The sequence below is a fragment of the uncultured Marivirga sp. genome (genome assembly GCF_963974845.1).
Taxonomy (GTDB): Bacteria; Bacteroidota; Bacteroidia; order Cytophagales; family Cyclobacteriaceae; genus Marivirga; species Marivirga harenae.
Map to the genome: position 1 here is coordinate 115,344 of NZ_CAXBEQ010000006.1, position 57,671 is coordinate 173,014.

The following is a 57,671-nucleotide window of genomic DNA, read 5'->3' on the forward strand; positions in this document are numbered from 1 at the left end:
ATCTTTTTCTAGAAGGTATGTATAATCCGGTACTAAGTAAGAACCACTTTGCGGGAAAATCCCAATGACTGCTTCTGGATACAGCTTAAGTTCGCCTTCTTTCTCGTAAGTTTCAAAATCAGATTTTTTAAAATCCTTAAAGCGATGCAGTACATCCATAAAATTATCTTGATTGAAGTTGAGTTCTATAGGACTTTCTTTAAAAATTTGATACAAATCAGTTCTGAAGACTCTGCTATCAGGATCATAGATTTCAAATACTTTCTCTATAAGCTCATCGCTTATTTTAATTCCATGAAAATGCGCATAGGCTAATAGGAACGATTTATTGAAGGTGATATTGACATCTTCTCTTAACTCCATCACCCATTGACCATTCACTTCATTTACTTCAATAGGAAAAAAAATAAGTGGGCAGCGAACAGAGGTTCCGCCCTGAAATTTGCCTCTAACAAAAGGCCATCCAACATAAAGGTCTTTTGCTCCTCTTTCGTCATATATAAATTTTTCAATTCTCTTTAACTTTTTCAACTTCCTGCTCATGATATTATTTTTTTCGAGCCGGGGATCTGAGATGGCAGAAAGAGGAATGTGTTTCTTTCTTGAAATTAAATCCTCTATTAAGGAAAAAGAACTTTTATTTAACAGGAAATCGAAGTCATGTAAATCTAAGGTTTGGTCAGAAATCAAGCGCAACAGTAGGAGTGACCTATTGGTGCCGGAAAGATTCGTTAGCCGTTTTAAATAATACCTTAGGATGTCGTGCATATATTAATAATTAGCAAAGAATCAAGTTAAGAAAATATTGGCTTTTTTGTAAGTGAGTTTTGAAATTGACTACTCAAATGAAAGATAAGGGCTTACTTTTTGCACCCAGCTACTATCCAAAATCATGATGGAATGTAGGTCCTCACTCGAATTGAATTTCCCATGTTGATTTCTGTAATTGATAATCACATTTGCTTCTTTGTAGGAAATATACGGATGTTGTACCAAACTGTCAGCATTAAGTTGATTAACTTTAAGTTGCTTTAAGTTTTTTTTCTGTTCAATAAAGACATACTTGAGAAGAGAATCTAAATTTTCTTTCTTTAATCCATATACCTCTTCAAGCTGATCCAGAGAATTAAAGCCACCTAAATAATCTCGATATTTGGTAATCCGTTGTGAGTAAGCAGGACCTATACCAAATATATTTTGCAATTGGGCAGTATCTGCTTTGTTAATATCGAATCGTTGGATTTTTACTTTTTCAGTCGTTCGTTTAGTGTCTTTTTCTTTCTTAATCGTGTTGTCCTTGTTACTACCAGTTTCAAATTTCTCTTCAGCTTTAGGTGTAATTTTCGTAAGCATTATAAACGGATGAATTTTCTCATACAAGGAGCTATCCATTCCGTATATTTTCAAAAGCTCTGATTTTGACTCAAAGGGTTTTATCTTTTTTCGGTATTTTACGATCCTCTCGGCAAGGTATTCAGGAAAGCCTGCTGAAATCAGCTGAGGAACGCTAGATTTATTTAGATCAAATGTTTTAAAGATTTCTTTATTGTTTTCTACTGTTTTAATCTCCACTGAATTTTTAAGCTCCGCCATTAGAGATTTTAGCTGTTTTTTGTCGTCTGCAGACTGTACGCTCTTGCTGTAAATATTATATAGTTGACGAGAAGCAAACGGTGCGGCAAGTATGATAAGCATCAAAAGGACGAGAATTATAAATCCGTTGGTCTCAGTTCTTGAAAATCCAAAAAAATTCCGAAGCCATATTCTGATTTTTTGCTTCATTATTGAGTAAGGCTTTAGTTAAATACTAAAGTAAAGAAGGATTTTGGAAACTGCAATTATCAAGTATAACCAAATTTGATTTCCTTAAATATATCCCAAGCTTTGCCATTATGTTTGAAGACAATTAGCGAATCGGCCAAAAATGAATTCTGAAAAGTGCGATCTTTAACCTCACTCCAAATCTCATAAAAGATAGGTTTTTTCATATCACGAAATGCGATTGTTATATGAGGGGCAAAGCCATTTTTTCTGTGTGTATCATTAAAAATTTGAAATTGCCTCATAAAGTTCGCAACCGATTTTTGTAGTTCATTGAGATCAAAATCATCCCTTACGTTAATAAAAACTACCCTTGGTTCAAAACATCCAAAATCCTTAAGCTGAACAGTAAAGTTTTTTTGATTTTGTAAAAGTTGTGTTAATGCTGATAAAAAAAGATCTTCTTTACTGATAGCCAATTTGAAAGGCATTTGTAGCGTAATATGTGCTTTTGAACGAAAAGCGCCCTTGATCCCATATTTTTGATAAAACTCCTGTTTAATTCCATGAACTTCCCTTTCTAATGGATGAGGAGGGCAAATTCCTATAAAAAACATTGATTTTTCCATATATTTTTATTTCTATATTTTATAGTAATCATTCAATTTTAGGTAGATTTGAATCAAAATTTAATAATATGAAATGGATTTTCAGAAAATCGGGCTTCTATTTGGCACTTTTTGCATCAGTTTTTATTGGTGGTTGCTATTCTGAGCTGAGTGAATTGTCTGTTGAAGACATTAAATGGAGCCCAGAACTTGGGATTCCCTTGATTGATTCAAAGTTTACGCTTACGGAAATATTAGAATCAAATTCCAGCAGTATTGATTTTACGACTGATGCCAATAGGACAATTGTGATTTCCATTTCTGATGATAGTTTGTTTAGTCAATCCGCTTCAGAATATTACACTTTAAACAATACGTCCTTAAATGTTCCTCCTATCATTTTGACAGAAGAAGAAATTGATTTGTTCAATTCGAATGGTGAAGTAACGGTATTGCGAGAAGTAATGATTGATTATCCAAATCCGGCAAATTTAGATGAAATCGTAATTGACGCGGGTGAAGTTGCAATAGAAGTGGAAGAAGATTTTCCTGCCAATGTAGATTTATCATTTTCAATGGAAGATCCTAACGACAATTCTATATTGGATTATAATCAAAATTTTATTTATGATGGGTTTAACCCTATATCCACGGACCAAAGTGTAAATCAGTTTAACGATATTGCCTTTAGCTTTAATGCTGACCCTACTCAAGGGCAGGTACAGCTTTCCTTTGAACTATCCCTTTCCAGAGTTAATCAAGACTTAGTTTTTGGAGTGAACAGCTTAGATGTAAATATAGGGTTTCAGGATATGGATTTTGGAGCACTTTACGGAGATTTAAGCTCTCAAAATATTAGTACTGAATCAAATACAGTTCAAACAGACTTTTTGGATGATAGTGAGCTATTAAATGATATAGAATATTATTTTGAGAATCCACAATTTAGAATAATGTTTTCTAATTCAATGGGGCTGCCGGTTCGTTTTGATGTAAATAATTTCACATCCTTTAAAAATGGGGAATCTACTGAAGAGCCAATAAACAATGCCATCGATTTAGAAGCTTCCGAAGAAGGCTCTGTTGCTGTATCAGAGGTGAACTTCGACAATGTATTTAAAAACCTAATTAATAATATGCCTGATTCGGTTAGCTTGCAAATTGATGGTTTAATTGACCCTAATGATATTCCTAATAATTTCGTAACAAGGGACTCGTACATTCAAGTGGGGTATGAAATTAATTTGCCTCTGGAATTTAGTTTAAGTGGTCTGGAAATCAATGAGACCGTTTCGTTGGAAGGCATCGATACCCAAGAGTTACAATATGCTTTATTCAAGTTCACCTCTGAAAATTCTTTACCAATTGACCTAGACTTCACTGCAGATTTATTAGATGAAGATAGTACTGTTGTAATGAACTTATTCGATGGTAAGTTTTTGGCAGGGGGCACGGAAGATCAACCAACGACTATTAATGATATTATAAGATTAGAGGATAATCCTAGTACTAGTTCAAACGAACTACAGGATTTGAAGGAAGTTAAAAGAGTTGGGATTAGGGCTACTGTCGCAACTACCAATAATGGTAGTAGTGTAGTTCGGATAACTTCCGATGCTTCAGTTCAATTTAATTTGGCGGTTCAGGCTAAATATAATGTAAACTTTTAATCCGGGGAATTATGAAAAAGATTATATATAGCTCATTATTGATATTGTTTATTTGGAATGGCAGCAAGGCTTTGGCACAATCTGATATGATTTCTTATGGACTTAACAAGACCTTGCCACAGGCGAATAATTTAAATCCTGCAATTTTACCTGACTACAAATTTTCCTTCGGTCTTCCTGGCTTGTCCGGATTTCATATTAATACGGCACAAAATTTTACAAACCTTGAACTGTTAAATACAAAAGATGAGGACGGTAGTCTAAATTCAAATAATATTCTTAGTGCTATAAAACGCAATAATAGGATTAGCTCGAACAATAATATTAATTTGTTTCACTTAGGAATACGAGGCTTAACTAGCTATACTGCAGTAAGCATTAATACTAGAACTACAGCTAGAGTTAGCCTCCCAAGAGAGTTCTTTCAGTTTGCGGTCTTAGGAAACGCTAGTGATGAATTGAAGGATGGGCTTCTTGATTTAAATAGATTTTCGACTAAATTAATGGGTTACACTGAGATAGGAGTATCTCACGGACGAGAGATTTTGGGAGGAAAAATGACGGCAGGAATAAGAATTAAATATTTAATTGGCCATGGATACGCTGATATTAAAAACTTTGATGCTAGATTAAGAACTTACGGGAATAAGGATTTTAGAGGGGATTCTCTCGCAATAGACGTCAATCAATTTGATATTAGAACTGCAGGGATTGCTGCTTCAGTTTCTGATGAAGATTTTGAAAGTGATGATATCAGAAGCTCTGTGCTTTCAAATGGTGGCTTTGGATTGGATCTGGGAGCCACCTATGAATTCAGCAGGAAGATAAGATTTTTTGCTAGTCTGAATGATTTAGGATTTATTAATTGGAATAGCCAATATGCCACAAAATTAGCTGTCCCTTCATTTCAGTATAATTTTAGTGGGATCGATGTTGTTGAATTAATAAACGGAGAAGATATCTCAGTTATCAATGATTTTGATAGTGTTATAAATGATTTGGAAATAGCTGAAACCACAGATGAATCATTTGCAACATCCTTGACTGCGAGAATCTATGCAGGGGCGTCTTATCAATTAAGTAGAAGACAGACAGCTTCGGCTATATTGTATTCTGAATTATATAGAGGCACATTGATTCCAGCTTTTACGGGTATGTATAACTTTCAGGCAGGCACGTTCTTTAATTTTGCTTTTTCGGCAACTCTAATGAATGGTAGAGTAAACAATTTTGGGACAGGGGTGACATTGAATTTAGTACCATTCCAGATTGTCCTGGCAACCAACGATTTATTATCTATTGTAAACCCCATGCAAGGTAGAGCAGTTGATTTTAGATTTGGTATTAATCATACCTTTGGAAATGTAAATAAGGGCAAAACAAGGGCAAAAAAGAACAGTAAAAATACAATTGATACAATTGATTTGGGAATTGACTGATTTTTCAAAAAAAATCTACTAATTTGGAAAAAGTTAGAAGTATCTTATAAAAAAAGAAATAAAATCTAATTATTGATGATAGATAACATAAATGAAAACAAGATGGATTTAAATGTAAATTTCATCAAATCAGTACTAAGTCTATTTTCTGAAATGCAAGGAAATGGAATTTCGTTAGTCTATTTGGGAGAGTTCAACCATGAAATTACTAAGATGTTTACCTCTATGGCAGAATCAGACATGGAGCGTAAAAAGGAAGATAGATATGTTAAAAAGAGGGTTTACCACGTAATGGTAGAAACTCTGCAAAACATGAATAAGCATTCCGATGAAATTACTGATGCTCAAATTGGGAATGGTTTATTTGTGATTGGTAATAAAGAAGATATTTATTATGTAATCACTAGCAATAAAGTAGCAAGAGACAAGGTAGATGATTTAAGATCTGCTATTGATGAAGTAAATGCCGCCAGTGCTGATGAACTGAAAAAAATGTACATGCAACAGATTAAGCATGGTAAGCTTTCTGATAAGGGAGGAGCCGGTCTTGGTTTAATTGACATTGCGAGAAAAACAGGGGAGAAATTGGTTTATAAATTTTTACCTATCGATGAAGAATTTGATTTATTTATCTTGAAAGTGGAAATAAATGCAGATAAAATAAAAGATGTAAAAGGTAAATAAGCCTTTCATAGTATACTTTTCAATAGCCTTTCACTATACCGAAAGGCTTTTTTTATGTCTGTTTTTTTCAAAAAATGGAGCTAAGTGGAGTTTTCCGCATTGTTAGGCATTTGTAATGTTTAATAGATATTTATAAATATTATATTTGTTTTCTAAATTATTCAAAATTGCATTATGAGTTTTAATACAAATTTAAAAGTTGGAGTTTTAGGTGGAGGTCAATTAGGCAGAATGCTTTTACAAAGTGCCATCAATATCAATATTGACTTGAAGATGATGGATCCCGATCAACATGCTCCATGCTCAAATTTGGTAGCTGATTTTAGAGTTGGTGATTTAGAAGATTATGACTCGGTGTACGAATTTGGCAAAGAGTGTGATGTTTTGACTATTGAAATTGAGAAAGTCAATATCAAAGCAATGAAAAAGCTTCAATCTGAAGGTGTCAAGGTTTATCCTCAACCAGATATTATTGAAATGATCCAAGACAAAAGGGTTCAAAAGCAATTCTATAAAGACAACGGAATCCCGACTTCCCCATTCGTACTAACTGACAACAAAGCTGATTTAAAGGAGCATATTGAAAAACTGCCTGCAGTCCATAAAATTGGTAAAGGGGGCTACGATGGAAGAGGGGTACAAGTAATTAAATCTCAGGACGATATAGAAAAGGGCTTCGATGCCCCATCACTGCTAGAAGAATTTGTTCCATTCAAAAAGGAGCTGGCGGTAATTGTCAGTAGGAATGAGGATGGAGAAGTGAATTCATTTCCAGTGGTTGAGATGGTTTTTCACCCGGAACATAATTTAGTAGAATACTTGCTTTCACCTGCAATAATTGATAAACAGGAAGCAGAAAAGGCTAAAAACGTAGCAGTTGATATCATCAAGAAATTGAAAATGGTAGGGATTTTAGCCGTGGAAATGTTCTTAACCAATGATAATGAAATTTTGGTAAATGAAATCGCACCAAGACCTCACAATAGCGGACATCAAAGCATTGAAGGCAACTTTGTGTCGCAGTATGACCAGCACCTTAGAGCCATTTTGAATCTTCCGCTTGGTGATACTTCAACTAAAATCAGCTCTGCTATGGTAAATGTTTTGGGTGAAGACGGATTTACAGGAGATGCAATGTATGAGGGGATGGAAGATGTCATGAGAATATCAGGGGCATCGGTTCATCTATATGGTAAGAAATTAACTAAACCATTTAGAAAAATGGGACATGTTACCATTACTGATCCAAGCTTGACTTCACTAAAAAGAAAGATCGAAATCGTTAAATCAACATTAAAGGTAAAAGCATGAGTCAAAAAGGGAAAATAGCCATCATAATGGGTAGCCAGTCAGATTTGAAAGTAATGAGTGAGGCGGCTAAAGTTTTAGATGAATTGAACGTTAGCTATGAGCTAACAATTGTATCTGCACACAGAACTCCGGAAAGAATGATGGATTTTGCAAAGTCAGCTAAGGGCAATGGTTTTCATGCCATTATTGCTGGTGCAGGAGGGGCTGCTCACTTGCCTGGGATGGTTGCAGCCTACACTACCTTGCCAGTAATTGGCGTGCCAGTAAAATCAAGTAATTCCATTGATGGCTGGGATTCAGTACTTTCTATTTTACAAATGCCTGGCGGGGTACCAGTAGCAACTGTTGCATTAGATGGAGCAAAAAATGCTGGAATTTTAGCCGCTCAAATAGTATCTAATTTTGATGAAAATGTCTCTAAAAGCTTGGAGAGTTTTAAAAAGGAAATGAAAGATAAAGTATTGAAATCTGCAAATGATGTAGAAACTAATGGTTGGAAATCAGGAAAGATGGGATTTTAATTTAATATTTTAAGAGATAGGGAAGTAGATAGTGAATTCACTGTATTTCCCTAGTTCAGTTTCCAGATTGATTTTTCCGTTTAACCGATCTACTAGAGTTTTAACTATTGCCAATCCAAGTCCATTTGAACTTTCTCCTCCAGTTGGTTTTGCAGACAGCTTTTTGAATTTCTTAAAAAGGTTGTTTTTATCATCTTCAGTGAAGCCCGGTCCAAAATCTTTGACGCTAATCCAAAAGTTATTTTTAATAACTCCTGCTCGTAGGATAATTTCAGACTCTAAATTAGAAAATTTGATTGCATTGGAAATTAAATTTTCGAGTATCCGATTGATATAATTCCTATCAGTATTAACTTTCAAACCGGGCTCACATTCTATTTTGTATTCAATTTGTTTGTTGGTGAGCTCGATCAAAAAGTTTGAAAGGGTATCATCCAGTATCTTTTTCAACTCAAAGCTTTCAGATTTTAATTCTTCTTTATCTGTGACAATAGAATTAACATCCAGTAAATCATTGATTAGATACGCCCCGTGTTTAGCATTATTCCTAATCATACCCACATATTGACTTTGCTCTTCATTTAGTCCTGATAATCGTAATAATTCAGTTAAGCCTTTAATTCTATGGAAAGGGGCTTTCATATCGTGGGCAACCAAGCTCAAGAGAGAGTCTTTCTCATTATTCAAGTCATCTAATTCTTTGTTTCTAATAATCAACTCGTCATTTTGTGCCTTAATTTCTTTATTCTGAAGAGTAATCTTTTTTTGCTGGTCTTCTATTTTTATGTTCTTTGTCTGAAGAATTTGATTGAGTTTTCTTCTTCTGTTTGCTGTAATCCAAATGATAACTAATATAATGATGGCAAGTACAATAGTGGCGGTTAGTGCTATGTTGAAAGCTCTTTGATTTTGAATTACTTGTTTGTAGGTTTCTTCGTTCTTTTTTAATAGCTCATTTTCCTTTTCCTTTGCTTCCAAAGCTAATCTTCCTTCTAATCTTTCAATTTCACGAGCAGTATTAACGTTTTCGGTTTTTTCTTTCAATGTCGTATATCTTTTGAAGTAATCAAAAGCCTTTTCGGTTTCACCTTGCTTTTCAGAAATCATGGAAATGTAATAATAAGCTTCCTGTTCGTAGGTAATATCATTATTTGTAGCTAGCTGATTAACCTTGTCGAAGTATTTTAATGCTTGCTGATATTCATTTCTGTAATAATGTATTTCTCCTAGAAGCGAATAAACTTGAATAATTAGGTTGATATTTTTTGCCTTTGAAGCAAAATCGAGTGCTTCATTTGCATTGTTTAATGCAATTGCTAGCTGCCCTCTCTTTGTATTCATTTCTGCTATAGACAATTTTATTATGGCCAGATTTGCCTCATCATTTATTGTGGAAGCGACTTCATATGCTTCGGTAAAATATTTCAGGCTGTAATTGTAATTTTCCATTTGCCCATAAATACCAGCAATTTCTAGATAAATGGAGATGATGCCAGAAGGGTCATCAAAAATTTGACGGATTTCAGCAGTCTTTAAGGACATTTCCAATGCCTTTTCTAGATTGTTTTGAGATTGATACAATTCTGCTAAACTCTTGTACCCGTAGCTCATAGAAATGCTATCTTGTACTGCTTCGAATATTTCTAAAGCTCGAAAAAAATTATCATACGCAGCAACGTAGTTTCCTTGATTAAAATACAATCGTCCAATATTATTAAGAGAATAACCATATTGCAATGAATCACCATAGATTAGAGCTGAATCTTTAGCTTGCTGATAAAGTTCGAATGCTTTTATATTCTCACCTTCATAAAAATGACCGACTCCCTTAAAATTTAGAGATTTTACAACTTTTTCATTTAGTTCAGCACTTTTGGAGGCAATTTCAATTGCATTTTGACTATAGAGCAATGTGCTATCAGGATATGATTTTCTGAACTCCCAAGCTAATTGGTTATAAATATCTATTTTTTTCGAAGGGCCCGCTGAAGAAAGTGTGGACTTTAAGCTATCTATCATTGTCTGATTTTGCCCTTTCATAGAAAGAGGCAAAAAAATAAGTAAATATATTATTATGATAGTAGAGGTAAACTTCACTTTTAGCAATTGTTTATGTAAAATATGTTATTTCCACTGTAATTTTACAAAATGAATTTATCTTATCATTGGTTTAAATGAATTATTATTAATATAACTAAAATATGTCTTCTCACCATATCATAAGGGATGAACAAGAGCCCCCGGTATTAGTATTTGAATTATTTGATAATTGGAACGAGATTTCCGAATTGTTAGCTTGGTCTCCTATTTTATTGATCGCTCCCGAGATGGAAGTGGTATTTAGCAGTAAGCAAACGAAGGTGGATGGATTTTTGGTAAGTCAGGAAGAGGAGGTTGACATAAGAGATAATGGAAGTCTTGTTTACAATTCCTCAAATTTGGCTTGGAGCATTAATAATTGGGCTGAGGGCAAGAAATACACTGCTATTTACATATTTTGTGATTCAGATTTAATGAGCAAACTGATTGATGATAAAAAGGCAGTGAAGTTTTTGATCCCAATTATATTTTTTACTGACAACGGGAAATACACGCTAATTCCCAATTATAAGTTTAGGAAGTGGTATCCTAAGAATTATAAAATTGATATTCTAAATAATGATATAGTAGCTATTGAAAATTTAAGCAAGGATGGAAAAGGCTTTTACTTAGAAAAAGATGGATTTATTAAAATTGAAGTTGAAGGTGATTTTATCTTGATTAAAGAGAAGTGAAACAATGTTTTGCTTCACTTCTGACTGGCTTATCCATATATTTCGTTCAGTAGTCCAGCTAATCTAATTCCTGCTTTTTTAATTTGATCTTGAACTGTAGCCCAATTCTTATAGCTGTATTCATAGCCTAAATACATGTCTTCGGGTAAACTGTACACTTGACCTCTTAGATCCATTGCTTCTTGATACCAGACGTCTATTGTATTTTTCTGAAGAGTTTTTATTTCCTCTTTTGTAGTGATGTTTACAGCATCAGCCAGTTCTGTATAGCTAAATGCTTTGGAATCAATCATTTCGCTATCCCAAACTCTGTGAAGATTTGAGTTCTGCCCAAACCATTTGACCTTAACGGCATTTCCGCCAACGTCTTCACCATTTCCAACATGACAAGGCTGATGAATGTCGCCAACCAAATGAATTAACATCTTAAGTTTTTCTTGTTCACTTTTCGAATCTAAAGATCCAGTTTTTAACTCTTTTGTGATTTTCTCAATCATCATAATGATGTCCCCGTCCGGGCTCTTCTCAGTCTCATCATACGTCATTCCATCAGGAATAGTAACATAATGCCAAGGTTTAGCGTAATCCCAGCTGTCATCAGATTTGATATTGTCCATCCATACACTTGCTACAGCTATAGATTCTCCGCTTAAAATCTCGTTAATTCGCTTTTCTACCTTTCTTTTCAGATAAAAGGAAGCCACTTCTCCCACTGCCCTATGTCCAGTTTGCCCCCATGCCAAAGCTTGAGAAAATGTGAAAATGCTTAAAATGAAAGTACTTATTATTCTAATTTTCATATTTGTTAATTTTTTGTAAAGATAATCTTTTAGTATTATCAGAAAGTCATTTCTTTTCTCTTAATTTCTGTAGTTCTTGCCATTCATCACGTAATCTCGCAGCTTCGATAAAGTCCAAATCCTTCGCTGCTTTTTCCATTTTCTTTTTGGTAGCAGCAATCATTTTATCCAAAGCGGGCTTATCCATATACTGGACCACAGGATCTGCAGCGACTGAAGTTTCCTCTATACCAGCATAATATTTCTGTTGTGAAGTTTTTTTCGAATCAACCGCCACAGTTTGTCCCAGTATACTTTCTCTAGATTTAAATATTGTTTTGGGAGTAATTCCATGCTCTTCGTTATATGCTTTTTGGATTGCTCTTCTTCTGTTAGTTTCATCCATGGCTTGTTGCATCGAATCTGTAATTTTGTCGGCATACATGATGACCTTTCCTTTTTCATTTCGAGCTGCACGACCAATGGTTTGTACTAAAGAACGCTGATTTCTTAAAAATCCTTCTTTATCCGCATCTAATATAGCGACTAAAGAAACCTCTGGTAGATCAAGGCCTTCTCGTAATAAATTCACCCCAACTAGTACATCAAACTCACCTAAACGTAAATCTCTCAGGATTTCTACCCGATCCAAGGTGTCCACTTCCGAATGAATATATCTTGATTTAATGCCAGCTCTCCCCAGAAATTTATGTAGTTCTTCCGCCATTCGTTTGGTTAAAGTTGTGCATAAAACTCGCTCATTTAACTTCACCCGCTCATCAATTTCTTCCAACAAGTCATCAATTTGATTGCCGCTTGGACGGACATCAATTTCTGGGTCGAGTAATCCTGTTGGCCTAATTACTTGTTCAACCACTGTTCCTTCCGTTTTTCTTAACTCATATTCAGCAGGAGTGGCACTTACATAAACTGTCTGGCCGATTAAGTTTTCAAATTCATCAAATTTCAAGGGCCTATTGTCCATCGCAGAAGGTAATCTGTAGCCGTAATCTACAAGGTTTATTTTTCTGGCTCGATCTCCGCCATACATTGCCCTGACCTGTGGGACAGTTACATGACTCTCATCAATTACCATCAAAAAGTCATCAGGAAAATAATCCAAAAGGCAGAACGGCCTAGTGCCGGGAGTTCTCCTATCAAAATATCGAGAGTAATTTTCTACCCCAGAGCAGTAGCCCAATTCACGCATCATTTCTATGTCGAACTCAGTCCTTTCTTGCAGACGTTTTGCCTCCAAAAATCGGCCGTCTCTTTCAAAAAATTTCACCTGTTCCACCATATCGTCTTGAATTTCCTTGATGGCTTGGTGTAATACATCTTTACCTGTAACGAATAGATTAGCGGGGAAAATGCTAATAATTTTTTCATCTGAGATTTTCTTTCCGCTTTCAGGATCAATTCTTTGAATGAACTCTATTTCGTCTCCCCAGAACATAATTCTGTAGGCAAAGTCAGCATAAGCGACATAAATATCAACAGTATCTCCTTTTACCCTAAAGGTGCCTCTTTTGAACTCAGCCGTAGTTCTATTGTATAGGATATCTACAAAGGCAAAAAGTAATTGGTTGCGTGCAACCTTGTCACCTTCCTGTAAACGAATAATATTTTTGCCAAATTCATCGGGATTACCGATACCGTAAATGCAAGAAACAGAGGCTACAACAATCACATCCCTCCTACCCGACAGTAGTGAAGATGTTGCACTTAGCCTTAATTTTTCAATTTCTTCGTTAATCGATAAATCTTTTTCGATATAAACATTACTGGAAGGAATAAAAGCTTCAGGCTGATAGTAGTCATAATAAGAAATAAAATATTCTACAGCATTTTCGGGAAAAAACTGCTTGAATTCACCGTAAAGTTGCGCAGCTAATGTTTTATTATGGCTTAAAACCAAGGTGGGTTTTTGAACTCGCTCCACTAAATTTGCTATAGTAAATGTTTTTCCAGAGCCAGTTACACCTAAAAGTACCTGATCTTGTTCCCCATCTTCAACTCCTTTTTGAAGTTCGGTTATTGCTTTTGGCTGATCCCCGGTAGGTTGATATTCACTTATGATTTTAAAATCCATACTGCAAATAAACGATAAAGTTGAAAAATGTTTGAGAACAAATAGAAATAGATTTAATCCACAGGGACAGATTTTTATTTTAGCAGATTTAATAATTAAAAGGTGATTTTGGATTTGCTATGTAACAAATATCACAGATAGTAATCACTGACATAAGATAAACGATTTCAGCTAATCAATTTACAGCTTTGGACGTTATTATAACAAGCAAAAAAATTAAGAATAATGAATTACTATCATTCGAAAATATTAAAAGATAAAGATTTCAATACAGTAAGAAGTGAAGTGGAATCAGCCTTGAAAGAAGAAGGTTTTGGAGTTTTAACTGAAATAGATTTTAAAGCTACCATGAAGATAAAATTAGATAAGGAATATTTGCCTCATGTAATTTTAGGAGCCTGTAATCCAACCTATGCGGATAAAGTAGTATCTATTGAGCCTCACATTAGTACAATGCTACCTTGTAATGTCACTATAAGGGAAATGGAAGATGGTAATATAGAAGTGACAGCAATTGATCCTGCTTCTGCAATGGCAGTGGTGGAAAATGAGGAACTTGTTCAACATGCCAAAGAAGTAAACAACATGCTTAAGAATGTATTAGAAGCAATTTAAACTCAATTTAAATGGGTAGTTAATTGCTACCCATTCAATCAAATTCATCTTCAATATCACCCACAATGGTTTCCACTAGATTCTCTAATGTGATCATTCCAATTATTTTTCCAGCCTCTGATTTTACCATTGATATATGAAATCGATTTTCATTCATACTTTTCAACAAGTTGATGATAGGGGTATTTTCATTAATAAAAATCACCGGCCTGATAAACTCTGTCAAGCGGTTTTCGGAGCTCTCTTTTTCATTTAAAGCAATTTCCTTAAAATTTATATACCCATATACTCCTTCAATAGAATCTGTCCTACTGATTGGGTAGCGCGTATGCTTATGTTTTAAAGCCACATTAAAATATCGGTCAAAACTAACATTTTCCTCAAAAAAAATGATTTGATCTACAGGAAGCATGATTTCTCTAACAAACCGTTTTTTTAAGGTAGAGGTATTGATGATGATACTTTCCTGATCGGTGTCAATTATTTTTTCCATTTTAGCCATTCTGGCAATGGTCCGAATGTCATCAAGGCTGTATGGATTACTCTTCTTTCTTTTGCCTACTAATAATCTGGTGAAGGCCTGAGTGATGACAATGAAGGGATGAAGAATTTTTATAATGAGTTGCAGAGGCCATGCCATCTTCCGTGAAATAGCGTTTGATTTATTAACACCTATTACCTTTGGAATAATTTCAGTTCCAAAAAGAATCACGATGGTAAAAATTACTGAAAAGATCCAGATGTATTTTTCTCCATAAATCGCGTCAAATGCACTTCCCGCTATGGTGGCACCTCCTGTGTGGGCAATCGTATTTAAGATTAGTATGGCGGAAATAGGCCTGTCAATATTGGATTTGAGCTTATGCATGATCTTGGCATAGCTAAGTCCTTTTTCTTTATCAGTTTCAATTTTGACTTTGTCGACACTCAATAAAACTGCCTCAGCCATTGAACATAGAAAAGACACGAATACTGCTACAAATGTGCTTAATACGAATATAAGCATGATGATTTAGTTTATTCTTGAAGCGAAGTTCCAGTCTAGTTCTTTGTGAATACCCTAACCCTTTTGATTCGCTTTTGGTCTACTGCTACTACAGTAAAAGTGAAGTTTTTGAATTTAATTTTCTCGCCAGTTCGCGGCAACTTGCTATTTAATTCTAATAGCAACCCGCCTAATGACTCACTTTCTCCTTTGACTTCCTCAAAAACGCTGGCTTCCTCATTAATTATCTTACAAAAATCGTTAAGAGAAGTTCTGCCTTCAAAAATATAGGTGTATTCATCAAGTTTATTATAGGCCACATCGATGTCTTCATCAAATTCATCATTGATTTCTCCAACAATTTCTTCAATTACGTCTTCTAATGTAATGAGTCCAGAAGTACCCCCATATTCATCTACCACTATTGCCATGTGAACCCTTTTTTCTTGAAAATCTTTTAAAAGACTATCGACCTTTTTTGATTCTGGCACAAAATAACCCGTTCTAAGTAAAGTTTGCCATTCGAAGTTGTCTTCTTTATCAATATATGGCAATAAGTCCTTAACATACAAAATACCCTCTATTTTGTCAATGGTGTCTCGGTAAACAGGTATTCTACTAAACCCATTTTTATTGATTTGATCCATCAACATGTGATAATCATCTTCGATATCAAAAGCGGTGATATCCAAACGAGATTTCATTACCTGCCGGACGGAAAGTGTTCCGAAGTTCACTATACCTTTTAAGATGCCTTTTTCTTCTTCCGTGGTGTCTTTGTCCGCAGTGATTTCTAATGCCTGGTGCAATTCATCAATAGAAACGCTGAATCCCTTTTGTTCTACTCTTTTTTCAATGATATTACTCAAACTCATTAGTGGAATAGACAATGGGCTAAAGATTTTTGCAGAAAAGTTCAGAGGCAATGACATTCTCGAAGCAAAACTTAAATTGTTTTGGTTGGCGTATACTTTGGGAACAATCTCTCCATAGAAAACAATCAGGAAGGTGACGACTGCGGTTAAGGTTACAACCAACAATCCTTCAGTTTCTTTTGTGCCTACAATTTCCCAAGTCACATAAGTGGAAAGAGTAACAATACCAACGTTAATAAAATTATTTAGAATTAAGATAGTCGCCAGTAATTTTTTGGGATTCTTTAGCAATTCCAAAATGGTTTGTTCTTTTGGTTGGTTACTGGTTTTGCATTTTGCCAAATCATCATGCGATAAAGAGAAAAAAGCTACTTCAGAGCCAGAAACAAGTGCTGACATAAAAAGTAAAAACATCATCAATATAGCATTGATGATGTAAAACCAGTGATTGCCTGTTTCGGCTATGCTTGCTAATAAAAATATACTAGGGGAAGGGTCTTCCAATTTTTATGATTATTTAAATTAAAATGGTAAATCGTCCATTTCGCTATTTGTATCTGGGGTTTGGCTCTGCGCTGGCGCTGGTTGATTATTTGATTGATAATCAGTTGAACCTCCAGAACCTTGGCTTTCACCGCCTTTAGAATCCAACATTGTCATTTGATCACCCACTACTTCAGTTGTATATCGGGTAACCCCTTCTTTTTCCCAAGATCGAGTTCGAAGTTTTCCTTCAATGTAAACCATTTTTCCTTTTTGCAGGTACTTTTCTGCTATTTCTGCTAAACCTCTCCAAAGAACGATATTGTGCCACTCAGTTTGCTCAACTTTGTTTCCGTTTTTGTCTTTGTACGTTTCAGATGTTGCAATTGGGAAATTAGCAACGGCAGCACCGCTTTCTAAATGTCTAACATCTGGGTCTTTTCCTAATCTTCCTACAAGAATTACTTTGTTTACTCCTGACATAGTTTAAAAAGTTTTAGTTCAAAATTACTGTTAATAGTTGAGGTTTACCGATAATGTGTGGAAAATAATTTCCAGTACCTGTAAACTTCAAAGATAAATTTACCTAAATATTTTTGCTTGTCAAATAATTCGTGATCAATCTGGGTTTTGGTAATTCCTCAACTTGTTGTCTTGTGTAGTACTCCAAGCCTGTCTCTTTCAATACATTGTGGTTTGGATTTTTTAACTGAATAAATACTGCTTGCAGTCGTTGGTGAGAAAGAATATGAGTGACCGGCTCTGAAATATCAGTCACTTCGGCATGAACGAATTTTTCTGTTACTTTTTCTAATACTTCTTCAGGTGTAAGTGCATTTTCACTTTCAAATAGGTCAAAATCAAATAAACCTTGCCAAATATCATTTGCCCCTCTTTTCTTCATGGCTAGTTTTTCTCCGTTTTGCCAAATCAAATAGTACAGAAATCTATTTTTGACCTTAATTTTCTTCTTCTTAACTGGTAGATCAGCTTGTTTTCCATGAATTCTTGCCAGGCATTCCTGATTAAGCGGACAAATCTCACAACGAGGCGTTTTAGGTTTGCACACCAATGCGCCCAATTCCATTAATGCTTGATTAAAAGAAGCGGGGTTTTCCGTAGGGATTAGAGAATTGGCAATATCAAAAAATTTGGAAAATGTCCTGGCTTGGGCTATATCATCTGAAACATCAAAGAAACGGGCGAGTACCCTAAACACATTGCCATCTACAACTGGAACTACTTGATCAAAGGCAAATGAAGCGATGGCTGCTCCTGTGTATTTTCCTACACCTTTTAATGTAAGTAATTCTTTGTAGGAGTTAGGAAATTCTCCACCATAATCTCTCACCACTGATTTAGCACATTCGTGAAGATTTCTTGCTCTGGAATAATATCCAAGCCCTTGCCATAATCTCATTACTTCATCGTCAGTCGCATTTGCTAGATCATATACTGTGGGGTAATGACTAATAAAATTATCATAATAGGGTAAGCCCTGATTCACCCGGGTCTGTTGAAGTATTATTTCTGAGAGCCAAATTTTGTAAGGGTCAGAGGTGTCCCGCCAAGGCAGGTCTCTCTTGTTGATTTTATACCAGTCTATAATAAGATTTGAGAAGCGTTGAGACATAATGGATGCAAATATGAGTATTCTTAAATAAAAAGATGAAAGATTATCATGATGATATTAAATTGAACGCATCAGTCAATGGGGGTGTATTGAAAAGTAACTGTCTGATTTTCAATCCTAAATGGCGATTTTTATGAGTGATTTAATTTTTATGACTTATATATTTTGTATTTTGCATAAATTGTTGAAAATTAAAAAGTTAAACATCAAATCTCGAAATAGATCTTACATATCTTTAAAAGATTTTACTTTTAAATTCAAAAATGTAGGGTTACCTTTGCAGACCCAAAATGGAAAGGGAAAATTTTTTAATAATTTTAAAATATAAAGACGCGTGACTAAAGCAGACGTTATATCAGAAATTTCTGAAAAAACAGGTATAGACAAGGCAGATGTAACTGCAACAGTAGAAGCATTTTTCTCTGTAGTGAAGGATTCAATGGCTGATGGTGAAAACATTTATGTCAGAGGCTTTGGAAGTTTTGTTAATAAGAAAAGAGCTAAAAAAATTGCTCGAAACATTTCAAAAAATACAGCTATTGTGATTGATGAGCATTATGTACCTAGTTTTAAACCATCTAAAGTTTTTGTAGAAAAAATCAAAAGCTCAAACAAAATCACCGAAGAAGTTTAAATTCAAATATGCTAAAATCCCGAATCATATTATTTGTTGTGGCCATTGCTTTGGTCGCTGTATTTTTCAGCCTTCCCAAGGTGGTGGTTGACAATGAAAATGATAGTATTGATGGGAGATCGGAGCCTATAGAAACTAATTCATCAACAAATGGCAATTCAACTGAATCGTCCACTGCAACTATGTCGGGTTCTCATGGAGGGAATATCCCAGCGGATGTAAAAAGAGACATAGAGCGACTAAGAAATAGTTTTATGGTTGCTGAAAGTCAGGAAAATAGTGTTATATTTGCAGATTCTTTAGCTAGTATGTTCAAAGAGCTTAATAGGCTTGATAGCGCAGCTAAATATGTAGAATTATCTACAGAGGATAATGGAATAATAGGAAATGCCTATTATGAAGCTTTCAGCTTTGCAGCTGATGTTGATAAAGCAAAAGGATTAGCAGTGAAAACTAGAGAGTATTTACAGAAAGTTCTGGATAATAATCCCTCTAATAACAGTGCTAAAATTAAATTGGCGATGACTTATGTGTCTTCTGAAAATCCTATGAAAGGAATCTCCATGCTATTAGAAGTGGTGGAAGAAGATCCATACAATGAAGAGGCATTGTTTAATTTAGGTATCCTTTCAATTCAATCAGGTCAGTTTAATAAGGCGATTGAACGGTTTGAAAAGTTATTAAAAAACCATCCTGAAAATATTCAAGCTGAGTTCTATTTAGCATTGAGCTTTATGAATAACGGTCAGAAGGCAAAAGCCAGAACGCTATTTTCAGAAATTAAAAATAAAAGTAATGACGAGCAGTTGTTAGCAGCTGTGGATAGTTACTTAAATGAATTAAAATAAAATTGTTTAACAAAAAATTTAAAAGTTATGCCTTGCGGTAAAAAAAGAAAAAGACATAAGATTTCAACTCATAAGAGAAAGAAAAGACTAAGAAAAAACAGACACAAGACTAAGAAGTAATTAATTACTTCTTAGTTGTCTTTTATACAAGACATTTTTTTAGTTTTCACTTAAACTTATTGAGCTTTGAGCAATGAATTAATTATTAATTCAACTCAAAATGGCAGTCGTATTGCCCTTCTAAATGATAGGAATCTCATAGAGATTCATTATGACAATAAAGAAGAGCAGTTTAGTGTTGGTGATATTTATTTGGGAAACGTCCGGAAAGTTATGCAAGGCTTAAATGCCGCATTTGTGGATGTAGGTTATGAAAAAGATGCTTTTTTGCATTACCATGACCTTGGACCTAAAGTGAATTCACTTTTAAAGTATACTAAATTTGCCACTACTCGTAATAACACCTCATATAAATTAAGTAAGTTCAAATTAGAGCCAGAGATTGATAAATTAGGAAAGATCTCACAAGTGCTCTCTAAGAACAAGCAGGTGTTGGTTCAGGTTATAAAAGAACCTATTTCTACGAAAGGGCCAAGACTATCATGCGAGTTGTCACTAGCAGGAAGGTATTTGGTACTAGTACCATTTGCCAATGGAATAAGCATATCCAAAAAGATATCAACTAGTGAGGAACGGAAGAGACTTACAAGGTTGATATCATCAATTAAACCAGAGAATTTTGGTGTAATCATCCGAACTGTTGCCGAAGGTAAAGAGGTAGCAGAATTAGATACTGATCTAAGGAATTTATTAGATACTTGGGAAAACGGAGTTAAGAAGCTCAAAGATGCCAAGCCGAAGGATAAAATCATAGGTGAGGTAGGTAGAGCATCTTCTATTTTGAGGGATATGATGAATGAAACTTTCGACAACATTCATGTTGATGATGAAGAAACTTTCAAGGAAATTCAGACCTATATCCAGAAGATAGACCCCAGTAAGGAAAAAATTCTAAAGCTTTATTCTGGAAAAAATAAGATTTTCGAGCATTTTGGTATCGAAAGGCAATTAAAATCACTATTTGGGCAGTCTGTTAATATTAAAGGTGGTGGTTATTTAATAATTGAGCACACTGAGGCTTTACATGTAGTAGATGTCAATAGTGGTAATAAATCCAATAATGAGGAAAGCCAAGAAGACACTGCCCTAAATACTAATTTAGAGGCAGCTAAGGAGGTAGCTCGGCAGTTACGTTTAAGAGATATGGGCGGGATAATAGTTGTTGATTTTATCGACATGAAAAATCCTGATAACAAGAAACTTCTTTTCAAAAGGATGAAGGAGTTTATGGAAACCGATCGTTCTAAACATACTGTATTGCCTTTGTCAAAATTTGGTTTGATGCAGATTACTCGTCAACGGGTAAGGCCGGAATTGAATATTGTTACGAAGGAAACTTGTCCTACATGCAATGGAACAGGTAAAATTACAGCTTCAATATTGGTAACAGATAAAATTGAGCAGGATTTGGATTATTTGCTTACTAAGCAAAATGAAAAGTCTTTAAGTCTAGCAGTTCATCCGTTCCTATACTCATATTATACAAAAGGTTTAATATCTCTACGTGTAAAATGGTTTTTTAAATATGGTAAATGGATTAAACTTGTTCAAGATAGTTCGCTAGCCTTAACGGAATATCATTTTATGAATGTCAATCAGGAGCTGATAGAAATGTCATAAAAACATTAATTTGTATTATATCTATAGCCCATATCTTTTTAGGAAGTATGGGCTATTTTTGCTTAGCTGTATATCGAAGCAAAAAAGCCATTAGTCTAAGACATTTTTCGGCTTCATGAAATTTATCTAAATTTATGGTGATTTGTATTTTTATAACATATATCATACTGACTTAAGGAAACTCAGCATTAGTGTTAGGTTTATGAAATGGATGCTGTTAGTTATTTTTTTTCTGCTAGCCTCCCTATCTGCCTTTTCAAATCAAAGTTCAGACTCCAGTTCTGCATTGGCGGTCAAAAAATCAGCTACCCAGCTTACAGATTCTATACTATTTCATAATTTTGACGGGTCAAATTACAGAGCCAGTTCTTTTAACAATATGGCTGTTACTGATGAAGATGGTATTGTTTATTTCGGCAATGAGAATGGCCTGCTTGAATTTGATGGAACGCATTGGCAACTTTATAAAACTCCAAATTTTACTCCTGTTACCTATCTTAAAATCATAGAAGATAAAATTTATACATTTGGAAATGAAGATCTGGGCTATTTCCAACGTAGTAGTTCAGGCAATCTGATTTACCATTCTTTAAACGATAAGCGGCCTGATGATAAAGAGATTCCCTTCGTTTGGAATATACTGCAGAAAAACGGATCTACTTATTTCAGTCTTGATAGTTCTTTATTAAAATGGGATGGTGAGATTTTGTCAAGAATAAATTTAGGAGCCAGTATAACATCATATAAAGTAAAAGATGATATACTAATTTCAATATATGGTAAAGATCAGGGTGGTTTAGCGCTTCTTGAAGATGATACCATTGCTTATGTAAATCAGGAGTTTAGATTTGAAGATGATTATGTGTGGGAAGTCCTGGAGCAGGAAGAAGACAATTGGTTATTTTTTACATCTGAAAATGGTGTTTACAAATACAATGCTGAAACATATGAGACTACCCCATTTGAAAGTGAAATTTCAAACTTCTACAAAGCAGATAGTACCTTTTTATATTGGGCAGATAAAATATCCGATTCCTTATATATTACTTCAAGTTGGGAAAATGGAATGCAGCTTTTTGACTCTGGCGGACGGATATTGAAGAAGTTAACAACCAGGAACGGGCTATTTTCCAATTTCATATCCCATCCAGAAATCGATAGAAGGCATAATTTGTGGGTAACGAGTGGTCTTGGTATACAATATCTGGAATTCTACAAACCCAAGGAAGAACTAGATTTCCAGCCTTTGGCGAAGATTAGGTATATTAGAGTTGGGGATAGCACGCTCTATGTTCGCGATAGTAGTCACCGCATGGAATTCAACTTGGCTGATTTTAAATCGGTTGATTTTTATTTTTCCGCACCAGGGTTTTTTGAAAAGGACCTGCAGTTTTCATACTATTTGGAAGGCTTTGATGAAGACTGGTCAGAATGGACTACGAATTCCAGGAAAGAGTACACTAATTTACCGGGGGGAGAATATACAATTCATTTAAAAGCAAAGCACTCAACACTAGACCATCTTCAATTTGCTCCATTTCATTTTGATTTAATAATTCCTAAACCTTGGTATAGATACACTATCTCTTATGTCGTCTTTATACTTATTATTGGGCTCCTAATAGTTGGTTTTATTCGTTTTAGGACTCACAGACTGAGCGTACTGAATAAAAAATTGGAGGAGACTGTTAAAGAAAGGACTGCCGAATTGAGATCCCAAAAAGAAAGATTAAAAGAAGCCAATGAAGAATTAAAAACTATTAATAATGAACTTGATAATTTTGTTTATCGTTCTTCTCATGATTTAGTAGCCCCTCTCAAATCTCTACGTGGATTAATTTCAGTTGCTGGGATGTCAAATAATCCTGATCAAATTAAGGATTATTTCCAATTGATGAATATTAGCATCAATAAACTCGAAGAATTTATTAGGAGTATAATGGATTTTTCTACTAACACTAAAAAACCATTGGAGATAAGAGAAATCCGGATGGATGTAGTTATAGACAGCATAGTAGAGGATTTGAAATTTTACGAAAATGCCGAAAAGGTGGAGCTAATCAGGGCCTACGATTCAGAGTTCAAAATAAAAACTGACGCTAAAAGACTTAATATAGTATTAAGTAATCTGGTGACTAATGCTTTAAAATATCATGACTTTAAGAAAGATGAACCACCTTATATTAAGGTCTCTGCAAAGGTCGAAAATAATTCTTATCTGATCGAAGTTGAAGACAATGGTTCTGGAATCCCTGAAGAATATCAAGGGAAAATATTCAATATGTTTTTTAGAGCACATCAAGGAATTGAAGGGTCTGGACTAGGTTTGTATATTGTTAGGGATACATTAAACGTTTTAAAAGGTACGGTTGATTTTACATCTAAAGTTCGAAAAGGAACTACCTTTACAGTGGTACTTCCTGTGATCACTTGAATTTAGTTTTCTTCATCCAGGTTTAGCAGATTTTTCAAGTTGAATATCACTTTATCTAATTCCATCGCACTTGTTTTCAAATGGTTCAAAACTATCGGATCAATTTCCCCATCTTTTGTGAGTTCAATTACATTTATAAGGCCTAAAACGTTAGCAACAGGAGCACGCAATTTATGTGAATTATAATAGGTGAATTCAGCGATTTGTCTATTTCTTTCGTTCAATTTTTGGGTTCTTTCCATCACTCTCTGTTCCAAATTATTGTTGAGGTTATGAAGTTCTTTATTTAATTTGGCTAGCTCTAGAGATTTAGAGGAAATCTTCTTTTGCTTTTGTTCGATCTCCTCTTTCTGTTGTTTTAATTTATAATGTGCACTTTTGAGTTGAGTACTCTTATTTCGCAAATAAATGATCAACACGATGGAGATGATAAGAGCTGCAATTAGTAAAATTAGAAATTGTGTCCTATTCTCAATTTTATTAGCAAGTTGCGATTTTTCTAATGCTATTTTATAGCTTTCTTTTTCCTTTTGTGCTAAACCATACTGAATACTGAGTTTATTGATTTCTGCTCTTGATTCAGAGCTGAAAATAGAATCTTGAATTTTCAAGTATTTATTAAAATAGTAAACCAAAGAATCTTTACTCCCTTGGATTGTGAAAAGATCGATTTTAGCTTGAAAAGCTTTTAGTAAAAGGTCTAAAGAATTGATTTTTAAGGCAAGTGTTTCAGCATCTTTCAAATACTGCTTAGCCATTGAGTAATTCCCTTGTTTAATATCTACTTGAGCAAGTTCAATCTTACTTTCAACAAAACCTCTAGCATAGTTTATTTCGGACCAATAAATTAAACTTTGATGCAGGAAAAATTTGGCTGAATCATTTCGCCCTATTTTCCGATAAGTAATTCCTTTATATAGGGTTGTAAATCCTTTCGATTGTTCACTGACGCTATCTTTTTGCAATATTTGATCTAGATAGTAATTGGCGCTGTCATAGTTTTCCTGTAACATAAAAAGCTGCCCTAAATTCACTAATATTAATTCAGGAGAAAAATCTTCAACTTCATCTAATTTGGCTAATGCTGACTTAATAAATCTGGCAGATTGGACATAGTCTTTTTGCTTTTTGTATGTCTCTCCAATATTATTGAGTGTTTTTACAACTTCTATTTTATTATCAAACTCTTCAAATAGTTTTAAAGACTCAAAGTAAGCAGTCAATGCCGCATCATAAATTCCTTGCAGCCAGTAGTAGGTGCCCTTTTTACTTAGAATATAAGCTTTGCCATTTTTATTTTCTTCGGAATCTAATTTGTTTTCTAACAAAGTAACATAGTACAATGCATCTGTGGGAGAACGCGAATACAATTTGGTAGTCAGGTCTAAGTATTCCAATACACTTTCCTCGCTGTTGAATTCAGTTGCTAAAAGCTGATCATCTAGTATTGATTGAATGGAGTCAGACTGAATAGCAAAGGCCGAGTAAAAGAATGTACACAACGTAAGGGGCAATATGATTTTAAACCATTGGCTGTTCATATAATTTTATAACCAATAATTTAGTCAAAAAAAGTCTAACGTTTGGAATGTTGAGTAAATCTAATTTTTCAAAACCAAAGATTTTAAGGTATCTATCCATTCTTTGTTATCATTTAGACTCTCAACCAAATCCCATCTTTCACCTCCAGCTTCCTCGAATTCTTCCTTGAATTCTTCGCCAACCTCTATGGTGGTCTCCAGGCAGTCTGAAACAAAGGCTGGAGAAAAAGCCAAGATTGATTTTTTGCCTTCTTTGGCTAAGTCTTTTAACACATCATCCGTGTAAGGCCTAATCCACGGATCATTTCCTAACCTACTCTGGAAGGTGACTGTGAATTTTTCTTCTGGTAAATTTAATTCACCTGCAATAAGTCTTGCGGTTTGGAAACACTGCGCTCTATAGCAAAATCTATTTTTGTCATGATATGCATTGCAGCAACTCCCTAATTTACAGTAATTGTCAACCGAACCCTTTCTAATTTGGCGTTCAGGTAAGCCATGAAAACTGAAAATCACATGATCATAATCATGCTGTTCCATATGTTTTTTACCTAAAGCTGCAAATGTTTTATAAAAACCAGGCTCTTCTACAAAAGTGCTAATAAAGTTAATTTGTGGAATAATTTGCCAATCTTGAACAATTTCCATGACCTTATCGTGAACTGATCCACTAGTTGCCGAAGCATATTGTGGAAACATTGGTACCACAATTATTTTGGCTACTTTATGATTTCTTAGTTCTTCCAAAGCACTTTTTATGCTAGGGGATTGATAGCGCATTCCCAAAGCAACAACATAGTCATCATCCAATTCGCTTTGAAGTAAATCACGAACATCTTCCCCATAAAATTTCAGTGGAGAACCGCGTTCCACCCAAAGTTTGCGGTATTCTTTGGCTGATTTTGGCGCTCTAAATGGCGCAATGATCAAGTTTACTAACATCCAACGCAATAGAAAAGGAATATCTATCACTCTTTTATCCATTAGAAATTCCCTTAAATATTTTCTTACATCTCCTGTCTTTGTAGAATCGGGTGTTCCCAGATTTACTAATAAAACGCCTGTCTTTCCTTGATTTACTTTTTTCATATTGGGTTGAATAACCTAAAGTGTCCTTTGTATGTTTCTTAAATACGCGAAAATTTATTAAAGTGGTATTTCCTGTTCTAATGTGCGTGAGAGTTGTACTTAGGAAAGGCCTAGATTTCTCTTTTGTTTTTCGAGAGAGGCTTTTAATTCGTCCTCATTTTTTTGAAGCTTATTAATTAAAGATTTCTTCAACTGTTTTTGATACTTTTTCAAGTCATCTAATCCCCCTTCTCCAGTACCTTGGATCTTTCCTTCTATATTTTCCAGTTGATCATTTAATGTTACTTTTTCCTTTTGTAAAGCCGCAAGATTCTGATAAATTTCGCTTATATCAAATGCAAATTTGATAATTTTTGTGATCTCATCATTTTGGTTCCTTAAAACTGTGTAAGTCCCTTTGACATGAATTTTTCTACCATTTTTCGTGTACCGATCGAAAATACCACTTTGAATTTTTCCAGTTCTTAGATTGTCCCAGAAGCTATGATATTCTTCAGAATTGGCATACTCATTACTTACAAATATTCGATGGTGTCTGCCCTTTATTTCATCAATAGAATTATATCCAAACAATTTAATAAAAGTTTCATCAGCTGTAATTATTTCACCAGATGGTGTAAACTCAACGTAGGCCAGTCCACTTTTTTCCATTGCCGTTAGTCGCTCATTATTTTCTTTTTGTGAGCGTTCCATCTCTTCCTGAGTTGCTTGCAACTCTTCCATGTTTTGGCGCATTTCCTCTTCTTGAGCCCGCATTTCTTCAGTCATTTGCTGCGAGTCTTCTAGCAGCCTATTTGTCCTCTCATTAATTTTTACTGATTGAACTGACGAGGCAATATTTTCTCCTACGTCCTCTATAAATTTCCTTTCATTTTCAGTGAACTCTGTAAAAGTACCAATTTCAATTACTCCATAAACTATATTGTTGGCTATTAAGGGGACTATGAAAATACTATTTGGTGTCGCTTTTCCCAAACCAGAAGTAATGGTGATATAGTTTTTAGGCAGTTCTTTCATGTAAATAGATTGTTTCTCTAAATACACTTGCCCAACTAGACCTTGTCCTGGCTGGATTGTCTTTTCTATAAATTTCTTCCTATCATAGGCATAGGTGGCTGTTAAATGTAAAGACTCTTCTCCATTTTCGTCTTCATCCACAATGAAAATGCTACCCTGATTGGCATTTAAGTACTTGACCATAAATGTGATGACATGGTTGCTTAATTCGGCAATATTATTGTTAAATTTTCTTAAAATGTCACCGAATTCTGCAGAGCCTTTATTGGTCCAATTTCTGATTCTAGCTTCCTCAGATACATTTTTTAGACTATCCCGCATTTCTGCCAAGGAAGTACCTATATCTCCCTGATTATTAAATACAGAAATATCACTATCAAAACTTCCTTTTCCGACTTCTAAAGCAAAATCCTTTACATTTGCCAAGTTGCTTGATAAGGTGTGAATTTCTTCCAATATGATGTCCAGTTCATCATTTGTATGGGCTTTGGTTTCAGGAATATTCCCTTCGCTAAGAATTTTAACCTCGTCTTGCAGGGTGTCAATACTGCTTTTTATTTGCTTCCGGGCAAAGCGATAAAGAATGAAGCATAATATTATAGCAACAATTACAATGGTGGTTTCAACTATTACAAATCTGTCACGAGCTGCAAAAATTTGTTCCCCAATTTCTAAAGATTGTTTTTCTAGGTTAGAATACAAAACACCTGCTCTCTCATCAAATTCATCGCTCAAAGCTTTTAGATTTTCTTCATATAAAAGCCCATTTGGATTACTATTTGAACTCTGATTATTCAACTCATCATCAATCCAATTTTGTAAATCATTAGTACCGTAAATCGTATCACCTTCCATATTTGGATAATTGAATAACGATAGACTAACATCCCCTCCTCCAAACTGAGCATTATTCAATACTTCTTGTTGATTTTTCTTAATTCTTTCAGCCAGCCTACTCAGCTTTTCGTAAATAATGATGTTTTCAGGATTGTTCCAATGTGTTTTTAGCGAATCAATACTGTCTTTAGCTGATTGAATTTCCTTGTTCCAAATATCAGTGATTTCCTTTTTCAGTTGTTCATTACCCGAAAGCAAATAATTTTGTACAGTAATATTGGAATGTCGAACTCCACTTTTCATTGCATCTACATACATCCGGGAGGGCTGTTTATTTTCCAAAACATCATTGCCCATTTTCATGATATTGGCGATTTGTGAAAGCGTTATAAAAACCACAATAACGATCAACATCGCCATACTGCCATAGCCAATAATCATTCGACTTTTTATGGAATTGAAATTTATTTTTTTCATAGTGCTTTCCCTACCGTTTTCCAAAGTTCAATTTATCTCATATCAACCTAATTAAAAAGCTTCAAACATAAATTTTGATCAATCGGTTATAATGACTCATGAAAATTCTTGCGAAATGTATAAAAAGCACCGAAAATCACTAATTTGGTTTAGAAGAAATCTCAGACTGGAAGATAATCAAGCACTTTGGGAAGGAATTCAAAATTCTGGGTCTTATTTATTGCTGTATATTTTTGATGAAAAGGATTGGGAAGATAATCCATTGGGAATGAGGCGATCTTCGGATTTGAAATTAAATTTTATTTGGCAATCAGTCTTAGATTTAAAGCAAAACATTGAGAGAAAAGGAGGGCAGTTAGTAATTCGAAAAGGTAATGCTATTAAAATTATTGAAGAGTTTTTATCCGAAAGTAAATTTGATGCACTTTATGCTCCTAAGGAAGCTGGAACAGAGGAAGCGCAAGTAGAAAAATCTATTGAGGAGTTGTGCATCAGAAGCAAGTTAGAAGTTAATTTTTACGCTCAAACAACGCTTTTTCATGAAGACGATATCCCTTGGCCTATCAATAAATTACCAAATATTTTCACGCAATTCAGAAAGGAAAATGAAAAGCAAACGGAAGTTCGAGAGTTGTTTGCTACGCCTGATGATTTGTCAGCCTCAGTCAAGTTGATAGACGATTTTCAATACGCTAACTTAGGAATTATTGAGACTGAAATAGACGAAAAATCTGTATTAAACTTTGAGGGTGGAGAAAGTAAAGCTTGGGAAAGACTGAACTATTATTTTTGGGAATCGAGCTTATTGAAAGAGTATAAAAACACCAGGAATGGTTTATTAGGACCTGACTATTCTTCTAAATTTTCTCCTTGGCTTGCACAGGGCTGTATTTCTCCAAAATCTATTTATTACCAAGTCAAGAAATATGAAAAAGAACGAAAAAAAAATCAATCAACCTATTGGCTGATTTTTGAACTCATTTGGAGAGATTATTTTCATTTCGTCTTAAAGAAATATGGAACCAAGCTCTTTCAGAAGGAAGGCATTAAAGGAGAGGGAGTGAATTGGAAATGGGATTTACAAGTATTTGAGAAATGGAAAAATGGAGAAACAGGAGTCCCATTCATTGATGCTAATATGAATGAGCTAAATGCATCTGGATTTATGAGTAACAGAGGCAGGCAAAATGTAGCTAGTTTCTTAGTGAAAGATTTAGGATTGGATTGGCGAATGGGGGCTTGGTATTTCGAGCATCAGTTAATTGATCATGATGTGGCCAGCAATTGGGGGAACTGGGCCTATGTAGCGGGTGTAGGAAATGACCCTCGGGATAACCGTTATTTCAATATCTTAAGCCAGGCAAAAAAATATGATAGTAAAGGAGAATATGTGCGTTATTGGATTCCAGAATTGCAGGAAATTGAGGGTTTTAATATTCATAAGATTTCATTAATGAAAGCTTCTGAATTGAAGAATATTGATAATTTTATTCCGGAAGTGTACTTGAAACCAACAGTTGATATGGGAAAGTGGGAGTATTAAATTGATTGATTAATTACAAATTGCCTATCCAGAATTTCAAAATAAGTTCTGTAGTCATTTACTAAAGCTTTTTAAGTAAATTTAGATTTCATTTGTCAATAGCCACATCTTACTGCACCATCTTTAGCTTTATGCTCAAATCTTCTTATTTTTGTTTTTTAGCTTTCAATTATAAATGAGAATAAGATGAGACAAAAAATAGTAGCAGGAAACTGGAAAATGAATAAAACTTTAGCAGAAGCACAAGCATTGACTTCTGAAATTGCAAATATGGTGGAAGATGAAGCTCCTGCCAATGTTAAAGTAGTAATTGCTGCTCCTTTTCCTTTTATATATGCAATTGAAAATCTAATCCCTGAGATGGGCAAAATTGTTTTGGCAGGACAAAATTGTCATCATGAAGATGCTGGTGCTTTTACAGGTGAAGTTTCTGCCCCTATGCTGAAATCTTTAGGTGCTCAATATGTGATTTTAGGGCATAGTGAAAGGAGACAGCACTTTTCCGAAACTGATGCTGAACTAGCAAAAAAGACAGATAATGCGCTTAAAAATGATCTGAAAGTAATTTTTTGTTGCGGTGAGCCATTGGATATCAGAGAAGCTAATACTCAAAATGAATATGTAACCAAGCAATTGACCAATAGCTTATTTCATTTATCCGCGGACGAATTCAAAAATATTGTGATTGCTTATGAACCCATATGGGCAATTGGAACAGGTAAAACGGCAAGTTCAGATCAAGCTCAGGATATGCACAAAACGATCCGCCAGCATATTGCATCCAAATTTGGTGAAGAGGTAGCAAATGAAACATCAATTTTATATGGTGGGAGCTGCAAACCTGATAATGCGAAGGAATTGTTTTCTCAGCCTGATGTAGATGGAGGTTTAATTGGAGGGGCTTCTTTAAAATCAAGAGACTTTACAGATATTATCAAATCATTTTAATGAGCTATATTTCTTTAGAGGTAAGCTGCACCGAAGATTTTATAGAGATTTTCATGGCGGAGTTGGCACAAATAGGATTCTCTACCTTTCAGGAAAAGGAGGATGGATCTGGTCTTTTTGCCTATTCAGAGGAGAATCAAATAATAGAAGCTTCTCAAATAGAGGAGCTTTTTAAGCAGTATTTCGAACTGACTACAGTTACTTATCAATTGGGAACAATAGAAAAGGAAAACTGGAATGCAGATTGGGAGAAGAATTATCAGCCCATTGAAGTGGAGAATAAAATTCTTGTTCGTGCTGATTTTCATTCGCCTAATCCAAAATTTCCTGTTGAGATTATCGTAACTCCCAAAATGTCATTTGGAACTGGGCATCATGAGACTACTTATCAGATGCTAAAATTGATGCAAGACAAGGAGTTGACTGGTAAAAGAGTTCTAGATGCTGGATGTGGAACAGGAATCTTGGCTATCTTAGCTTCAATTAAAGGGGCCTCAACAGTAGATGCTTATGACCTTGACGAATGGGCGGTTGAAAATACAAAAGAGAATTTTTCGTTAAATTCATGTGATAAATCTGTTTATAAAGTCTGGCAAGGAGAAGTGGAGAGTATCCCAGTTGAGGCTAAGTACGATTTAGTTTTAGCTAATATAAATAAAAATATTTTGCTTGCAGATATTCAACATTTACAACAACATCTTGAAAAAGGGGGGAGTTTGATGCTAAGCGGGTTTTATGAAAATGATATTGATGATATTTTGAATGAATGCCAAAAATTTTCGTTAGAGCTAACAAATCAATCGGTAAGGAACCAATGGACAGCACTTTTGCTTAGAAAGAATAAATGAGATTATACTTTACAACCATATTGCTATTCTTAGTTATTTTTGGCCTACAAGCTCAAAATGAAGAAAGCGATTTAGAATCATCTAAACCTGGTTTTCTAGGTGAGGTTCAGATGGATTTGGCACAAATTGGAACCGAAAAATCGGAAAGCGTATCACTTTTTTTTCAAAACTACTGGAATCAGGATAATTTATTCACTCAGCAGAACCGGCTATTAATTGAAGAAATCTACGGTAAGATGAAATCTGATAATCTTTCTATTCGTGATTTTAGACTTCCTTTCATCAGTACGCTCTCTGGTGCAGCTTCCAATTTGGAAGACCCAGCAAATGCCATTAATACATTCTTAGAAATCACAAAAAGAGCATATGAAGAATTGGAAGCCAATCAATTTAAAATACTTTTAAGAACTACAGAGCAAATTTTAGAGAAAAAGGCAATTTTTTATAGCAGATATTATCAAGTGGCATTTTCAGGTGGTAGTGTCAGTTTTGAATGGCCTTCTGAACCAGTGGTATCAGTAGAATATGAAACAGAGCCTCAAGAAGAAGTAGTAGAAAGTGAATGGGGATCTGAAGCAAATGATGGCTGGGAAGATAATGATGATGGCGGATGGGGTAGTGATGATAGTTGGGGAGACGATAGTTGGGGCAAGGAGGAAGCTGTCGCAGAAGAAACCAACCAAGTAGAGGAAAATAGTCCAGTTGACTTATCAGCTTTTAGCGAGCCAATGCCCATTTTGGAAGGGCCGATAGTGAAATTGAAAAACATAAATCTCAAATTTCTTAATACAACCGATTCTATTAAGGTGAATAGCGTTTCAGGTAAATTGGAATTGATCGGTAACACTTTTGTAGCTGAGAGTGGGGTATTGACCTGGGAACACCTAGGAAGAGAAAAGGATGAATTGAATGCAGAATTGTCGGAGTTTACTTTTGAAGTGAATAAAAAGGAATTTTCAGCAGAGCAAGTTACGTTGAATTATCCAGATATTATTAAGCAACCAGTCAAAGGATTTATCGATTTTAATGCTGAAAACAGAAGTGGCGAAAATGCCGCATTCCCGTTTTTCCAATCCTACAAATCAGGTTATGACTTGAATTTTGTGGATAAAGATGGCCTGTACTTGAAAGGTGGGGTAACCTTAAAAGGTACCACTTTAAGTACCTCGGCTATGGATAGAAGTATAAGTAGTTTAGAACTACAGGGTAAAGCAGTAAAAATGTTTAGGGCGGAATCAAGAGAGTTTATTTATCAAGACAGCACTTTCTCATCGGAAGTCAGTAGCGTATCAATCTACCAACGTACAGATTCAATTTATCATCCAGGTTTAAGTCTAGATTACAGGGTGAATGAAAATAACTTAAATCTTTTGAAAAATAAAGGGGATTTTAAGAACACCCCTTTTTATGCAAGTTACTTTAATATGGATTTTACGGCTGATAAACTAAGCTGGGATATGGACTCTTCTGTAGTGGATATATCAATATTGATAGCAGGAAATAGGGTGCCGGCTTTATTTGAATCAGCAGAATATTTTAACGAGTATCGATACAACAGTCTCTCAGGATTATATAGATTTCATGTTTTACAAGTGGCGGTAAACTATAGTAGAAATGCCAACATAAAAACCTTTTACACTAATGAAGTAGCTCAGAAAACAGGCATTGAAGAAAGCAAATTAAGATCTGGAATGAAATTGTTGATGCAAAATGGATTCATAAAATATGACATTGTAAGCGGAAGAATAGAAATGTTGGATAAGGCCTTTCATTACGTGGATTCGAAATGGGGAAGGAAAGATTATGATAATGTTCAAATATCATCGGTATCTTCTGGGAAACCTAACGGCAAATTGAATCTGAATCAAGGCACTTTAGATATTTTTGGGGTGGAAGAGTTTATAATTAATGATAAGCTTGGCATTAGCGTTGAGCCAGATAGCGGTAAAGTGGTTTTGAGAAAAAACAGAGATATTCAATTTGATGGAACCGTTTACGCAGGTAATTATCAATACAAAGGAGCCGAGTTTAGAATGGACTATGATAGCTTTTTAATCTCAATGCCTCAAATTGATAATATTAAATTCAATTTAGCAGCTGGTGCTGATAGTAAACAATCCAATAAAGAACAAATACAAAACCAACTGGTAGAAACTGCTGGAGTATTATATATTAATGAACCGAACAACAAATCTGCTCAAAAGGAATTTCCTAAATATCCAATTTTCAATGCCACTAAAGGGGCTACAGTATATTTTCTTGGGGAAGAAATTTTGAATGGGGTTTATGATCAAAGTCTGTATTTCGTGATCCCTCCGTTTGAAATTGATTCAGTGAGTAGCTCAGATCCCAACTCAATAGCTTTTGACGGAGTATTTCATTCAGGCGATATTTTTCCCGAATTTGAGGAAAAGCTAAGGGTGATGCCAGATAAATCGCTTGGGTTTAATCACCCTTTACCTGATGATGGAATTGATCTATTAGACGGAGAAGCAAGATTTTACGGTAACATTAAATTAGATAACAATGGCTTAAGGGGTGGAGATAAGATTGAGTATTTGAGCTCTACTATAAGATCTGAAAACTTCACTTTTTTTAAGGATTCAATTACCGCAATTGGGACTTATGCAACTATTGAGGCAGGTGATTGGGAAGGGGTGTCTTATCCTCAATTAGAAATTGCCGATTTTGATATGCGTTGGTTAACAGCCAAAGATAGTTTGTACATGTCCAATCGATCTGATGCATTTAAAATGTATGAGGAAACAGCCTCGCTGGAAGGGAAAGCTATTATTTCAAAAAAAGGACTTTTTGGGATGGGAGAAATGACCACACGGGGATCCAATACTTCATCAAACAAATTTAGTTTTGAAGAGCAAAGCTTTTCGGCCAGAAATGCAGAATTTAGAATTGAATCAACTGATACTATTCCTGCTTTATCTGCAGATGACGTTCGATTGGATTTTGATTTTATGGCCAATACTGCAACTGTTAACCCCGAGATTGAAGGAGATGCGGCCTTGAATTTCCCTTATGCGAGTTACAAAACTTCTATACCGTCCGCATTATGGAGATTAGATGAGAAGATTGTAGAAATGACGAAGCCGGAAAATATCAATATTAATAATTCTTATTTCTATTCTACTAATCCAGATCAAGATTCTCTTGTATTTAATGCAACAAAAGCGATTTATGATATCGAAAGTCAGGCACTTAATGTTTCTGGAATCCCATTTATTATTGTTGCAGATGCTCAAATCACCCCAAGTGGTGGGGAAGTAATTATTGGTGAGAATGGTAAAATCAATAAATTATTTAATGCAACCCTAAAATTAGATACATTAACTGGCTATCATAATCTGTATGACGCAGAAATTGACATTGTGTCACGAAAGAAATTTGAAGGGAATGCTACGTATCGATATGTAAATTCTGTAGGAGATACTTTTTCAATAAAAATGGGGGAATTTAGCTTACAACCTATACCCAATTCCCCTAAAGGAGAGACTCAATTGCGAACTGTTTCTTCTGGAAGTGTTAGAAAAGAGGATAGAATGTTAATAAGCCCAGGAATGTATTATAAAGGAGATGTCACTATGTATGCCGATAAGCCTGCACTTGAATTGCAAGGATACATTCAGCCCGATTTAAGAGATATCCCAAATTACGATACTTGGATTTCATATAGGAGTGATGGAAGTGCCAAGGAAGTAGTAATAGATTTTGATAATAGTACTACTGAAATGGGTGAGCCTCTTCAAGCCGGCATCCATTTCGATAACATTGATAATCAGCTATATGCCACTTTTATCAACGAAAAGAGGGATTTTACTGATGTTGATTTCTTCAAGCCAAGTGGTTTACTAACTTATAATGCATCTACAACCCAATTCATCATTGAAAGTAAAGCAAGAAAAGCCGGTACGTCCTACGCAGGTAAATATTTTGCCTATAACGAAAAAGAGCAGAAATTAGAGTTTGAAGGGCCATTTCAATTTATTGAAAGCAGGAAAGAAGCTGCATTTAAATCTGCGGGTTCTGGATCAGGCGACTTGTTAAGTCAAGAATTTATTTTCAATTTGATGATGACTATTGAATTTGATTTGCCAAATGCTTTTACCCCAATTGTTGGAACAGATATGGTTGAGGTAGTTCAAAGGCTAGGATTGCCAGAATCAACAAAAGATTTAGATCGCTTACTTCCCAAACTTGCTGAAATAGCTGGGAATTCTGCGGCTAAGCGTTATGAAGAGAATATTTTTAATGAATACATTCCCTTACATGCTTTATCTTCTGATCTAACCAAAACTATTGTTTTGAATAATATTGACATGAAATGGTCGGATGAAGAGCATTCTTGGCACAGTGTAGGGAAAATTGGTCTATCAAATACCGGGGCACAGGATGTTAATGCAAATATTGATGGATTTATAGAAATTCGGAAATTGGAAATGGGATCTGCCATTAAATTATTCCTGCAGGTTTCTCCTTCTTGTTGGTATTTCTTCCATTTTGAGCAAGATAGATTAATATTTTTCTCCTCTAACAGTGAAGCAAATGAGCTTATTGAAAAAAAATCTAAAGCAGATAAAGCCAAATTCGGTGAATTTGTATTTCTAACTGGCGATAAATTGGAAGTCACTAACTTCGTGGAGGATTATCGAAAGAGATATTTTGATATAGACGCACCATATTACCTTGAAATGGCTAGCGAAGCAACAGCTACTGCAGCGCCTGTAAATACTCCAGTTCCAACTCAAGATAATCCGGCTGCTGATGATGATGACGATGGTTTTTAATTTAATTCACACCAAACTTATAATATTTAATAGATGATAACTAAAGAAGAAACAGGACAATATTTAAGCGAAAACAAGCAAAGATTTTTGGATGAGCTTTTCGATTTACTAAGAATTCCAAGCGTCAGTGCGGACCCTAAATTCAGTGGAGACGTGAAAAAAGCTGCTGAATTCATGAAAACTAAATTTGAGGAGGCTGGTGCTGAAAATGTAGAAGTTTGTGCAACTGCTGGTCATCCGATTGTTTATGCCGATAAAATAATTGATCCTAAGTTGCCAACTGTTTTGGTTTATGGTCATTATGATGTTCAGCCTGCGGATCCGTATGAGCTCTGGGATTCTGAGCCCTTTAACCCTGTTATCAAAAACGGGAAAATTGTAGCCAGGGGATCTGCCGATGACAAAGGTCAAATGTATATTCATGTTAAAGCCTTTGAGATGATGATGCGCAAAGGGGGAGTTCCTTGCAATGTTAAATTTATGATTGAAGGTGAAGAAGAGGTTGGTTCGGAAAATCTTGAAATATTCATAGCGGAGAATAAAGAAAAACTAAAGGCGGATGTAATCGTGATATCGGATACTTCCATGATTGCCAACGAACACCCTTCCATGGCAATAAGTCTAAAAGGCATAAGTTATCTTGAAGTTGAAGTCACTGGACCCAATAGAGATTTACATTCAGGAGTTTACGGAGGTGCTGTTGCTAATCCAATAAATGTATTGACCCGCATGATTACTTCACTTCAAGATGAAAATAGGAAAGTAACAGTTCCTGGTTTCTATGATAAGGTGGTAGAATTGACACAGGAAGAAAGAGATAAAATGAATCTAGCGCCTTTCAATCTGAATGAATTCAAAAAGGATTTAGATATTGATGATGTTGAAGGTGAAGCTTCTTACAATACGCTAGAAAGAATGGGTATTAGACCCACCTTGGACGTCAACGGTATTTGGGGAGGATATATAGGTGAAGGAGCCAAAACTGTATTACCTTCAAAGGCAAGTGCTAAAATATCGATGCGATTAGTGCCTAATCAAAATCATCATGAAATAACAGCACTTTTTCAGAAACACTTTGAAAGTATTGCTCCTGAAAGCGTAAAAGTGAAAGTTACTCCTCATCACGGTGGAATGCCTTACGTTACGCCAACGGATACGGATTCTTATAAAGCCGCTGAAAGAGCATTTGAAAAAGTATGGGGCAAAAAACCAATTCCTACGCGAGAGGGAGGAAGTATTCCAATTGTCTCCTTGTTTAAAGATATTTTGGGTCTTGATAGTATTTTGATGGGGTTTGGTCTTAATTCAGACGCAATACATTCACCAAATGAAAGTTTTGGTGTTGAGAATTATTTAAAAGGGATTGAAACTGTTGCTTTATTCCATCAATATTTCGCTGAGCTAGACAAAAAATAAATCATTAGGTTGTATAGTAGTAGATGCCTGTTTTTCGGAAGAATGACAGGCTTTTCTATTTTATGACTATGGAGGTTATTCCTAAAGTCTCCAAAATCATCCAGGCAACAAAAAAGACATATAGTACTAATAATACAATGCCTTCCCATCTAACTAATGCTAGATTAGTTCTCAAGAATATGAACATAATAATAGTAATGAGCGCTAAAAATAACATTAAAGGAGCAGCAACCGTGAAGTTGACAACCGCGGTTCCTGCTATCAATACCCCAACAGGAACAGCTACTAATAAATCAAAAATATTACTACCTAGAACATTTCCTAAACTAATGGAGCCTTTAAATTTTCTAGCAATTTTAATACTAACTACCGCATCAGGAATACTTGTAGCGCCAGCAACTATTGTTATGCCCCAAATAAAATCAGGCGTATTGAAAAACTCACCTAAAAATATAGCTCCACTAACCAAGCCTTCCACACTGGCAACGATCAAAACAAGACTGATAATTAACTTAATCCAGTCCTTTCTAATGTTTACGCTCTCTTTATCAATACCTAATACTGCTCTTTTCCCGTGGTCTCTTCTATAATCACGGGTTTCCATTCCTTGTATAAATAGATATAGACCGTAAAAAACGATTGGAATAATAGCTATCCATCTTGTCATGGTACCTTCCATATTCCCAGGATTAACTGAAATTGGGAAATAGATATATGCTAATGCGAAGGTAATGAACAGTACAAAAACTGAAATAATGTAATATTGAGTGTCTTTATATATTAAGCTTAAATCTGCGGGCATTCTTTTAACCAGAACCGCAGAAATACCAGGTATAACCAAAATATTAAATATGGCTGATCCAACTATTGCTGATACTCCCAGATCAAACTTACCGTGGAGTAAGGTAGATAAAACTGTTGCTGCTAATTCAGGAAAGCTAGAGCCAACAGCTGTGATTATGGTACCTTGAATCAAAGGGGGTAAGTGATAATAGTCGGATAGTTTTTCAGAAGATTCTTCAAGGAGACTTCCTCCTTTCCAAACTGCCCAGGTGGAAATTAATATAATTCCAATATATAATAAAAGTTCTCCCATATTTCAAATTCAAATATGAGTAAAATCAGAATCTAAAACAACATCACATCTGATTTTAATGCAAATTATATGTCCAAACATCCTTTATTTTAATAGTATGACTTTTTTGCTGTAAAATATTTCTGAAAAAGTCTAATTTCTTACATATGATTCTTTGCTTAACTGCTTGTATTTCATGTTTTTGAAGACAAGTTTGTCATAATGATGGTTAAAGATTCCCGTGAAATCTAAAATAATCTCCGGTTGATTTTTTTGAATATCTTTGTAGAGAGCCATTGATTGCTCTTTTTCACTCATTTCCATAAGGATTATTTCACTGAGAGTAGGGTCATAATAATCAGTGGCTATGCGGTTAACAGATTTGTAAATATCTGTTGAGCCTCCCAGAATCATGACAGATTTATCTTTTACTAGCTCATGATGTATTGATTTACTACTTTTTAATGCGTTGAAATCTCCTAAAAAATGTAAAGCAGAATATTGATAGAACATTGTGTAGTTCAGCGCGATCAGAGCAATGCTGAAGATTAAAGTGAATAATTCCGCTCTCATCTTATTTCTAAATTGAAAGATTAAATGAATGATGAAAAAGGCAACGGAGGGTACAAAAGCCAACAGTTCATATGGTGCTTGTTTCTCTGAAATCCACCAGCTTCCAAAAGCTGCCAAAAACATTATAAACATTACTTGTTGAACCCGTACTTGATAATTGGTAAAGCGTTTCGCACTAAAAGTTTTGTAGAGAGCTACTAAAAAAACAAGGGTTGGAATTATAACAATTAAAAGGATCGATCTTAAATCAATTACTGGCTGTACTGAATTGAACAAATTAAATTCAATCCATTGAGAAATAAGAGCTTCAAGTCCATCTTGCCAATAGAAATAAATTAAAACTAGGGCTATTGGAAATGTAAAGCCGTAAAGGAACAATAGATATCTTCTTAAAACCAAACTGGTCAATAATGCAAAAGACAGGATTGTCGCTAACAAAAAGAAGATTGACGGTAAATAAAATAGAACCGCCAAACCCATGAAAATTCCTGTTTTGAGAATAGTAGCATCTTGTAATTTATTTTCAATCCTTAAATAGATATTATCCAATACTAATAATATAAATGTAAGACTTATTAATGCTGGTGATAGGGTGAAAAAATCATAAAAAGTGAACAGGATTAAAGCATAAATCAATGCAGGGATATATGAATTTTCATTGTAAGCCTTATTCCTCAACATAATATTGTTGAAAAGTGAAAATTGGTAGGTTACTAACAAAACAGACAAAATGTGCAAAACTAGTATAGATTTTCCAAAAACGAAATCTACTACCATATAAGTCCATGCGGACAAGGGTGAAATAGGGCTTATCAAGTCTTTGTAAAGGACTTTTCCACTGTTTAAAACCTCTCCAACTAAAAGCCAATCTACTTCATACACTAACGGCTCTGACCCGATTATATACGGTAATCGGAAAAACAATACCGCCAAAAAAAGTATCAGCAATCGATAAGGGTCGTTTATTCGGAAAAAACCTAGCAATAGTCTTTGGGTTTGTTTATGATTCGGTTGCTAAATTAGAGGATAAAGCACAAATTGTATAAAATATCATGCATATTTGTAAAGAAATTAGAGATAAATATGGCGGCAGGTTCAAGACAAAAAAAGTATTCCAGTTTATTACAAAAAGATTTGAGTGAAATTTTCCAAAAACAAATGGCTAATTCCTTTGGAAAGGCATTTATTACCATTACTGATGTTGAAGTTTCTCCTGATTTGAGTTTTGCTAAAGTCTATCTAAGTCTTATGCTTTCTGATAAGCCAAACGAAACCTTGGAAAGGATCCAGGAAAGAAAAAGCGAGATTAGAAAACATTTGGGAAATAGAATAGGGAAACAAGTAAGGATAATTCCTGAACTGGCTTTCTTTATGGATGAAACCTTGGAGAATGCGAACCGAATCGATGACATCCTTTCAAAATTGGATATCCCTCCTGAAGAGGAGGATGAAGACGATGATGAAAATAGAGATTAATTAATCCCCAAGCGAATCTTGAAGAATCTATCATTTTTCATAGCGAGAAGATATTTCCTTTCGAAAAAGAAAAAAGGGTTTATTAATGTCCTGTCCATTATTGCCATGGTTGGTGTAGCAATTGGAACTGCGGCATTGGTAATCGTGCTATCCGTTTTCAATGGGCTCGAAGACTTGATTCGTTCACTCTACAGTTCTTTCGATGCCGATTTGAAAATTGGTTTGACTGAGGGTAAATTTTTCGAATACGATGAAGAATTACAAAATAAGATCAACACCAATGAAGGTATTGCCACTATCGTGCAAGTAGTGGAAGATAATGCTTTAGTTCGATATAATGATGGTGAATCAGTGGTACGGATGAAAGGAGTTAGTCCTGAATTTGTGAAAAATAGCGAACTTAAGACTCACATTACAGAAGGTCAGTTAAAACTGACAGAAAAAGAACAGAATTTTGCTGTTGTTGGACAAGGAATACGTTATGATTTATCAATAAATTCTCGTAATGATTTTCTGGCTTTACAGTTCTATTATCCTAAGGACATCAGTCCTGGAAGAACAAATCCTTCGAGTATGTATAATTCCGGAATTTTGATGCCTGCTGGAGTTTTTGCAATCGAAAAACAATATGATGAAAAGTACATTTTTGTCCCTATTCGTTTCGCAAGAAAATTGATTGGTAAAGGGAATCAATGTACTTCTTTAGAAATCAATTTAGAAGAAGGAGCTTCGGTTATTGAGATTCAGAAAAGCCTTCAAAAGACGCTAGGTGTTGAATTCGAAGTTTTAAATTCTGATGAGCAACATGCTTCCTTACTGAAGGCTATAAAAATCGAGAAATTATTTATTTATATCACTTTTACATTCATTCTAGCGGTGGCTTCTTTTAATATCTTTTTCGCCTTGACAATGTTGGCTTTAGATAAAAAAAGAGATATAAGTATTTTGTTTGCTATGGGGATACCAATTAAGACCATTCGAAATATTTTCTTAAAAGAGGGAGCGATTATTTCCCTTTCTGGAGCCATAACAGGAGGGCTGATAGGCTTTGTAATATGCTTTTTGCAACAAGAATATGGCTTGATATCGATGAACATGGCCTCAGCAGTTCAGGAAGCATATCCAGTAAAGATGATAGCCACTGACTTTATCTTTACGATGCTTAGTATAGCGCTTATTACGATTTTAGCTTCTTTCAAACCAGCTCAAATTGCTGCAAAATCGGTAGAAATACAGCGTTTGTAGCAAATTATTCAAAAAAGTACCAAGAGTTCCATCCTATTTTATTAAATTTCAAATCTGATTTTTTCAAAAAATTGAGAATAGCTATTTGATTGACAAGTTTTAATTCATGAAGGTCTATACCACTCAACCATTTCAACTTATATATTCATTATTCGAACATGAATATTTGGGCTATACTTTCGAATCCTTTGTAGTGCAAAAAAACAGCAGGGGTGATCTTACTTTTTCCCACCAAAATATATCTTCCAAAAATGCTAGTGAATTTGGAAAGGGGATGGATGATGTGGATTATGAGTTAATTGAGTTGATGGATGAAATGCAACAAGATGTTGTGGTCAGGAAGTTTGCTAAAAAGAAAATGAAGCCGGCCGAATTCTTTGATAAGTATTATAATGATGACGGGGGCAGTGATTTGGTTAAAGATGAGATTGAGCGCTATATGGAGAAAAGGCGTTCCGAAATTCTCAGCCGAATCACGGGTAAATTGCTTTTTGAAATGGGAAATGATGGGGAACCTGCTTGGCGTCAAATTGAAGTTATGGACGAGAAGGCAACTATCCTTTTTCATTTTGTTAAAAATGAAGATAATACTCACTATTTTCCTACCATTAAGCATAATGGAGAAAAATTAGAATTTCAATATAAAGGGGCATATCTCATTTGTAATAAACCCGCTTGGTTAGTGGTAGATCAAAAGTTGTACTCTTTCGAGAAAAACCCAGAGGGTAAGAAAATTAAGCCATTCCTTAATAAAAAATTCATTGCGATTCCTGAAAAAGTAGAAGAAACCTATTTTAAAAAATTTGTAGCTCCACTTGTTGCATCTTTTGATGTCTTTGCCAGAGGCTTTAAAATAAAGACATATAGAGAAGAGCCACTGCCTAAATTGAAGATTTCAGAATTGGTTTCAACATCAGGCAAAAACTTGGATCTATTTAGTAATGGAAATAAGGACACGGAAGGTGAAAGTAAGTTGTTATTGGAATTAAAGTTTCAATACGGTGAGCACATTTTTCCTCTTGGTAAAGGAGAAGGGGTTTCCGTGAAAGTTGAAAAAGAAGAGGGTCAATTTGTTTTTAAAAGGTTGGTTAGAAATCTTCTGAAAGAAAAGAGTCTTCGAGATGCAATGATTGAAAGAGGATTGGACATATTAAAAGGGAAAATAACAGCTCCGAAAACCAAAACTTTTAGTTGGATATCAAAGAATGTCGATTGGCTAAAGGAAAATGAGATTGAGATTCTTCAAGATAAGCATGTAAGTGATAAGAACTACTTTGTTGGTAAATCAACCATCGAAATTGATATTTCTGAAGGTATAGACTGGTTTGATATCAATGCAGTGGTCATGTTTGGTGATTATGAAGTCCCTTTTAAAGAGCTGAGGAAACATATTTTGAATAATCAATTGGAATTTAAGCTACCGAATAATCAAACAGCTGTAATTCCTTCCCATTGGTTTGAAGATTATTCTGAGCTTTTCAGCTTTATGGAAAATGGAGAAGAGGATGCAATGAAAATGAGGAAGCATCATATTTCACTTGTAAGCGAAATGGAAAATAGCAACCTTGCAAAAGTGCAAATGGACAGGAAGCTTGCAAAACTGAAAGACTTTACTCAAATAGATGATCATCCTATGCCATCCGATTTTTCAGGAGAGTTAAGACCGTATCAAAAAGAAGGCTTTAATTGGTTGCAATTCCTCAATCAATATAATTTTGGCGGTTGTTTGGCTGATGATATGGGCTTAGGTAAAACAGTTCAGACTTTGGCAATGTTGCAATCCGAGAATGAAAGCGGTAGAACTGCTGCTAATTTGCTTATTATGCCAACTTCTCTTATTTATAATTGGCAATCTGAAGCTGAAAAATTTACTCCAGAACTTAAAATATTTGTTTATACAGGTACAAACCGAATAAAAGATAGCAAGCAATTTGAGGATTATGATTTGGTTTTAACCTCCTATGGTATCACTAGGCTGGATGTTGACATTTTATCGGAGTTTTTATTTAATTATATTATTCTCGATGAATCCCAGGCCATTAAAAATCCTGAATCGCATATTGCCAAGGCAGTTAGAAAATTAAAATCTCGAAGAAAACTAGTGTTGACGGGTACACCAGTTGAGAATAGTACCATGGACTTATGGTCGCAAATGTCATTTGTAAATCCTGGCTTATTGGGCAATAAAAAATTCTTTAAAGATGAGTTCGTGACGCCTATTGAAAAGAAGCGAGATGAACAAAAGTCTCAAAAACTAGCGACCTTGATTAAACCTTTCATCCTGAGAAGACATAAATCGCAAGTGGCTACAGAATTGCCTGATAAAATTGAAAATGTGCATTACTCGGGTATGACCACCATGCAAGAGGAAAAATATGAAGAAGTGAAAAACTACTTCCGAGATATGATTTTGGACGAAATTGAAAAGAATGGGGTCAGAAGTTCACAAATGATTTTATTGCAAGGATTGACCCAATTACGCCAAATTGCTAATCACCCTAAAATGACGGATCAAGAATACCAGGGTGATTCAGGAAAAATGGAAGATGTGACGCATATGTTAAATTCCATAATTTCAAAAGGTCATAAAATTTTAGTGTTTAGTCAATTTGTTAAGCACTTAAGCCTCTTTAAAGAGTATATGGAGCGTAGTCATATAAAATATGCTTATTTAGATGGAACCACCAAAGACCGACAAAAGCAGGTGAAATTATTTCAGGAAAACGAAGAAATTTCAGTCTTTTTGATTTCCCTCAAAGCGGGTGGACTAGGTCTAAACCTGACGGCTGCGGACTATGTATTCTTGCTAGACCCGTGGTGGAATCCTGCTATTGAGCAACAAGCTGTTGACCGAGCCCATAGAATTGGTCAAAAACAGCAGGTTTTTACTTATAAATTCATTACCAAAAACTCTGTAGAAGAGAAAATATTAGCTCTTCAACAGAAAAAATTGACCCTAGCTCGAGATTTGATCAGCACAGAGGAAAGCTTTATGAAAAGTTTGAGCAAAGAGGATATTGAAGGAATTTTGGCATAATTGGCTATACAGCATAAGACAAGAATCCGAAAGTTTTTAGCTCTAATTGATATTCTGCAACAACAGTTAGGACTTTTATGATTTGCTATTATTTTCTGAAGAAATTATTTTTTTGAATATAGGCTATTCCCCCTTATTAAATCGGCTAGATTTGTGTAATTGTTTTTAAATCTATTGAAGTAGCTAAATGGCGAAAGTTAAATCAGCATTTTTCTGTCAAGAATGTGGTCACGAATCACCAAAGTGGGCTGGGAAATGCCCTTCATGTGGGCAATGGAATACTTTTGTGGAAGAGGTTGTCACAAAAGAAAAATCATCTAGCGGATACCAATCAGCTAAAAAAATTGCCAATAAACCTATTTCTATTCAAGAAGTAGAAAGTACTAAAGAAGCCCGAATTAAAGTACAGGATAGGGAATTAAGTAGGGTTTTAGGAGGTGGAATTGTGCCAGGTTCTTTGGTGTTAATTGGTGGTGAGCCAGGAATTGGTAAATCGACTCTGATGTTGCAAATTGCTTTACAGCTTTCCAATCTCAAAATACTGTATGTGAGCGGTGAAGAAAGTGCACAGCAAATTAAAATGCGTGCTGACAGAATGGAGCATGATTCCAAAAACTGCTATATTTTAACTGAAACTCATACCGCTGATATTTTCAGAGAAGTAGAGGCCTTAGGACCTGATTTGTTGGTTATCGATTCGATTCAAACTTTACATTCACCAAAAATAGAATCGGCAGCTGGAAGCGTAGGTCAGGTCAAAGAATGTACTGCAGAATTGATGCGCTTTGCTAAAGAAAATAAAATCCCAGTTTTTTTAATAGGCCATATCACAAAAGATGGTGCAATTGCAGGGCCTAAAGTATTAGAACATATGGTAGATGCTGTACTTCAATTTGAAGGAGATCGGCATTTGACCTATCGGATTTTACGAACCACTAAGAATCGATTTGGTTCTACCAATGAATTGGGAATTTATGAAATGATGCAGAACGGCTTGCGACAAGTCAGTAATCCTTCCGAAATATTGATTTCTCAAAAAGATAAAGATAGCAGTGGGACAGCCATTGGTGCTACAGTGGAAGGAAACCGCCCGCTTTTGATTGAAATTCAAGCTTTGGTTAGCCCTGCTACTTATGGTACTCCTCAGCGTTCAGCAACTGGCTATGACAGTAAGAGATTAAATATGCTTTTGGCTGTTTTAGAGAAAAGAGGTGGTTTTCGACTTGGCATTCAGGATGTATTTCTGAATATAGCTGGCGGGCTAAGAGTTGAAGATCCTGCCATTGATCTTGCTGTTTGCGTTGCCATCATTTCATCCCTGGAAGAAATTCCTTTGTCTTCAAAAACATGTGTCGCGGCTGAAGTGGGCTTGAGTGGGGAAATTAGGGCTGTTAATAGGGTTGAGAACAGAATAGCAGAGGCAGAAAAACTGGGTTTTAACGAAATATTAGTTTCTAAATTTAGTATGAAGGGAGTAGATGTGTCAAGATATAAAATTGATATTAAAACCTTCAGTCAGCTAGGTGAAGTTGTTAGTTATTTATTTGGGTAATTAGAAGATTTATTTTGAGAATCCTGATAGTCAAATTGATGCAGAATATTGTCCGTCCTGGGGTTTTTGTGGGTAGGAAATTTCTGTCAGGAGGATACAAATCTGTTTGTTGACGATATGCCAAATACATTTCCCAAACTAAATTTATTTTCAGATATTTAAGTTTTCCTTCAAAAATATTTTTTTATGCAAGAGTTTTTTCTAGAATTGGGCTTTTCCAGCAATATTTTTGCCTTTGTCATACTGCCATTATTGATTTTCATGGCACGGGTAGCAGATGTTTCCATCGGAACTATTAGAGTTATTTTGGTGATGCAAGGCAAAAAAGGACTTGCTCCGCTCCTCGGTTTTTTTGAATCCTTAATTTGGTTATTGGCAATCGGTCAAATCTTTCAGCACATAGATAATCCCGTTAGTTATATTTCATATGCAACCGGCTATGCATTTGGGACTTACGTTGGAATCATCTTAGAGGAAAAAATGGCTATTGGCAGAGTGGTTGTTAGGGTTATTACAGCATTACCGGCCAATGAATTAATTGAGTATTTGGAAAGAAAAAATCACAGATATTCTAATATTGATGCTACCGGTAATGACGGTAAGGTAAACATTATTTTTACAGTAGTAAAAAGGAATACACTGAAAGAATTAATCCCAAAAGTTAAAGAGTATAATCCAAAGGCGTTTTTCACAATTGAAGGAGTTAAGAAAGTAAGTGATGAGGAAATGTCATTCAAAGAAAACAAAGGAATTCTATTAGGTAAAATGTTGGATATTAGAAGTAAATAAAGCTCAAAAAAGATTGAAAATTAAAGCATGCTTTTTGCATACTCAATTCCATTGTGCTATTTTGGATTAATATTATTTTTCATGCTTTAAGTTTAGTTAAATAAGTTTTAAATTGATTATCTGTGGCACAATTTTGGCTTATTCACATTCTTTAATTGAATCTAAATCCTAATGAAGGGAATCGTAGTAAAAATATTCTTTTTCCTATTGCTGTCAAGTTTCAGTTTTAGTGACGCTCATGCACAAAATCAGTCTTTATTTGGGGATGTTCGCTCTGCACTCAAAGCTGGAAGTTCTAAAGAACTGTCCCAGCATTTCCATGATAATATTCAGCTAAATATTAATGGAGAGGAAGGAAACTTCAGTAATGTCCATGCAGAAATTTATTTAAAAGAGTTTTTCAAAAAGCACGAACCCATTAGTTTTGAATATGCCCATCAAGGTAGTTCTAATGAAGGTTTGAAATATGCCATCGGAAATTACGTACATTCCGAAGGCACTTATCTTGTTCTTATTAGAGCGAAAAAGTTTAATGGCAAGGAAAAAATTTATATAATTGATTTCTCTGAGGAGTAAATGCTATTATCGTTTCCAGCTTAGTTTTTCCTCTGGCATCACGAACCATAAAATTACATAGACCAATATCCCAGGGAAAGCAGCACTTAGTATTGATATTAATACATAAAGCAAACGCACTTTACCGGCATCCCAACCGAAATATTTTGCAATTCCTCCGCAAACTCCTGCGAATACCCTTTCTCTCGTTCTTTCTAAATTCTTTTCCATTTGTTCTTTTTTTATTTCAGAGCTCAAAATAAATGCCAATGTGTAAAAATAGCGTTTACCACTTATATGGGTAGTTTAAAGCTTGGTAGGTGTTCGACTTTGAACAGTTTTTTTCACATATTGAACACTCCCTAAAATTATTATATTTGTGACTTTAAGATTTAATGTCCCTAATGTATAAAATTATAAAGTCCCTCATTTACTCTTTGCTCCGTGTTTTTCTAAATGCGAGTATGTCTTTTAGTTATCGTAATATCATAGTGACAGGTTATGACCGAATTAAAAATTGCAAACCAACTTTATTTGTAAGTAATCATCAAAATACTTTCATGGATGGTTTGGTTTTGGTAAAAATAGCAAAAAATATAAGCCCCAACATCCTTGTCCGTGCAGATATATTCAAATCTAAATGGGCAGCAATTGCGCTTGACATCATACATTTGATCCCAATCTACAGAAAAAAGGACAATATGGGCAGTGTGGCCCAAAACAATGAAATATTTAAAAAGTGCTTTGACTTATTTAAGAGGGGCAAAACTTTATTGATTTTCCCGGAAGGAAACCATGCTATAAAAAGGTTTTTGAGGCCAATGCAGAAGGGGCCTGCCAGAATTGCATTTGAGGCTGAGGATGAAAACAATTTTGAACTTGGATTGAATGTAGCTCCATTTGGCCTGCACTACGAAAGCCACCCCCAAAGGTGGTACGATTTACATGTCCATTTTGGGGAGCCCTTTCAAGTAAAGGATTTTAAGGAGGTCTACAATGAAAATGCTATTATTGCGCATAAACAGTTTACCGATAAAATTAGAGAAGATATTTCGGCAGAAATGGTCGATATCAAATGGCATGATGAATATGAATTTATGGAGCAAGTCAGAGCTCTGCTGAAGCCTTATGCTATGCAGTGGGCGGAGAATAAAAAATCTATTGTTCATGCAGAAAATGAGCTGGTTAATAAGGTAGGGGAACAGCTTCGGAAAGATCCATCCAATTTAGAATTACTAAAGGGGAAAATTCAGGATTATTTTGAGAATATTCAAAGTCATCACCTTACCAAAGACTTCCTAGCAAAAAAAACGAATTTATTGGGCTTGTTTTTCAAATCTATTGGTCTTTTGTTTGGATTGCCTTTTTGGGTGATAGCCAAAGTCATTAATTTTATTCCTGAATTTATTATTGAGAAGAAGGTTATTGCTGGAGTTAAGGATGTGACCTGGCACATCTCTTTGAGATGTGGCATTTCTTTATTTCTTTACCCAATCTATTATTGTATAATGTTCCTGATATTGGTCTTTAGTTTGGATTGGATTTTAGCGGGGATTATAGTTTTTACATTCCCACTGGTGTCTATAGTAATGTATGAAACTGAGTACCATTTCAAAAAACTGAAAAATGCTTTTCTCTTGTTTAAGAAGCCTGAAATACTAAAAATAGAACAAGAATTAGTAAAGGAAATTAGAGCTTTAATAGGTAAGGGATAAGTTTTTTCTTAGACGTTAGTTCCCAACAAAGGGAGCCAGAAAGTATCCAGCAATAGTTAATACAATTACTGCTATAATATTCAATAGGATACCTGCTCTAACCATTTGCTTTATGTTGATATAACCACTGGAAAATACAATTGCATTAGGAGGAGTGCTAATAGGCATCATAAAAGCACAACTTGTAGCCATCGCTACCGGTATTGCCAATAAAAGTGGTTCCACCTTCAATCCTGTAGCAATACTTAATACCATTGGAATTGCGATAGTTGTTAAAGCCACATTACTCATGATTTCAGTTAAGAATAGAGCCAATGCAGTCAATATCAACACCAATATCCAAAGCGGTATATTTTGATATTGGCTAATGGCTTCACCTATCATATCCACAAATCCAGCTTCTTCCATGGCTTTTGCCAATACCATTCCACCTCCAAACAAGATTAAGATGCCCCAAGGAAGGTTTTTCATGTCTTCCCAATTCATTAGCATTTTGCCAGATTTATTAAGTGGCACTAAAAAAGTGGCCATTCCACCGGACATCGCTGTGACTGTGTCGTTTAATATATCAACTCCTAATAATGAATTGATTTGTGATTTAAAAATCCAACAAAAAGCAGTGATACCAAAAATGACAGCTACCCATTTTTCTTCCGTACTCCAGTGCCCCAATTTCTTTAATTCCTTTTCAATAAATAATTCTGCTTTTTCAATTTTCGTGATGCCGTGTCGAAATAGCACTTTGGTCAGCATCTGGTAAATTAGAAAAAGCATAACCGCTACAGATGGAATTCCGATAATAAGCCAGCTAGCAAAGCCAATTTCTTTGTTCAATATGCTTTTGACCAGGCCAACTAAAACAACATTGGGAGGGGTTCCAATGATAGTAGCCATGCCCCCAACATTAGCAGCATAGGCAATGCTTAAAAATAAGGCCGTTTTAAATCTGTTAAAACCAGAAAACTGATTTTCTGTGAATTCCAATAATTTTACCACTGATAAAGCAATGGGTAGCATCATAACGGCAGTGGCAGTATTGCTGATCCACATGCTTAAAACCGCAGTAGCCAACATAAAACCTAAAATAATGCCATTAGCATTTGTACCAGTCAATCGGATTAGATTCAATGCAATCCTTCGGTGAAGCTGATGTTTTTCCATGGCCAAGGCTAACATAAATCCGCCCATAAAAAGGAAAATAATGGGGCTTGCATAGGGAGATGTAGCTTCTATCAGATTAAATACACCAGTTGTTGGAAATAAAATCATCGGCAGTAAAGCAGTGGCAAAAATAGGTATTGCTTCAAATACCCACCAGATAATCATCCATAGGGCAATGGAAAATACATCCCATCCAATTTCAGGAAACCAGAATTGGGGGTTGGCCCATTGAATAATAAGGAAAAAAATTGGGCCTAATGCCAATGCGATATATTGAAATTTAACTTTCAAAGGTATTTTGTTCAATGCCGAAATTATGAAAAATATAGCAAGAAGAAATTATTTGAGCGATAAAAGAAATTGCTTTTAGCTTGAATATAAATAGATTACTTATTCAGATCAAAATACCACAGCTCTTAAAAAAGCTTAATATTCCAACTCTTTACTTCCGGGTTGTGTCAATTGGCTAAGAAATCTATTACTGTAGTTAGTCATATCTCTATCTATGATTTTTTGAATAAACAATTATGGACTTATATAGCACAAGATGAAAATAAACAATCTGTCTTACCTTTATATCATGCTAAGCTCTTTTCTAATGCTCAGTTGTGTTTCTATTCAACCTCAACTATTAGATATACCGCTGATTGAAGAAAAGAATGATTTGAGAGTAGATGGGAGTGTTTCCTTGGTTAAAGGCAGTGTTAGTGGAAACGTAGCGTATGGGATAACAGATGAGTTGGCGGTTCAGCTTGGGGGTAATGTAGCAACTTTGACCAGTGGAAGGCATGACTATGGACAAATGGCAGTAGGTTATTACCGAAATATAAGGCATAATTTGCTATTTGAGATTTATGGAGGTGCTGGTTATGGTCATGGGTATACTCAAAATGCTGCACCACAGTTTGATGAACGTTTTAAGGGGAATTACCAAAAGCTTTTTACACAGCTAAACATTGGTGGACTTGGAGAACATCTTGAAGGTGGTTTTGGACTCAAGGGAGGTTTTATGCAATCAAGTTTTTCTTATGGTGGCTTTGAGAACAGAGGCAACTATGTCCGGCTCACCGAACAGATTATTAGAGATAATTATATGTTGATAGAGCCAACTGCTGTGCTGAAATTCGGCTTGAAAAATTTTAAATTTAATGTAAAAGTAGGAGGTCTGTTCATGAAAAACTTGGATAATCAGTCAAGGGGTATTCCATATTCACCATTCAATATTGGGGGTGGAATTTCATTAGATTTATAGTTTAGGTGATTACTTAAATATCTATCAAATAATCATCCATAATGCTACGGAAAGAACATCCCAACCGATTTCAGGAAACCAGAATTACAGATTATCAATATGGATAATCGCAAAGGCCAGTGGACCCAGACAGAGCGGATTAGCATTTAAACTTACTTTCAAATACAAATACTGTTTTTAAAGCTTTATAATGAAAAAAAGTTAAAATGAAAAATAATAGATTGTTAGTCACAAAAAAAGGCAACAAATTTACTTGTTGCCTTTTGAACGGAGTTACATTATGTTCCTTACCATTTTAGAATTCTGGATTGTGATACAATACCTCCCGTTTGATTAGTTACTCTCAATTGATAAAGACCCTGAGGATACTTTCTTAAATCTAATCTACCTTTTTCTTCTCCATCTCGCAACGAGAAAGTAGAATGATTCATTAGTTCGCCTTTTATATTATAGAGTCTGGTATGAAATTCATTTCCTTCACCTTTTAAGCTGATATTGATGAAGTCTGTAACTGGGTTAGGGAATGCTCTAACCTCAATATCTTCTTCATTAGCTATAAGGTTCTCCTGCTTAGTAATTTCACTAATCAGTTCCTCATCCTGTTGATCACCTAGATTATTAATTATCATAATACCATCTAAGTCATATCCATCAGCATTTCCACCTTGGAAATCATCAGGATTACTTATATCATTGATTCTGATGTATTTAGCGGTGGTTAAACCTCCATTCGCTAAATCTACTTCTCCATCTCTGCAAATTTCTTCTGCAATTGTTACCCAATTTTCACCGTCCAGTGATGCTTCTACCTTAGCTTTTTCAGGATACTGGCCACAAGATCGATCTGAATCTCTGAATGAAGTTTCCACAATTAGCAAATCATTGCCTTCATGATCCATAACTTCACAACCTAATTCGATCGTTATAGATCCGCCAAATCCTAAAGTCACAAAGTTATAATTGTCATTTTCTTGTGGTTGACCAAGTGCTTTTTCAGGATTTGATCTACTCTGAGGTAATGTACGTCCATTTTTTCTGTTGCCAGGTTGAAAATCTGTAACGGATTCACCGTAGCAAAAATCTGGTTGATTATCTATCACTTCAAATTCAACTGTTAATGCTGTTCCAACTTTTCCAGTACCATTGTTTCCCGTATAAGGAGTGGCAGTTATTGTATTAATTCCCATTGGAAATGCCACAGGATAAAAAGAACTTCCACTATTAAAATCCCCGCCTAATGCATATGGGGCAATATTCTCAACTTGAAAACCTTCCTCACCATTGAAGTCAAAGACCACGCTGCCCACATTTTCCATGCTAGCTGGATTAGCTAAAACGCTAAATTCATTGTTTGCATAATTATCCAAATTGATGATTTCACCGGTGAATAGTTCTCCAATTTCTTCACTCAATTCAGCATTAATTAAGGTGAAGCTGCTAATCTCAGGAAGCGTTAAGACTTTTAATGAAACCGGTACAGTTAATTCTGGCGAAATTGGATCATTACTACTAGCTATTATATCCCCAAGGTATGTCTCGCCAGCATCAAGCCCTTCTGAAAAGAAAGTAATTGGAATATCCGCACTCTCTCCGGCTGCTAGAACTCCTTGTATTGGCGGAGTAAATGTAATGGCCAAATTATCTGTAAGATATGTGTTGTTAAAGATAACCTGAAGACCTGACTGGCCTTGTGGTCCTTCCAAACCTACCGTAGAAGAAGTGGCCAAGGAAGAAGCGACATTTTCATATTGCATTTTGATTTGTCCATTTGGATATAGAATTACTTGAAAACTAACAGGATCAGGTATTGGCAAGAATGGTGGAAAACCAAAACCAGGTACACTATCATATTGAACTATAAAGTAATCTTCAGTAGCCTCATAATATACACCACCTCCATTTTGAGGTTCCAAATCAGACCACATAGGAGCGATAAATAAATTTGGATTTGCTTCATCAGGAATTTGTGCATTTACAAAATTACTTCCTACTACAGCATCGAAAGTTAAGAATCCATTTGCTCCAATTGTAACTTCATTTTCATTGCTGCCGAAGAAATTGAATTCAAATGGTAAGGCAACTGTAGTATTCCCGTCAGCACCAACACTTGCTAATTGACCTGATTCACTTATATCAACATAATCATAAGCTGGTCCGCCACTGTTATTATCTATCCAAGTATAACCAAAAGTTCCTGGTCCACCACTTGCATTTAAGAATTCAGGACCTACTCTCGTATCCTCTGTTTCTTTGCTTAGGATCTTTTCAAAGTTTAGCTTTTCATATTGCTTTACTTCACTGTTTGCAGCTTGTGCTTTTCCAAAGAAAGGAACGGACAAAGAGTAAAAAAGATCGGCAGCGCCTGCATTGGCAATAGTTACATTCTCTGTAGCGGAATCTCCTTCATAAACTACTACCGAAAGAGAATCTGGTGACAGATTTATGACAGGTGGATCTATCCCAACTCCCGATAAGTAAATGCTAGCTGATTCGTTTCCAAAAACATCATTACTTTCCACTATAATCTCATCAGTAATACTTCCAACACTTGAAGGAGCAAAAGTAACGTTTACAATTCTTGACTGATTTGGTTGCAAGCTAATTGGTCCAGATTCATCCAGTTGGAAATCACTATTGTTATTTGAAATGGATGATATTAGCAATTCTTTTGAACCTTCATTACTTATTAGAAGTGATGCCTCTGAGCTTAAACCAACGAATATAGGTTCAAAATTCAAAGAGTCTGAATCAAAACTGATTTCCGGGAAACCTACAACTGTCAAGTCAAATAAAGCGATAGTTCCCGAATCTGAAGGCGCATTGGTTGATGCAATTAGTTGATCGAAATATCGTCCGTCATTCAAATCAGTGGCATCCAAAGTGACTGTGATATCTTTAGAACCACCTGCTGGTACAACCCCACTTAAGTCGTCAACAGCTGTAATGAATGGAGTGAGGGACATCGTAGGCTTTATAAACCTGACTGCTAATTCATCTTTTATATAAGAGGTATTAAATGCAACCTGAGCTCCATCTGAACCATCTGCGTTTTCAATTCCTACAGTGGTTGTATTTAGAAATGAAGCACTTTCTACATCTTCGTAATATATATCTATATTCCCGTCTTCATGGAGCACTATTTGGAAAGTGACTGATTCATTAGCTGTACCAAAATATTCAGTTGCTTCTGTCCATTGAACGATTAGCTTATCTCCGAAATCCTGATAATGCACTGATCCATTGAATTCCTGTGGCTCTATGTCATTCCAGAAACCGGCAATCATGTTATTGACATTGTCATCGGTTGGTATTTGTGAATTAGTATAGGTATTAAAGCCAGCCGGTGCCTCAAATGCTATAAAACCATTTGCATTAACAAAAGCACTAGAATAACTTTCACCATAAAATTCAAAAGAAAAAGATAAAGGGACTTGGGCGGTACCATCTCCCCCAACATTGGTGGTGATTTCAGTACCAGTAGCCGTAATATCAGTGAAGTTATAAACAGGGCCGTTTGCTTCATCTGAATCTATCCAACTGTATCCGAAATCATTGTCTGTACCTACATTGAAAAGCACCTCATGACCTACCCTTGTATCTTCTATTCCTTTTTCTTCATTGAGACCCGCATTGTCAAAAGTTAGCAGTTCTGAATTATTAAAAGCAACTTCAGGGTTTGCTAAAAGGGAACTTAAAGCTAGATCAGGAAAAGAGTATATCAGTGGAGCATTACCATCATTTCTAAGACTAATGGTTTTTTCGATGATAGTACCTGCATCCACGGATTCAATAACTTCTTCAGGATCGAATTGGCCGAATGGAGGCTCAGCTCCAATTCCATTCACCACGACTTCAATCGGATCTTGCATTCCTGCAGTTTCAATGCTAACTATTCCATTGATACTACCAAGTTGACTAGGTGCAAAATTTACAGTAACAACCTGTTCTCCACCTGGACTAATATTTACACTTGCAGGTGAAACTGAGAAATCAGCATTATCGGAAGAGATAGAGCTCACATTTAACTCCGCCAATCCGCCATTTGTAATGGAAAAAGTCCTCTCTCTATTTTGACCAATAAAGACATCATTAAATAATAAGTATTCGTCCGAAACCTCAATTGTTGCAGTTTGACCAGAAACCTGTAAACTAGTTGCTACTGCAACAGAAGGATTTATCGGATCATTACTCGAGATAAGTATGTCTGTTTCGTGTAAGCCATTTGCCAAGGTAGTTGCATCAAAAGTTGCTGATACTCCCAGAGATTCTCCCGGTGCTATTATGCCTGACGCTGGAGATAAACTGATGTAATTATCAGAACCAGATCCGCTTAAAGCTCTTACCAAAAATACAAATCCTGATGGGTTGAAAGTTGCCCCACCATCACCACTAAAGAAGTAGGTATCTGGTCTTTGTGCAATATTATCGTCTACTCCCTGAGGGAAAGCGATTCCATCAGGGTATTTATGAACCACCCAAAAAGACTCACCAGCTTCGAAAGAAAGTGATTCATTTAGTTCTTCAAGTGCAAAAACACCTTCTTCACTAGATTGATCAAAAGTCTGGCTAGTCAATAGTTCACCTGCGTTAGGAGTGTCTCCGCCAAGATAGACTTCTAGAATTACGACTGGATCACTAACAGCTTCAGTTCTAAAGGCATTGCGAATCGCAGTTAAATTGAATGAAGATTCAACATCAAATTTAATAGCACTAGTGTAAGCGCCCTGCTGAATCCCAGCAAAGTCATCAGGGAAATTGATTCCTGAATCATAAGCTATAGAATCTGAAAATGTATTATTGTTAAGTGCATTAATTTCACTAGATCCAGAGGAAATTGTAC

42 protein-coding genes (2 of these 42 cut by a window edge) are annotated in these 57,671 nt (G+C 35.2%); 24 read left to right on the forward strand and 18 right to left on the reverse strand.

What is annotated here, in order from left to right; all coding sequences use genetic code 11:
- The 3 genes from AAC601_RS14195 to AAC601_RS14205 form a co-directional block, all read right to left on the reverse strand.
- A protein-coding gene (locus tag AAC601_RS14195; RefSeq protein WP_340153638.1) for an AAA domain-containing protein crosses the window boundary here: on the reverse strand, nt 1-768 show its 5' end (the start). It extends 3,255 nt beyond the left edge of the window; 768 of the gene's 4,023 nt are visible here — the first part of the coding sequence; its start codon is at nt 766-768; its stop codon lies beyond the left edge, outside the window.
- A 69-nt stretch (nt 769-837) separates the two neighbouring features.
- Entirely contained in the window at nt 838-1,782 is a 945-nt protein-coding gene (locus AAC601_RS14200; protein ID WP_340153639.1) for a helix-hairpin-helix domain-containing protein, read from the reverse strand.
- A gap of 59 nt (nt 1,783-1,841) precedes the next feature.
- On the reverse strand, nt 1,842-2,390 hold the full coding sequence (locus tag AAC601_RS14205; protein WP_340153640.1) for a 2'-5' RNA ligase family protein: 549 nt from the start codon (nt 2,388-2,390) through the stop codon (nt 1,842-1,844).
- A 68-nt stretch (nt 2,391-2,458) separates the two neighbouring features.
- Between AAC601_RS14205 and AAC601_RS14210 the strand changes: the two genes are divergently transcribed.
- The 5 genes from AAC601_RS14210 to purE all read left to right on the forward strand — a co-directional run bounded on the left by AAC601_RS14210 (nt 2,459) and on the right by purE (nt 7,994).
- On the forward strand, nt 2,459-4,039 hold the full coding sequence (locus AAC601_RS14210; protein ID WP_340153641.1) for a hypothetical protein: 1,581 nt from the start codon (nt 2,459-2,461) through the stop codon (nt 4,037-4,039).
- 11 nt (nt 4,040-4,050) lie between these two features.
- Nucleotides 4,051-5,478 (forward strand): DUF5723 family protein, encoded by a 1,428-nt coding sequence (locus tag AAC601_RS14215; RefSeq protein ID WP_340153642.1) that lies wholly within the window; start codon nt 4,051-4,053, stop codon nt 5,476-5,478.
- Between the two features lie 75 nt (nt 5,479-5,553).
- Entirely contained in the window at nt 5,554-6,162 is a 609-nt protein-coding gene (locus AAC601_RS14220) for a SiaB family protein kinase (RefSeq protein WP_303271503.1), read from the forward strand.
- Nucleotides 6,163-6,336: 174 nt separating this feature from the next.
- Complete coding sequence (locus tag AAC601_RS14225) at nt 6,337-7,473, forward strand: 5-(carboxyamino)imidazole ribonucleotide synthase (RefSeq protein WP_303271504.1); 1,137 nt, start codon at nt 6,337-6,339, stop codon at nt 7,471-7,473.
- On the forward strand, nt 7,470-7,994 hold the full coding sequence (purE, locus tag AAC601_RS14230; RefSeq protein WP_303271505.1) for a 5-(carboxyamino)imidazole ribonucleotide mutase: 525 nt from the start codon (nt 7,470-7,472) through the stop codon (nt 7,992-7,994). The genes AAC601_RS14225 and purE overlap by 4 nt, the downstream gene beginning before the upstream one ends.
- 9 nt (nt 7,995-8,003) lie before the next feature.
- Here the strand turns inward: purE and AAC601_RS14235 are convergent, their stop codons facing one another.
- A complete protein-coding gene (locus AAC601_RS14235; protein WP_340153643.1) occupies nt 8,004-10,013 on the reverse strand; it encodes a tetratricopeptide repeat protein in 2,010 nt (669 codons plus the stop codon).
- A 182-nt stretch (nt 10,014-10,195) separates the two neighbouring features.
- Here AAC601_RS14235 and AAC601_RS14240 point away from each other — a divergent pair, with 182 nt between their 5' ends.
- The gene (locus AAC601_RS14240) at nt 10,196-10,768 is read left to right on the forward strand and encodes a hypothetical protein (RefSeq protein ID WP_340153644.1); all 573 of its coding nucleotides are present in this window, start codon (nt 10,196-10,198) and stop codon (nt 10,766-10,768) included.
- 29 nt (nt 10,769-10,797) lie between these two features.
- Here AAC601_RS14240 and AAC601_RS14245 read toward each other — a convergent pair whose 3' ends face one another.
- Nucleotides 10,798-11,568 (reverse strand): S1/P1 nuclease, encoded by a 771-nt coding sequence (locus AAC601_RS14245; RefSeq protein ID WP_303271508.1) that lies wholly within the window; start codon nt 11,566-11,568, stop codon nt 10,798-10,800.
- 46 nt (nt 11,569-11,614) lie between these two features.
- A complete protein-coding gene (uvrB, locus tag AAC601_RS14250; protein WP_340153645.1) occupies nt 11,615-13,639 on the reverse strand; it encodes an excinuclease ABC subunit UvrB in 2,025 nt (674 codons plus the stop codon).
- Nucleotides 13,640-13,864: 225 nt separating this feature from the next.
- On the opposite strand from uvrB, the gene AAC601_RS14255 reads away from it, so the two are divergent.
- Complete coding sequence (locus AAC601_RS14255; RefSeq protein WP_340153646.1) at nt 13,865-14,254, forward strand: DUF302 domain-containing protein; 390 nt, start codon at nt 13,865-13,867, stop codon at nt 14,252-14,254.
- 34 nt (nt 14,255-14,288) lie between these two features.
- On the opposite strand, the gene AAC601_RS14260 is transcribed toward AAC601_RS14255, so the two are convergent.
- The 4 genes from AAC601_RS14260 to mutY form a co-directional block, all read right to left on the reverse strand.
- Nucleotides 14,289-15,260, reverse strand: coding sequence for a CNNM domain-containing protein (locus tag AAC601_RS14260; RefSeq protein ID WP_303271511.1), 972 nt, complete (start codon nt 15,258-15,260; stop codon nt 14,289-14,291).
- Between the two features lie 35 nt (nt 15,261-15,295).
- Nucleotides 15,296-16,618 carry a gliding motility-associated protein GldE gene (gldE, locus tag AAC601_RS14265; protein ID WP_303271512.1) on the reverse strand — a complete coding sequence of 441 codons (1,323 nt, stop codon included), beginning with the start codon at nt 16,616-16,618 and terminating at the stop codon, nt 15,296-15,298.
- 18 nt (nt 16,619-16,636) lie between these two features.
- Nucleotides 16,637-17,080, reverse strand: coding sequence for a single-stranded DNA-binding protein (locus AAC601_RS14270; protein WP_303271513.1), 444 nt, complete (start codon nt 17,078-17,080; stop codon nt 16,637-16,639).
- Nucleotides 17,081-17,183: 103 nt separating this feature from the next.
- Nucleotides 17,184-18,230, reverse strand: a complete 1,047-nt coding sequence (gene mutY / locus AAC601_RS14275) for an A/G-specific adenine glycosylase (protein WP_340153647.1) — start codon at nt 18,228-18,230, stop codon at nt 17,184-17,186.
- Nucleotides 18,231-18,564: 334 nt separating this feature from the next.
- Here mutY and AAC601_RS14280 point away from each other — a divergent pair, with 334 nt between their 5' ends.
- The 4 genes from AAC601_RS14280 to AAC601_RS14295 all read left to right on the forward strand — a co-directional run bounded on the left by AAC601_RS14280 (nt 18,565) and on the right by AAC601_RS14295 (nt 23,886).
- Nucleotides 18,565-18,864, forward strand: coding sequence for an HU family DNA-binding protein (locus tag AAC601_RS14280; protein WP_013454713.1), 300 nt, complete (start codon nt 18,565-18,567; stop codon nt 18,862-18,864).
- Nucleotides 18,865-18,872: 8 nt separating this feature from the next.
- Nucleotides 18,873-19,712, forward strand: coding sequence for a tetratricopeptide repeat protein (locus AAC601_RS14285; RefSeq protein ID WP_340153648.1), 840 nt, complete (start codon nt 18,873-18,875; stop codon nt 19,710-19,712).
- 186 nt (nt 19,713-19,898) lie between these two features.
- Complete coding sequence (locus AAC601_RS14290; RefSeq protein WP_303271517.1) at nt 19,899-21,452, forward strand: Rne/Rng family ribonuclease; 1,554 nt, start codon at nt 19,899-19,901, stop codon at nt 21,450-21,452.
- A 142-nt stretch (nt 21,453-21,594) separates the two neighbouring features.
- Complete coding sequence (locus AAC601_RS14295) at nt 21,595-23,886, forward strand: ATP-binding protein (RefSeq protein ID WP_340153649.1); 2,292 nt, start codon at nt 21,595-21,597, stop codon at nt 23,884-23,886.
- Nucleotides 23,887-23,888: 2 nt separating this feature from the next.
- Here AAC601_RS14295 and AAC601_RS14300 read toward each other — a convergent pair whose 3' ends face one another.
- The 3 genes from AAC601_RS14300 to AAC601_RS14310 form a co-directional block, all read right to left on the reverse strand.
- On the reverse strand, nt 23,889-25,427 hold the full coding sequence (locus AAC601_RS14300) for a hypothetical protein (RefSeq protein ID WP_340153650.1): 1,539 nt from the start codon (nt 25,425-25,427) through the stop codon (nt 23,889-23,891).
- A gap of 60 nt (nt 25,428-25,487) precedes the next feature.
- Nucleotides 25,488-26,516, reverse strand: a complete 1,029-nt coding sequence (gene hemH, locus AAC601_RS14305) for a ferrochelatase (protein WP_340153651.1) — start codon at nt 26,514-26,516, stop codon at nt 25,488-25,490.
- 99 nt (nt 26,517-26,615) lie between these two features.
- Nucleotides 26,616-28,847, reverse strand: coding sequence for a GAF domain-containing protein (locus AAC601_RS14310; protein ID WP_340153652.1), 2,232 nt, complete (start codon nt 28,845-28,847; stop codon nt 26,616-26,618).
- 115 nt (nt 28,848-28,962) lie between these two features.
- On the opposite strand from AAC601_RS14310, the gene AAC601_RS14315 reads away from it, so the two are divergent.
- The 5 genes from AAC601_RS14315 to AAC601_RS14335 all read left to right on the forward strand — a co-directional run bounded on the left by AAC601_RS14315 (nt 28,963) and on the right by AAC601_RS14335 (nt 38,401).
- Entirely contained in the window at nt 28,963-30,390 is a 1,428-nt protein-coding gene (locus tag AAC601_RS14315) for a DASH family cryptochrome (RefSeq protein ID WP_303271522.1), read from the forward strand.
- Nucleotides 30,391-30,576: 186 nt separating this feature from the next.
- Nucleotides 30,577-31,338, forward strand: a complete 762-nt coding sequence (gene tpiA, locus AAC601_RS14320) for a triose-phosphate isomerase (protein ID WP_303271523.1) — start codon at nt 30,577-30,579, stop codon at nt 31,336-31,338.
- Nucleotides 31,338-32,186, forward strand: coding sequence for a 50S ribosomal protein L11 methyltransferase (gene prmA, locus AAC601_RS14325; protein ID WP_303271524.1), 849 nt, complete (start codon nt 31,338-31,340; stop codon nt 32,184-32,186). The genes tpiA and prmA overlap by 1 nt, the downstream gene beginning before the upstream one ends.
- Nucleotides 32,183-36,985: a hypothetical protein gene (locus AAC601_RS14330; protein WP_303271525.1), complete on the forward strand. Its 4,803-nt coding sequence runs from the start codon at nt 32,183-32,185 to the stop codon at nt 36,983-36,985. Before prmA ends, AAC601_RS14330 begins: the two co-directional genes overlap by 4 nt.
- Nucleotides 36,986-37,018: 33 nt before the next feature.
- Nucleotides 37,019-38,401: a dipeptidase gene (locus AAC601_RS14335; RefSeq protein WP_303271527.1), complete on the forward strand. Its 1,383-nt coding sequence runs from the start codon at nt 37,019-37,021 to the stop codon at nt 38,399-38,401.
- A gap of 55 nt (nt 38,402-38,456) precedes the next feature.
- Here the strand turns inward: AAC601_RS14335 and AAC601_RS14340 are convergent, their stop codons facing one another.
- Nucleotides 38,457-39,497: a sodium:calcium antiporter gene (locus AAC601_RS14340; RefSeq protein WP_303271528.1), complete on the reverse strand. Its 1,041-nt coding sequence runs from the start codon at nt 39,495-39,497 to the stop codon at nt 38,457-38,459.
- A 132-nt stretch (nt 39,498-39,629) separates the two neighbouring features.
- Nucleotides 39,630-40,997, reverse strand: a complete 1,368-nt coding sequence (locus AAC601_RS14345) for a hypothetical protein (RefSeq protein ID WP_340153653.1) — start codon at nt 40,995-40,997, stop codon at nt 39,630-39,632.
- 135 nt (nt 40,998-41,132) lie between these two features.
- Between AAC601_RS14345 and rbfA the strand changes: the two genes are divergently transcribed.
- The 6 genes from rbfA to AAC601_RS14375 all read left to right on the forward strand — a co-directional run bounded on the left by rbfA (nt 41,133) and on the right by AAC601_RS14375 (nt 48,724).
- On the forward strand, nt 41,133-41,525 hold the full coding sequence (gene rbfA / locus AAC601_RS14350) for a 30S ribosome-binding factor RbfA (protein ID WP_303271530.1): 393 nt from the start codon (nt 41,133-41,135) through the stop codon (nt 41,523-41,525).
- Between the two features lie 18 nt (nt 41,526-41,543).
- Nucleotides 41,544-42,770, forward strand: coding sequence for an ABC transporter permease (locus AAC601_RS14355; RefSeq protein WP_340153654.1), 1,227 nt, complete (start codon nt 41,544-41,546; stop codon nt 42,768-42,770).
- Nucleotides 42,771-42,876: 106 nt separating this feature from the next.
- Nucleotides 42,877-45,807: a DEAD/DEAH box helicase gene (locus tag AAC601_RS14360; protein WP_303271532.1), complete on the forward strand. Its 2,931-nt coding sequence runs from the start codon at nt 42,877-42,879 to the stop codon at nt 45,805-45,807.
- 187 nt (nt 45,808-45,994) lie between these two features.
- Nucleotides 45,995-47,359: a DNA repair protein RadA gene (gene radA / locus AAC601_RS14365; RefSeq protein ID WP_303271533.1), complete on the forward strand. Its 1,365-nt coding sequence runs from the start codon at nt 45,995-45,997 to the stop codon at nt 47,357-47,359.
- Nucleotides 47,360-47,545: 186 nt separating this feature from the next.
- The gene (locus AAC601_RS14370) at nt 47,546-48,148 is read left to right on the forward strand and encodes a DUF2179 domain-containing protein (protein WP_303271534.1); all 603 of its coding nucleotides are present in this window, start codon (nt 47,546-47,548) and stop codon (nt 48,146-48,148) included.
- A gap of 171 nt (nt 48,149-48,319) precedes the next feature.
- Nucleotides 48,320-48,724 carry a DUF4783 domain-containing protein gene (locus AAC601_RS14375; RefSeq protein WP_303271535.1) on the forward strand — a complete coding sequence of 135 codons (405 nt, stop codon included), beginning with the start codon at nt 48,320-48,322 and terminating at the stop codon, nt 48,722-48,724.
- 6 nt (nt 48,725-48,730) lie between these two features.
- On the opposite strand, the gene AAC601_RS14380 is transcribed toward AAC601_RS14375, so the two are convergent.
- Nucleotides 48,731-48,934 carry a PspC domain-containing protein gene (locus AAC601_RS14380; protein WP_303271537.1) on the reverse strand — a complete coding sequence of 68 codons (204 nt, stop codon included), beginning with the start codon at nt 48,932-48,934 and terminating at the stop codon, nt 48,731-48,733.
- A 233-nt stretch (nt 48,935-49,167) separates the two neighbouring features.
- Here AAC601_RS14380 and AAC601_RS14385 point away from each other — a divergent pair, with 233 nt between their 5' ends.
- Nucleotides 49,168-50,418, forward strand: coding sequence for a 1-acyl-sn-glycerol-3-phosphate acyltransferase (locus tag AAC601_RS14385; protein WP_340153655.1), 1,251 nt, complete (start codon nt 49,168-49,170; stop codon nt 50,416-50,418).
- A gap of 15 nt (nt 50,419-50,433) precedes the next feature.
- Here the strand turns inward: AAC601_RS14385 and AAC601_RS14390 are convergent, their stop codons facing one another.
- Nucleotides 50,434-51,870: an SLC13 family permease gene (locus AAC601_RS14390; RefSeq protein WP_303271540.1), complete on the reverse strand. Its 1,437-nt coding sequence runs from the start codon at nt 51,868-51,870 to the stop codon at nt 50,434-50,436.
- Between the two features lie 256 nt (nt 51,871-52,126).
- Between AAC601_RS14390 and AAC601_RS14395 the strand changes: the two genes are divergently transcribed.
- Entirely contained in the window at nt 52,127-52,831 is a 705-nt protein-coding gene (locus AAC601_RS14395) for a hypothetical protein (protein ID WP_340153656.1), read from the forward strand.
- 287 nt (nt 52,832-53,118) lie between these two features.
- On the opposite strand, the gene AAC601_RS14400 is transcribed toward AAC601_RS14395, so the two are convergent.
- A protein-coding gene (locus AAC601_RS14400; protein ID WP_340153657.1) for a choice-of-anchor D domain-containing protein crosses the window boundary here: on the reverse strand, nt 53,119-57,671 show its 3' portion. Its footprint extends 2,689 nt past the window's final position; only the last 4,553 of its 7,242 coding nucleotides appear in the window; the start codon falls outside the window, past its right edge — the gene reads right to left on this strand; it ends in the stop codon at nt 53,119-53,121.

Coding starts and splice junctions, on each gene's coding strand:
- AAC601_RS14200 (WP_340153639.1), bottom strand. CDS start 1,782: ATGAAGCAAAAAATCAGAATATGGCTTCGGAATTTTTTTGGATTTTCA.
- AAC601_RS14205 (WP_340153640.1), bottom strand. CDS start 2,390: ATGGAAAAATCAATGTTTTTTATAGGAATTTGCCCTCCTCATCCATTA.
- AAC601_RS14210 (WP_340153641.1), top strand. CDS start 2,459: ATGAAATGGATTTTCAGAAAATCGGGCTTCTATTTGGCACTTTTTGCA.
- AAC601_RS14215 (WP_340153642.1), top strand. CDS start 4,051: ATGAAAAAGATTATATATAGCTCATTATTGATATTGTTTATTTGGAAT.
- AAC601_RS14220 (WP_303271503.1), top strand. CDS start 5,554: ATGATAGATAACATAAATGAAAACAAGATGGATTTAAATGTAAATTTC.
- AAC601_RS14225 (WP_303271504.1), top strand. CDS start 6,337: ATGAGTTTTAATACAAATTTAAAAGTTGGAGTTTTAGGTGGAGGTCAA.
- purE (WP_303271505.1), top strand. CDS start 7,470: ATGAGTCAAAAAGGGAAAATAGCCATCATAATGGGTAGCCAGTCAGAT.
- AAC601_RS14235 (WP_340153643.1), bottom strand. CDS start 10,013: ATGATAGATAGCTTAAAGTCCACACTTTCTTCAGCGGGCCCTTCGAAA.
- AAC601_RS14240 (WP_340153644.1), top strand. CDS start 10,196: ATGTCTTCTCACCATATCATAAGGGATGAACAAGAGCCCCCGGTATTA.
- AAC601_RS14245 (WP_303271508.1), bottom strand. CDS start 11,568: ATGAAAATTAGAATAATAAGTACTTTCATTTTAAGCATTTTCACATTT.
- uvrB (WP_340153645.1), bottom strand. CDS start 13,639: ATGGATTTTAAAATCATAAGTGAATATCAACCTACCGGGGATCAGCCA.
- AAC601_RS14255 (WP_340153646.1), top strand. CDS start 13,865: ATGAATTACTATCATTCGAAAATATTAAAAGATAAAGATTTCAATACA.
- AAC601_RS14260 (WP_303271511.1), bottom strand. CDS start 15,260: ATGCTTATATTCGTATTAAGCACATTTGTAGCAGTATTCGTGTCTTTT.
- AAC601_RS14270 (WP_303271513.1), bottom strand. CDS start 17,080: ATGTCAGGAGTAAACAAAGTAATTCTTGTAGGAAGATTAGGAAAAGAC.
- mutY (WP_340153647.1), bottom strand. CDS start 18,230: ATGTCTCAACGCTTCTCAAATCTTATTATAGACTGGTATAAAATCAAC.
- AAC601_RS14285 (WP_340153648.1), top strand. CDS start 18,873: ATGCTAAAATCCCGAATCATATTATTTGTTGTGGCCATTGCTTTGGTC.
- AAC601_RS14300 (WP_340153650.1), bottom strand. CDS start 25,427: ATGAACAGCCAATGGTTTAAAATCATATTGCCCCTTACGTTGTGTACA.
- hemH (WP_340153651.1), bottom strand. CDS start 26,516: ATGAAAAAAGTAAATCAAGGAAAGACAGGCGTTTTATTAGTAAATCTG.
- AAC601_RS14310 (WP_340153652.1), bottom strand. CDS start 28,847: ATGAAAAAAATAAATTTCAATTCCATAAAAAGTCGAATGATTATTGGC.
- AAC601_RS14315 (WP_303271522.1), top strand. CDS start 28,963: ATGTATAAAAAGCACCGAAAATCACTAATTTGGTTTAGAAGAAATCTC.
- tpiA (WP_303271523.1), top strand. CDS start 30,577: ATGAGACAAAAAATAGTAGCAGGAAACTGGAAAATGAATAAAACTTTA.
- prmA (WP_303271524.1), top strand. CDS start 31,338: ATGAGCTATATTTCTTTAGAGGTAAGCTGCACCGAAGATTTTATAGAG.
- AAC601_RS14330 (WP_303271525.1), top strand. CDS start 32,183: ATGAGATTATACTTTACAACCATATTGCTATTCTTAGTTATTTTTGGC.
- AAC601_RS14335 (WP_303271527.1), top strand. CDS start 37,019: ATGATAACTAAAGAAGAAACAGGACAATATTTAAGCGAAAACAAGCAA.
- AAC601_RS14340 (WP_303271528.1), bottom strand. CDS start 39,497: ATGGGAGAACTTTTATTATATATTGGAATTATATTAATTTCCACCTGG.
- rbfA (WP_303271530.1), top strand. CDS start 41,133: ATGGCGGCAGGTTCAAGACAAAAAAAGTATTCCAGTTTATTACAAAAA.
- AAC601_RS14360 (WP_303271532.1), top strand. CDS start 42,877: ATGAAGGTCTATACCACTCAACCATTTCAACTTATATATTCATTATTC.
- radA (WP_303271533.1), top strand. CDS start 45,995: ATGGCGAAAGTTAAATCAGCATTTTTCTGTCAAGAATGTGGTCACGAA.
- AAC601_RS14370 (WP_303271534.1), top strand. CDS start 47,546: ATGCAAGAGTTTTTTCTAGAATTGGGCTTTTCCAGCAATATTTTTGCC.
- AAC601_RS14375 (WP_303271535.1), top strand. CDS start 48,320: ATGAAGGGAATCGTAGTAAAAATATTCTTTTTCCTATTGCTGTCAAGT.
- AAC601_RS14380 (WP_303271537.1), bottom strand. CDS start 48,934: ATGGAAAAGAATTTAGAAAGAACGAGAGAAAGGGTATTCGCAGGAGTT.
- AAC601_RS14385 (WP_340153655.1), top strand. CDS start 49,168: ATGTCTTTTAGTTATCGTAATATCATAGTGACAGGTTATGACCGAATT.
- AAC601_RS14395 (WP_340153656.1), top strand. CDS start 52,127: ATGAAAATAAACAATCTGTCTTACCTTTATATCATGCTAAGCTCTTTT.